Raw genomic sequence first — 53,862 nt, forward strand, 5'->3', positions numbered from 1 at the left:
TGGTCAACGGCGCCGGCCTGGCGATGGCGACGATGGACATCATCAAGCTGGAAGGCGCCGAGCCGGCCAACTTCCTCGACGTTGGCGGCGGCGCCTCGAAGGAGAAGGTGACCGCGGCGTTCAAGATCATCCTGTCCGACCCGGCGGTGAAGGGGATCCTCGTCAACATCTTCGGCGGGATCATGCGCTGCGACATCATCGCCGACGGGATCGTCGCCGCGGCGCGCGAAGTATCGCTGAACGTGCCGCTGGTTGTCCGCCTCGAAGGCACCAACGTCCAGCAGGGCAAGGACATTCTCGCCTCGTCGGGCCTCCCGATCATCGCCGCCAACGATCTCGGCGATGCGGCGAGGAAGATCGTTGCCGAAGTTCGCAGCCCCGTTGCCGCATGATCCTGACTGTGCTCCTGCGAAGGCAGGAGCCCAGACTCTGTTCGTAGGACTCGGTCCCTGCCTGCGCGGGGACACAAGGAGAGCCGAATGAAAGTGCTGGTCGCGGTCAAACGCGTCATCGATTTCAACGTCAAGCCGCGGGTCAAGATGGACGGCTCCGGCGTCGATCTCGCCAACGTCAAGATGAGCATGAACCCGTTCGACGAGATCGCCGTCGAGGAAGCGATCCGGCTCAAGGAGAAGGGCGTCGTCACCGAGATCGTCGCGGTATCGATCGGCCCCGCCAAGGCGCAGGAGACGCTGCGCACCTCGCTCGCCATGGGCGCCGACCGCGCGATCCTCGTGCAGACGGACGAGGAGGTCGAGCCGCTCGCCGTCGCCAAGATCCTCGCCAAGATCGCCGCGGAGGAAGAGCCGCAGCTGATCATCCTCGGCAAGCAGGCGATCGACGACGACAATAATGCGACCGGGCAAATGCTCGCGGCACTGCTCGGTTGGCCGCAGGGCACGTTCGCGTCGAAGGTCGAGGTTTCGGACAGCGCGACGGTTACCCGCGAGGTCGACGGCGGGCTCGAAACGGTCAAGCTCAAGCTGCCCGCCGTCGTCACGACCGACCTTCGCCTCAACGAGCCGCGCTACGCCTCGCTGCCGAACATCATGAAGGCCAAGTCGAAGCCCCTCGCGACTAAGTCGCCGGCCGATTACGGCGTCGATGTCGCCCGCCGGCTGGAGACTCTGAAGGTGGTCGAACCGGCCAAGCGCCAGGCGGGAATCAAGGTCGGCGGCGTCGATGAGCTGGTCGAGCGGCTCAAGGGTCTGGGGATTGCGAAATGAGCGTTCTGGTCCTGGTCGAGCATGACGGCGTCCACATCAAGGATGCGACGCGGGCGACCGTCACCGCGGCGGGCAAGCTCGGCGAAGTGCATGCGCTTGTGGCCGGCAACAATGCCGATGGAGTCGCGCAGGCGGCGGCGAAGATCGCCGGCGTCGCGAAGGTCTATGTCGCGAATTCGGCCGCGCTCGAGCACCAGCTCGCCGAAGCGGTCGCGCAGGTCGCGGCCAGGCTGATGGACAGCCACGACGCTTTCCTCGCGCCCGCGACCACGACCGGCAAGAATATCGCGCCGCGCGTCGCGGCGCTGCTCGACGTGATGCAGATTACGGACATCCTGTCGGTCGAGGGCCCCGACACGTTCACGCGGCCGATCTACGCCGGCAATGCGATCGCGACGGTCAGGTCGAAAGACGCCAGGAAGGTCATCACCGTCCGCACCACGACGTTCGAGAAAGCGGCGGCGGAGGGCGGCTCGGCGACAGTCGAGCAGGTCGACGCGGGCGGCGATCCAGGCATCAGCAGCTTCGTTGGACTTGAAGCGTCCAAAAGCGAGCGGCCCGAGCTGACCAGCGCCAAGGTGATCGTCTCGGGCGGCCGGGCGCTCGGCAGCAGCGAACAGTTCCACGCGCTGATCGACCCGCTCGCCGACAAGCTCGGCGCCGCCGTGGGCGCCAGCCGCGCCGCGGTCGACGCCGGCTATGCGCCCAACGATTACCAGGTCGGGCAGACCGGCAAGATCGTCGCCCCGCAAGTCTATATCGCGATCGGCATTTCGGGCGCGATCCAGCACCTCGCGGGAATGAAGGATTCGAAGACGATCATCGCCATCAACAAGGACGAGGAAGCGCCGATTTTCCAGGTCGCGGACATCGGCCTTGTCGGCGACCTATTCAAGATCGTGCCGGAACTGACCGGGAAGCTGTAGCTATCCCCAAGAAAAACTGCCCGCCGCGCTCGACCCTTGGGTCGTGGCGCGGCGGGCAGGGACTCGACCGCTGCTCTTACTGGCGGTCGTTCCGCGCGTGTCGCTCGGTGTTGCCCCGCGACCTGGCGGAACCCTTGGCAGTCGCGCTGCCCGACGCATTGCCGCTGGCATTGCCGCTGCCGCTGAGGCTGGCATTGCCGAGGCCGTTGGTCGCTTGCCCCGCGGCGGCATAAGCCGTGTTGCCGGCGGCGTTCGCCGAGCCGGTGGCCTGCGCGCCCGCGCCGTAAGCGGCCGAGGTTGCGGCATTGGCGGTGCCAGTCAGGGTCCCGGCAGCCTGGCCTGCGAGCCCATGGAGCTGGTCGGTGCCGATGCCCTGGGCGGCGAAGCCGACGTTCTTGCTCGCCGACGCGCTGCCCGAGGTCGAACCGTTGCCGCTGAGGCTGGTTCCGGCGAGCGCGGCCGAGCTGGCGTTGTTGACCGCGCCGGTCACGGTGCCGGCAAGGCCGACATTGCCATTGGCCGATCCGGTGCGGCGGTCGACCGAACCGGTCGCGGAGCCGTTGGCCGAGCCCGATCCGACGGCACTGACGCTGTTGGCGACCGAGGCCGGGCCGCTGAGGGCGCCGTTGACCATGCCGCTGACATTTCCGACGCTGTTGAGGGTGCCGCCGACGTTGCCAACGCCGTTGAGCGTGCCGCCGAGCGTCCCGTTGAGGGCGCCGCTGACGGTGCCGCCGACGTTGCCGAGCAATTGCGCATGTGCGGGAGCCGCTGCGATCGCGAGTGCCGAGGCGGCGGCCAGCATGAACTTGGACATGTCATTCTCCTTTTGAACTTCAGCGGAGCTTCGCTGTGCTCCTGCGAAGAGAACGACACGCCCTCCGCGGTTCATCCCGCCGAGGAGCGGAATTTATTTCGCGCCGACGCTCCGCGGCTCGATCCGGCAGGCGCCGCAGACGATGCCGCGGCCGACCCGGCCCTTGCCCGGACGAGCCTCCGAAACGAGCGCAATCGGGGATCCGGCGGCGAGCAGCCGGGCGGCGGCGAGCGGCGCCGCGAAGCTCGTCCCGCGGACCCGCGTATAGCCGTTGCCGGGAAGCGCCGCGGCCATGTCGGCGCCGGGCGCGGCGAAGTCGACATGGGCCGCCTTGCCCGCTTCGGGAAGCGCGCGACCGCCGCCGTCGACCGCGGTAACGGCGATCACGCCCGGATAGGATGCGGGAAATTGCGGCGGCGCCGCGGGACCATCGTTGCCGACGGCGGCGACGACTTCGATCCCGCGCGACTGGACGATCTGGATCGCCCGCTGGACCAGCATGTTCGGCGGTCCGACGAGGCTGATGTTGATCACCTGCACGCGGTGACCCGAAAGCCAGCCGAGCGCGCGGACGATGCTGGTCGCCGAGCCGGCGGCGCGGTTGCCGCCATAGACATCCGCGACGAACAACTGCGCGCCCGGTGCGGCGCCGCGAAAGGGACCTTGGGTTCCGACCAGCAACGAGGCGACCGCGGTGCCGTGACCGGTCGGTTGCGCGGCGCCGGCAAAGCCGTTCTGCTCGATGCTCTTGCCGGCCAGCGCCGGGTGCGACGCGACGCCGCCATCGATCATGCCGATGGCGCGGCCGCCACCCAATCCCTGCGCCACCGCGAGCGCGCCGGCGATCGGTGCCAGCGAGCCGCCGGCGGGCTCAAACAGATGGTCGAAATCGGCCTGCAGCTCCGGCGCGAGCTTGTGCAGCCTCTTGAGCCCGTCCTTTGCGCTTACGCCGCTGGGCGTGGCCAGCGATACGACGCGCATTCCCAACCCCGGATCGCGATTGTCGGCGGCGATGCGGAAACCGGCAACGAGCGCGCGCTGCAGTCCGACAGGATCGGGGTCGATCACCGCAACCATGCCGCGCCGCACCGGCAAGCCATTGCCGTCATTCTCGACCGTTGCGCGGTTGGTTCGTATCAGCTCCTGCAGCCTCAGGCGGCGGAGCTCGAGGAGGGTCGGTGCGCCCGCTTCGGCGACCGTCCCGCTGAGCCCGCTCACCGTATCGAGAGTCGGGCTGATTGCCTGCTGGGCCGCGGGCTGGGCGAGGATGTTCTGGAGCACCGGGCCAGCGACCGGGAGATTGCCCGTTGGCAGATTGCCAATTGGCAGGCCGACCGGCGGCAACGCCGGCACACCGAGCAATTGCGCGCCCGCGCTCGCCGAGAGCGCAATCCCGGCGACGGCGGCCAATGCGAAATGACGAACCAAGCTGGACATCGACGGACCTCTTTATCATGCCTTCTGGGGATGAAACGTGCGAGGTGCGTCGTTTCATCCGCATGGAGATCAATGGATCAATCTTCGCCGTTCGAGGATCAGCTGGCTTCGTTGCTTCCTCAGCTGCGCCGCTTCGCCCACGCGCTGAGCCGCGACGCGGCCGACGCGGACGATTTGACGCAGGCGACGATCGAACGCGCGCTGCGCTCGAAGGCGCAGTGGCAGGCCGGCACGCGGCTCGACAGCTGGGCCTACCGGATCATGCGCAACCTGTGGATCGACACCGCCCGGGCGAGGACCCGCAAGAATGCGCGCGAGGCGCCGGAGGAAGAGGGCCTCAGCGTCGGCGAGGACCCGCGCGAGGCGATCGACGCGGCCGTCGACTTGAAACGCGTCATGGCGGCGATGGAACAGCTGCCCGACGAGCAGCGCGAAGTGGTCGCGCTGATCCTGGTCGAGGGCTTCGGCTATCGCGAGGTTTCGGACATGCTCGGCCTGCCGATGGGCACGGTGTCGAGCCGGCTGGTGCGCGGGCGGACCGCGCTCCTGGCCATGGTGGGTGAGAGATGATGGACGACGAGAAATTCTTCGCGTGGCTCGACGGCGAGCTGGCACCGGACGAAGCGACGGAAATGCAGGCGAAGGTCGCCGCGGACCCGAAGCTCGCCCAGCTTGCCGAGCAACATCGCGCGTTCGGAGCGCGGCTCAAAGGCGCGTTTGATCCGATCGCCGAGGCGCCGGTCCCTGCGCACCTCGAGGGTGCGCTTCGGTCCTCGGCTGACGTGATCGACTTCGCCGCGGCGAAGCGCTCGCGGTCGATCCCGTCGCTTCCGCAATGGGCGGCGATCGCGGCGACGCTCGCCGTCGGAATCTCGATCGGAACAATCGTGCCGAAGGGCGCCACCGCGCCGGTCGAGGTGCAGGGCGGCGCGATGTACGCCGCGGCAGGCCTGAACCAGGCGCTCGACGCGCAGCTCGCGAGCGCGCCAGCCGGCGACGTGCGCATCGGCCTCACGTTCCGCGATCAGGCTGGCGAAATCTGCCGCAGCTTCACGCAGCAGGCTTCGAGCGGCCTCGCATGCCGCAGCGGCGGGCGCTGGAAGCTCAAAGGGCTGTTCGCGGCGCCCGAAGGGCAGGCGACCGACTACCGCATGGCGGCCGGGATGGACCCCAACCTCGCGGCGCTCGTCGACTCGGCGATGACGGGTGAGCCGCTCGATGCGGCGCACGAAAAGGCGGCGAAGGCGAACGGTTGGAAGTAGCGGCCTTGCCGCGCTCGGATCCTCGTGCTCGTTGATCCCTCGGATCAACTGTGCGCGATCGCCGGCTTCGCTGATCCCCCGGATCAGCTCCAGGCGGCGATGGTGCCCAGGGGCGGGATCGAACCACCGACACCGTGATTTTCAGTCACGTGCTCTACCAACTGAGCTACCTGGGCGCGCTTTGCAGAGGCGGTGCCTTCGCGGCGAACGGCCCAACTAGTCGCCGCTCTCCCCGCTGTCCACCTTTTCGGGATCGGCAGGCGGCCCCGCGATACGATAGCCATCGCCGAGCCATTTTAACAGGTCGCGGTCCCTGCAGCCGCGGCTGCAAAAGGGCGCGTGCTCGGTCACTTCCGGCTTCCCGCACAGCGGGCATTTCTTCGACTTGTTAGAGGTTTTCGGCATATCCGTCGGACATGGGGAGAGTGGCGTCGGCGCGCAACTCGACCGTGCCGCCGACCTGGCGCGAAAGCGTGTCGATCCACTCTCGCCGAAGCTCGAGCAGTGCGATGATCGCCGGCTGTGCGACGATGCGCTTGCCGCCCGCGCGCTCGAAGGCCGCGCGGCGCAGCAGGGCGCGGGTTTCGAAGCCGGTACGGTCGTGCGCCAATTGGATCAGGGAAGCCCGGCTCCAGGGGCGAACGATCTGGACGAAGCCGAAGCCGTTGATGGCGGTGCGCTCGAACGGCTGCGGCAGGTGGGCGTCAATGGCGGCGGCGGCCGCCTGGCGCGCAGCCTTGCTGCCTGCGGTCGGCAGGTCGATGCCGATCGAGCCGCCGATGTCGAGCCGGCGGATGGCTTTGGCCGCGGCGGCCGCCCCGATGACCGCCAGCTCGTCCGGCGGCAGATAGCCGTCGACGTCGATCAGGGTCATCGCCGGGGTTGGTGAAATCCTGAGCTCACCGCCGGCGAATGCGACGGTTCCGCTGCGGGCCTCATCGAGAAGATCGTTCCAGCCGGCCTGGCCCAGTTCGTCGGCGGGCGCGGGAAAGGAAAGCGCGCGCGCACCCAGCCGTTCGCCGAGCCCAGGCGCTGCCCGCGGCGGCTCGTCCGTGATCCTCGCCAGCGGCCGCTTCCACGGCTCCGCGCCGGGGATTGCTTCGCGCGTGACCTCCAGCGTCGTCACGGCGCCTTCGGTGATACCGGAAGCCCCTTTGGGCAGCAGATATTCGTCTCCGCCCTCCGCCACCGCGACCGCATTGCGGTCATTGCTTCCGATGCTGGTCAGCCGGGCGGCGATCACGCTGCCTGCCGGCATCACACCCTCGAGCTCGATCCGTGCCTCGATGATCTCACCGTCGGCCAGCAGCGCCGCGCGCGTCTCGCCGACGCCGCGCTCGACGAGCCATTCAGCCATTTGGCCGCTCAGGCAACCGGATATCCAGCGCTCTTCAGCAGCACCCGCGTCTCGGCGAGCGGCAAGCCGACGACGTTCGAGTAGCTGCCCGCGATGTGGCGGACATAGACCTCGCCATAACCCTGGAGCGCATAGCCGCCGGCCTTGCCGCGCCACTCGCCATGGCCGGTGTAATGGTCGATCTCCTCATCGCTGAGGCGCTTCATCGCGATCATCGTTTCGACCAGCCGCTCGCGCACGCCCCTGGCGGGCACAGCCAGTGCAACGCCGGTCAGCACGCGGTGGCGGCGACCCGACAGCAGCTTCATGCAGGCGCGCAAGGTGGCTTCGTCCTCGACCTTCGGAAGGATCCGTCGGCCAACCGCGACCACCGTGTCTGCGGCGAGCACAAGCGCGTCAGGATGTTCCCGACCGACGGCCTCGGCCTTCTCCCTCGCGAGCCGCTGCGCGTGTTGCCGCGGCAGCTCGCCCTTGGGGACGCTCTCGTCGATTTCCGCGGGGACGATGGCGTCGGGCATGACGCCAATCCGGGCGAGCAGGTCGAGACGGCGCGGGCTCGCCGAGGCGAGGATCAGGCGCACGAGCCCGGCTTAGCCCGTGTAGCCGGGCGGTCCCGCGCGTCCAGGCATGAAGCGATAGGTGATGCGGCCCTTGGTCAGGTCGTACGGCGTCAGTTCGACCAGCACTTCGTCGCCGGTGAGAACGCGGATGCGGTTCTTGCGCATCTTGCCGGCGGTGTGGCCGAGGATCTCATGGCCGTTCTCGAGCTTTACGCGGAACATGGCGTTGGGCAGCAGTTCCACCACCTGCCCACGCATCTCGAGCAATTCTTCCTTGGCCAAAAGCTTCCTCTCTGAATGACGAAAAGTCGCGGAGCCTTACAGGGGCGTCGCCGGAATGTGAAGGCGTGCGGCTAAACCGTCAGCACCGTCGATCCGCTGGTCTTGCGCCCTTCGAGCGCGCGATGGGCTTCGGCAGCGTTCTTGAGCGCGAACCGTTGCTTGACCTCGACCTGGACCCTGCCGCTGGCAAGCATGCCGAACAACTCGCCCGCCGCCTGCTCGAGTTCGGGCCGAGTGGCGACATAGTTGAACAATGTCGGCCGGGTGAGGAATAGCGAGCCTTTCTGGGCGAGCAGCCCGGGGGCGACAGGATCGGGGGGACCGGAGGCGTTGCCGAAGCTCACCATCATCCCGCGCGGCGCGAGGCAATCAAGCGATTTCAGGAACGTGTCCTTGCCGACCGAATCATAAACCACCGGCAATTTCTTGCCCCTCGTAATGCGCTCGACCTCGGCAACGAAATCCTCGCGCGTGTAGACGATCGGGTGGTCGCAGCCGTGGGCCCGGGCGAGCGCGGCTTTGTCGTCATTGCCGACGGTGCCGATCACCGTCGCTCCGAGGGCCTTGGCCCACTGGCAGGCGATCAGTCCGACCCCACCGGCCGCGGCGTGGATCAGGATCGTGTCGCCGGCTTTGACCGGATAGACCCGGCGAAGCAGCATGTGGACGGTCATCCCTTGCAGCATCGCGGCCGCCGCCTGTTCGGTCGAGATCGCACTGGGGAGAGTTACGAGGCGATCGGCGTCGATCAGCCGGACCTCGGCATAGCCGCCGATCGGCCCGGCATAGGCGACGCGGTCGCCGACCTTGACCGCGGTGACATCCGGCGCGACGGCTTCGACCACGCCCGCGCCTTCAACACCCGGCGTGAACGGCAGCGGCTGCGGATAAAGGCCGGTGCGGTGGTAAACGTCGATGAAGTTGATCCCGGCCGCTTGCTGCCGCAGCCGCACCTGGCCTGGACCGGGCTCGCCGACTTCGACCTCTTCCCACTTGAGGACGTCGGGGCCGCCGACCTGATGGACCCGGATCGCGTAAGGCATTCGTGCTTCTCCTGCGCAGACCCTCTGGCGCCCAACGAAAAGCCCCGCCTCACAATTGGTGAAGCGGGGCTCGAGTTTAAAGCTGCCGGGTCGATCAGGCCGCGGCGTGCGCCGCCAGGGCCGCAAGCAGAAGCAGCGCGACGATGTTGGTGATCTTGATCATCGGGTTGACGGCCGGGCCGGCGGTATCCTTGTACGGATCGCCGACCGTGTCGCCGGTGACCGCGGCCTTGTGGGCTTCCGAACCCTTGCCGCCGTAATTGCCGTCCTCGATATATTTCTTGGCATTGTCCCAGGCGCCGCCGCCCGAGGTCATTGAGATGGCGACGAACAGCCCTGAGACGATCACGCCGAGCAGCAAAGCGCCGACCGCGGCGAGGCCATTTTCCTTGCCGGCCACGGCGCCGATCGCGAAATAGACGACGATCGGGGCAAGCACCGGAAGAAGCGATGGAAGGATCATCTCGCGGATCGCGGCGCGGGTCACGAGGTCGACGGTGCGCGCGTAGTTCGGGCGGACGGAGCCATCCATGATCCCCGGATTGTCGCGGAACTGGGCGCGGACTTCCTCGACCACCGAGCCGGCCGCGCGGCCGACCGCGGTCATGCCCATCGCCCCGAACAGGTAGGGCAGCAGCGCGCCGAGCAGCAGGCCGACGATCACATAGGGATTGGACAGGCTGAACAGCTTGTCGAGGTCGCTGGTGACCCCGATCGAGCCGCCGAATTCTCGAAGATCGGCGGTGTAGGCGCCGAACAGCACCAGCGCGGCAAGCCCCGCGGAGCCGATCGCATAGCCCTTGGTGACCGCCTTGGTCGTGTTGCCGACGGCGTCGAGCGCGTCGGTGCGGGTGCGCACGTCCTCCTCGAGCCCCGCCATCTCGGCGATCCCGCCGGCATTGTCGGTGACCGGGCCGTAGGCGTCGAGCGCAACGACCATGCCGGCGAGCGCGAGCATCGCCGATGCCGCGAAGGCGACGCCGAGGAAGCTGCCGAGCTGGTAGCTGGCGATCAGGCCGACGACGATCACGAGGGTCGGCAGCGCGGTCGATTCCAGGCTGATCGCCAAGCCCTGGATCACGTTGGTGCCGTGGCCGGTCTGCGACGCGCGGGCGATCGACTGGACCGGGCGGTAATTGGTTCCGGTGTAATATTCGGTGATCCACACGATCAGCGCCGTCACCGCCAGCCCGATGAAGCAGGACCAGATGAGGTTGGTGATCGGGAAGCTGGTCGCTGTCGTGGTCACGATCTGATTGAGGTCGCCATTCAGCGTGTACCAGAAGACGCCGTAGATCGCCGGAACGGCGAGTAGCGTCGCGGTCCAGAAGCCCTTGTAGAGCGCGCCCATGATCGAGCCCTTGCGGCCGAGCCGGACCATGTAGGTGCCGATGATCGAGGTGATGATGCACACGCCGCCGATCAGCAGCGGGAGCGTCATCAGCGGCAGCAGCAACGGCGAGCTGCCTACGGCGAGCGCCACCGAGACCATGGTGATGCCGACGGTCACGACGTAGGTCTCGAACAAATCGGCAGCCATGCCGGCGCAATCGCCGACATTGTCGCCGACGTTGTCGGCGATCACCGCCGGGTTGCGCGGATCGTCTTCGGGGATTCCCGCTTCGACCTTGCCGACGAGGTCGGCGCCGACGTCGGCGGCCTTGGTGAAGATGCCGCCGCCGAGACGCGCGAAGATCGACACCAGCGAGGCGCCGAGCGCGAGCGATGTGAGAGCGGTGACGACCGCGCGGTCGTTCGGGGCATAGCCGCCCGGCCCGGTGAGGTACCAGAACAGCACCGTAATCGCGAGCAGGGCGAGGCCCGCGACCAGCATGCCAGTGACGGCGCCCGCGCGGAACGCGGTGGTGAGCCCGCTCTGCAGGCTAACGCGGGCGGCTTCGGCGGTGCGGACGTTCGCACGGACCGAGATGTTCATACCGATGAAGCCGGTGGCGCCCGAAAGGACCGCGCCGATGACGAACGCGACCGCGCTCAGGCCCCCGAGGAAATAGAAGATGATCGCCGCGACGACGACGCCGACGATCAGGATCGTCGTGTATTGGCGGCGGAGGTAGGCGCCGGCGCCTTCCTGGATTGCTGCGGCGACCTCGATCATGCGCTGATTGCCGGCGGACATGCCGAGGACCTGGCGACTTGTGATGATGCCGTACAGCACGGCAACCAGGCCGCAGATCATGGCGATATAAAGCAGGTTCATGAGTTGATGCGTCCCCATTGTTGGACTGGCGACAAGCGGCCGGATGGCCGGCACGCGCCGCCGAAAAGCGGGGCAGCTTTACGAAGCGTTTTCGCGGCTGGCAACCGCTTGGGAATAAGCGGCTTAGTGGAGCAGAAGGGCGAGCGTCATGCCGGAGACGAGCCCGCTAAGGCCGATCAGCCATTGGCGGAGCGGAAAGCCCGCGATCGTGGTCCCCAAGGTGCTCAAAACCCAATCTCTCCGGCAATGCGACCGGCTCGCCGGCGAAACTGAGGGAAATCCTCGGTCCGGCGGCAGTCATCGTGCCAATGCGGGTGATCCTCGTCGCTGTTGGTAAACAAAGCGTTGACGGGTCGAGATCGGGCGGAAAGGCGGCGAGCAGCGCATAGTCATCGCCGCCGGTCGCCGCGAACAGCCGCGCCCTCAAGTCCTGGCCGCGCTCGGCAACGAAGGCACTCGACAGCGGCAGCGGGTCGAGGACGATGGCGATGCCGCAGCCGCTCGCTTCGGCCATGCGGCGCGCGTCGATCAGGAGGCCGTCGGAGACGTCCATCATTGCATGCGCCTCTGGCGCCAGCGCCAGCCCCGCGCCCAGCTGCGGGATCGGGCGGCGATAGATGTCGACGAGCGCCCCTGTCGCGTTGGCGTCGACAAGGAGCAGGGCAAGTCCCGCCGCCGCGTCTCCGACCGTGCCGACCAACCACAGCACATCGCCGGGCTGACCGCCGGCACGTTCGGGCACGTGCGGGCCGGCGCGGCCGATCAGGGTCATTCCAAGTACTCGCGGCGCACCCAAAGGCAAAGCGATCGTGTCGCCTCCGACCAACGGCAGGCCGTAGCTTTCGCACGCCGCCTCGATCCCGCCGAGGAAGGCGAGCTCCCATTCGCCGGGACCGGAAATGGTCAGCGAAAGCAGCGCGCCAGCGGGTGTCGCACCCTTGGCAGCAAGGTCCGACAGGTTCACCGTGACCAGCTTCCAGCCGACGCTTGCCGGCGGGTCCTGCGGCAGGAAGTGAACGCCTTCGGCGATCGTGTCGTGAGTGATGACGAACCCGTCGAGCACGGCGACGTCGTCGAGCAGGCCGCGCGCTTCGGGGGCCGTCGCGATGCGGCGCAGGCGCTCGATCACTTCGGATTCGCGCATTGTCTATGCTCGCGCCGGGCGAGCCTCTTTGGCAATGGCGTCGAGCAGGCCGTTGACGAACCCGCTCTCGCGTTTGTCGTAGAAGGCGTGGGCGACGTCGACATATTCGGAGATGACCGAGCCGACCGGCACGTCGGCGCGGGCGATCAGTTCATAGGCGCCGGCGCGCAGGATCGCGCGCATCGGGCGGTCGAGGCGCTCGAGGCTCCAGCCCTCCGCCAGTCTTGCGCTGATCAGCGCGTCGATCTCCGAGCGCCTGGCGTCGGCCCCGGTAACGAGATCGTCGAAGAAGTCGCGCTCCGCCTCATGATAGCGCGCATCTTCGATGGTGGCGCCGAGACGATGATCATGGAATTCCTTCAAAAGCCGTGGAAGGAGCGTACCTTCCATTTCCTGTTGGTATAGCGCCTGGACGGCGGCGAGACGCGCCGCCGAACGCGAACGGGAACGAGTCTGGGTCATGCCGGCGGGGCAGTAGCGTCGGCTTCCGCGCCAAGGAAGGGCCGGAGCAAAGCGGTGACCGCTTCGCCGGCCTCCCACGGTGCGAAATGGCCAGCATCGGGCAGGCGCTCGATGGCGAGGTCCTCGACCAACTCTTCGAGGCCCTCGAGCTGCAGCGGGAGCAGCGCGGCGTCCTTCATCCCCCAGATGACGAGGGTCGGCACCGTGACCTTGGGAAAGGCGCGCAGCAGCCAGTCTGGCAACGGCACGGCGATGCCAGGCGGTGGCACCACGACTTTGGACGCGCGGTACCAGTTGAGCATGGCGTTGAACGCGCGCGGCTGCGACCAATCGGCGATATATTGCTGCCGCTCGGCCGCCGGCACCGTTGTTACGTCGACGTGACGCGCGAAGGTCGTATCGAAAAACCAGTCGAAGCCCTTGGCCGCGATCATCGTCTCGAAGCCGGGGGCCCGGAATGCGCTGATATATTGAGAGGCGGCGCGCTGGTCGGCGTCTTCGATCAGGCTTTTCTGGAAGATCACCGGATGCGGCGCATTGACGATCGCCAGCCGCGTCAGGCGCGGATCGCCGCGCAGCGCCGCGCCCCAGGCGATCGCGCCGCCCCAGTCGTGGCCTACCAGCGCGAACCGCTCGATGCCGAGCGCATCCGCCAGCGCGAAGATGTCGTCGATCAATAGGTCCGTCCGATACTCGTCGACGTCCTGCGGGAGGTCCGACCCGGCAAAGCCGCGCTGGTCGGGCATGACCAGGAAGAAGTCCTGCTCGAGGCGCGGCGCGACCTCCCGCCAGGTCCGGTGCGATTCGGGAAATCCATGCAGCAGGATCACCGCAGGGTTCGCGGGGTCGCCGGCGAGCGCGACGTTGAGGGTCACGCCGGTGTTCAGCGCAATCCGCCGGGATTCGGTCACGGATAGCTGACTGTCAGTGGCACCTCGGGAAGGGGGATATATTCCTGGTCGTCGCCGGGGATCAGGGCGAAGCGCAGCGCCTTCCAATCTTCCTTCGCCTGGTTGATCCGGTCGCGCGAGGAGGAAACGAAATTCCAGAACACGTAGCGGCGCGTCGGGAAGGCCTGGCCGCCCATCAGCATCAACCGGCCGCCGGCCGCGCTCGACAGCCGCGCGTCGTGGCCCGGGCGCAAGAGGTACAGCGCGAAGAGGTCGAGCGGCTGTCCGTCGAGCTCGGTCTCGCCGCCGACGAGCATGACCGCGCGCTCGTCGGCCCCGGAGTCGATGGGGATCGCTCCGCCGGCGCCGAGCAAGATGTCGGCATAGATTGTCGGAGAATGCTGCGGCGTTGCAGCGGAGGCGCCCCACAATGTTCCCATCAGCACGCGCGCGCTCGCGCCGTCGTCCTCGACCAAGGGCAAAGCGTCACCCGGCACATGGTCGAACGCCGGCGCGATCTCCTCCTGTCCATCCGGCAGCGCCAGCCAGGTCTGCATGCCGTAGAGGCTAGCGCCGTCCGCGCGTTGCTCCTGCGGCGAGCGCTCCGAATGGACGATCCCGCTGCCCGCGGTCATCAGGTTGATCGCGCCCGGCTCGATCACGGCGTGGCTGCCGATGCTGTCCCGATGCTCGATCGCGCCTTCGAATAGATAGGTGACGGTGGCGAGGTTGATGTGCGGGTGAGGGCGGACATCCATCCCGCGCCCGGCGGGCAGCCGCGCCGGCCCGAACTCGTCGACGAAGATGAACGGCCCAACCATCGTCCGCTGCCGGCCGGGCAGGGTGCGGTTGACCTTGAAATCGCCAAGATCGTGCGTGACCGGCGTGATGGTCTGCAGGACCGAAGTTTCAACTGTCGCCATCATCATTCTCCCGGTGCCGCCGCGCGGATCGACAGAGCATGGACTCGTTCGCGCATCAGGTCGCCGAGCGCGGCATAGATCATCCGCTGGCGTTCGACACGGCTCTTTCCGGCAAAGGCCGGGCTCTCGACGCGCAATGAGAAGTGGCTCTCGCCGGCGGGATTGTAGCCGCCGTGGCCGCGATGCTGTTCGCTGTCGTCCACCAGCTCGATCCTCGTCGGCGAAAGCGCCGAGTTGAGGCGGGCCAGCATTTCAGTCGCGACCGGACCGGTTTTTCGAGCGTTCATGGCGCCTATATAGTCAGGTTCGATGGCAACGAAGCAATCAAGACTGCACGGGCGAGTGGAGGGAGCGCAGGCGAGGTGCGCCGTCCCGGGATGTGCCCAACCGGGCGAATTCAAGGCGCCGCTCCAGCCGGCCAATTTCGATGGACCCGGAGCCTGGCGCTTCCTGTGTCTCGACCATGTCCGCGAGCACAATGCCAAGTACAATTTCTTCGACGGCATGAGCTGCGAAGAGATCACCCGCGCGCAATCGCCGCTGGCGGGCTGGGAGCGGCCGAGCCGCCGTTTTGCTGCCAACGGCGCAGACCCGCCGCCGAGATGGAGCGATTTTTCCGACCCGCTGGACGCCATCGCCACCCGGTTCAACGGGATTCATGAAGCCGCCCGGCCATCGCGCTTCAGCAAGTCCGAACGCCGCGCCTTGTCCGTGCTTGGCCTAGGCGAGGACGCCGACCGCCACCAGCTGCGCAAGCGCTATTCGGGCCTGGTCCGCCGCTATCATCCCGACAAGAACGGCGGCGACCGCAGCCACGAAGGACGGCTCGGCGAAGTGATCGAGGCCTATCAGCTGCTGCGGAAATCCGCGGCGTTCGCCTAGTCGCGGTCGGGCGCGCCGAGCGGGAAATAGGGGCGGTACGGACGACCTTCGTCGACCGCGCGAGCAACGACAGGATGGGCGAGCAACCGCGCGCGGTAGGCCGACAGGCGCGGGCGCTCCGGCCCGATTTCCTCGATCCAGTCGGCGTAGAAGAGCGACGGCGCGGCGGCGCAGTCGGCGAGGGTGAATTGCTCGCCGGCAGCCCATGGGCCGTCGCCGAGATTGGCCTCGAGCCAGTCGTACGCCATGTGCAGATTGTCGCGCCCCTGCTGCGCTCCATAAGGATCGCGCGACCCTTCCGGGCGGAGGATATCGTTCCCCGCCCTGGTCATATTCTCCATCACGTAGATGTCGAAGAAGCGGTCGAGGAAGCGGACGCGAAGGCCGAGGTCGCCATCCGGGATCCACCGGTTGGGCCCCGGATGGTGCGCCTGAAGATGTTCGATGATGCACGTCGTCTCGACTACCGTCCGGCCGTCGTCGACCAGCAACGGGAACTTGCCGAAAGGCCAGCGGCCCTTGAGTTCGACCATGTTCTCCGGATGGTCCTGTTCGAGTATCCGGTACTCGAACTCCGTCCCGTCCGCCCACAGCGCGATCAGCACCTTCTGGCAGTAGGACGAGAAGGGGTGGGCGAAGAGTTGGAGGCTCACCAGGCGCCTTCCTTGATGCGCTCGCGAAGCTCCAGCTCGGCCCGGCTCGGTTCCTTCGTCGCGAAGGTTCCGGTCTCGACCTCGCCGTTCGGCTCATAGATGGTGAAGGTGACTCCGGTTTCCGAGACATAGTGATCGACGAGCTTCATCCGGCGCGGACGCTGGCCAACTTCGAAGATCGACTTTCCCCTGCCCAGCAGCACCGGGAAGGTCATCAGCAGGAGCCGGTCGATCGCGTCGGCCGACAGGAGCGGAGCATAGAGCGTGCTGCTGCCCTGAATGAGCAGGTCGCGGCCTTCGCTCCGTTTGAGCTCGGCGACGGCGGCGGCCGTGTCGCCCGTGAGTCTGCTGCTGTTCTCCCACTCCAGCGGCTGGTCCGAATGGGTCAGCACATATTTGTTGATGCGCTGAAATTTCTCGCCGATCGGATTGTCCCGATTGTTCGGCCAGTACGCGGCGAAGATGTCGTAGGTCCGCCGGCCAAGCAGCAGGTCGTACTCGCCGGAAATCACGCCCTCGAACGGACCCATGTCGCCGGTGAAGAACGGATGCGTCCACCCGCCGAGAGTAAAGCCGCTCGTGGGGTCCTCGTCGGGACCCCCGGGGGCCTGCATGACCCCGTCGAGCGAAAGGAAGACGGCGCCGGTCAGCTTACGCATTGATCGTTTCGCCCTTGAGCGCCGCCTCGATGGTCGCGATGTCGATCTTGCGCATCTTCATCATCGCTTCGAACGCGCGCCGGGCCGCGGCCTTGTCAGGGTTGGTGTTGGCCTCGAGCAGCACCCGCGGCGTAATCTGCCAGGAGAAGCCCCAGCGGTCCTTGCACCAGCCGCAGGCGCTTTCTTCGCCACCATTCTTGGTGATCGCATCCCAATAGCGGTCCGTTTCGCCCTGGTCCTCGGTGACCACCATGAAGCTGACCGCTTCATTCGGCTTGAAGTTGGGGCCGCCGTTGAGGCCCACGAAATCGCGCCCGAAGACGGTGAACCCGACGGTGAGCTCGGTTCCCTGCTCGCCGCCGGGGAAATCCGAGGGAGCGGACATCGCGGTGCCGACGCGGCTGTCGGGAAAGACCGATGCGTAGAATTCGGCGGCCTTTCGGGCTTCGCCTTTGTCGAACCACAAGCAGGTGGTCAGCTTGTCTGACATGTCTTCACTCCCTCGTTGATGCTTACGCGCGGCCGACCAGTGCAAACTCCACACCTTGCGGGTCGACGCCGATCAGGATGTGGTCGCCGCCGGGAACTTCCATCGGGCCCATGGCGATCTTGCCGCCCTTGGCCTCGGAAGTCTCCTTGGCCTTGGTGATCGACGGCACCCGGAAATAATAGCGCCAGTGCGGCGGCTGGCCGTCCATGGTGCCGGCGACGGCGCCGATGGTGACGCCATTCTGCTCCAGGAAGCGATACTCGCCCTGTTCGCCCATCGGCATGAACTTCTCGCTCGTCCAGCCGAACTGCTCGCCATAGAAGCGCCGCGCCGCAAGCGGGTCGCTGGTCGAGAGCTCGTTCCAGCCGACGCGCTGCTGCTCCGTCGTCGAAAAGACATCGCTCTTGGCGTTGGGGTCGCCCTGCGGGGGCAGCGGCTTCATCACATAGAAGGCCGCGCCCTGCGGGTCGGCGACCATCGCGATCCGCCCGACATTGGGGATGTCGGTCGCCGCCACGTAGGTCTTCCCGCCGGCCTGCTCGATCGCCGCAACCGAACGGTCGACGTCGGGGACCAGGATATAGCCCAACCAGGTCGGCCGGGCGCCGTGCTGCTGCATTTCGTCAGTGAGCTGAAGCACGCCGCCGGCGAACTTGCCGTCGCTTCGGCCGATCATTCGGTAGCCGTTGTACTCGGCCACCGCCGGACCGATGTCCCAGCCGACGACGGCGTCGTAGAACGCCTTCGCGCCTTCAGGATCGGGAGTCATCAGCTCGTACCAGATGAAATCCCCGCGCGGTTCGCCGCGTGGCTCCGCCGCGGCGGTGTCCACCGCCTCGTCGCGTACGTCGGTCATGGTCAGTCCCTCCTTTGAGTGATTCCGCGTCCCTCCGGTCAGGCGGGTTCGGTCACTTTCTCGAGCGTGTTGATAAGCGGCTTGAACCCGCCCCAGAACATGCGCTTGCCGTCGAACGGCATCGGCTGCGCGCCCGGCTGCATTTCGGGATCGGCCATGATCTTTTCCCAGCCGCGATCGCGCGTTTCCTTGTCCGGCCAGAGGATGAAGGAGAAGACCACGTTCTCGTCGTCCGTCGCCTGCACTGCCCTGAAGAAGTCGGTGGTGTGGCCGTGCTCGAGATTGTCGCCGACCGCCTCGATCGTGCCGAGCGCGCCCTGCGCTTTCGACTTACTCGCGAAAGTCTCCGCGAGCTTGCGATATTCGTCTTCCTTGCCCTTCGGCAGCGGGAGGATGAATCCGTCGACGTAGGTCATGCTGCTACTCCTTCTTCCTGGGGTTGGTTCGCGGCGTATGAGGCGACCTGGTCGCTGAGCGCCTGCTTGAATGCTGGGCGGTCCTCGGCGCGCTTGAGGTAAGCGGCGAGGTTGGGGATCTCCGCGACGAGGTCGGTGTGCCTGAGGAACCGGAGGGTCGTGGTCATCACCAGATCGCCGATGGTGAAGCGACCCTCGAGCCACTCCTTGTCTCCAAGCCATTCGGACACGCGTTTGAGCTTCAATTTCGCGAAGTCCACCGCGCCTGGCCGGCGCAGCTTCGCCCATTCCTCATTCGTGAAAAACCGGTCGATCAGCAGCAAGTTGATGAACGCCGGTTCGACGCTGTTGAGCGCCGCATAGGTCCACTGGATGGCGCGGTACTTGCCCTGCGGATCGCGTGGCAGAAGCGCCTCGCTCTGTTCGCCGACATATTGGACGATGGCGCCGGTTTCGAAGATCTTGATCTTGCCGTCGCTGAAGCACGGGACCTGATCGAACGGCTGCTCGAGCAGATATTCGGGCGGCCGCTCCTGGTCGAGCAGACGGACCCGGTAATCGAGGCCGGCCTCCTCGAGCGCCCAGCGGGCGCGAAGGTCGCGCACCAGGCCCTGGGCGAACTCGGGAACCCACCGGAATGCGGTGATTTCGATCGATGCATTTGGATTGAGTGACATGGTGACGAGCCTCCCTTTAGACTGCAGTTGCGATCGCATCGGACACGGCGTCCTTGCCGCGTTCCGCGGCGGCCGCGTCCATCCACATGATCTCCCAGATGTGTCCATCCGGATCGGCGACGCTGCGTCCGTACATCACGCCATAGTCCTGTTTCGGGGACGGATCAGCAGTGCCCCCCGCCGCTACGGCCCGCTCAAGCGTCGAGTCAACGCTTTCGCGGCTGTCCGACGACAGGCACAAGATCACTTGCGTTGCCGCCTTTGCGTCGCCGATCGGACGCGGTGAGAAGTGGCTAAACTTCTCATGCGTCAGAAGCATGACGTGGATGCTGTCGCTGAGCGTCATGCAGGCCGCGGTGTCGTCGGTGAACCGCGGTTCGTTCACCGCGCCGATCGCCTCAAGGAAGGCCCGCGACTTCGTCAGGTCGCTGACCGGCAGGTTCACGAAAATCATCCGCGACATGGCTTTACAATCCTTTTCGTCTGTTGAGAGAATTGAGTTCAGTCCCGGAACGGCAGCAAGGCACGAAGCCGGGGCTCGCGAAGCCACAGGCCGCCCCACACGGCGAGGCCGAGATACAGGCCGAACAAGGTATTGCTAAGGAGCGGGCTGCCGGCGCTGAGATGCGACGCGATGGCGCCGCCGAGGTATCCGGTCAGAAGCAGCGCCCCGAGAACGGCAGTACGCGGAACGGCGTAGAGCGTGGTGCAGAGCGCCAGGATCGAACCGAGCATGCGATAGAAGCCGGGATCGGTCGGAAACTTGAGCTGCGGCGGCGTGTAGGCGGCCATCATCGCCGGCACGAGCAGCTTCGCGCCCGCGTCGGTGCCGAGAAAGAGGACCGCCAGGCCACTGAGTGCCCAGCCGACCTTTACGCCAACCGGAGTCGATGACCGGACGGGCACTTCGTCGATCGCTGCTGTCGTCATTTTTTCCCTCCTTACGAGTCGATTCGCTTGCTTTTTGACGCGACGAGTTATAAATTGCAACCATGCAGTCAGAAAAAATAACTAAACTTCGGAAAAAAGAAAGAAAACGGCCGTACGACGATGCTTGCGGGCTCGCTCACGCGCTTGAGCTGGTCGGCGAGCGGTGGGCGATGCTGGTGCTGCGCGAGCTCGCTTATGGGCCGCGACGATTCTCGGAACTGAAGGCCGACCTTCCCGGCATTAGCGCCAATGTGCTGAGCCAGCGCCTTGCCGAGCTTGAGGCGCGCAGCTTGGTTCGCCGAGTCCGCCTGCCGCCGCCCGCCTCGGTGCAGGTCTATGAGGCGACCGAGTGGGGCTTGGAGGCGGTGCCGGTGATCGCTTCGCTGGGTCGCTGGGCGGCACGCAGCCCGCTCCACGACCCGACCCTCCCGATGAGCCATGTGTCCTTCATGATGTCCTTGCAGACCCTGCTCTCGCCCGAACGCTCGCGCGGAATGGACGCGCGCGTCGGCTTCAAGATGGGCGATATCGGCTATGTCGCCACGCTGTGCGGCGGTCGCCTCGCGATCGAGCGGCGGGAGCCGGAAGACTGCGACGCGACCTTCGCCGGCACCCCGATGCAGCTCGTCGCGGCGATTCATGGTGGGCTCGGCCTTGAAACGGTCAAAGTTACGGGAGATATGGAGCTGGCGAAGCGTTTCGTGACGCTGTTCCCGTTGCCGCCAAAAATTGGCTGAGCGTTGAGGCGGGCGCGCCCATCCCGTAAGGCAGTTTCCAATGACAGATATTTCCAACGTGCAGCCCGAAAGCCGGGCGGAGACGCTAATGGCTTCCCCCGACAAGATCGCGAAGGTGCGCGAGCTGTTCGGAGTCGATACCGACATGGAGGTCCCGGCGTTTAGCGAGGCTGACGAGCGAGTCCCCGATCTCGACCCGACCTATGTGTTCGATCCGGACACAACGATGGCGATCTGCGCGGGGTTCTCGAAGAATCGCCGTGTAATGGTCCAGGGCTATCACGGCACCGGCAAGTCGACCCACATCGAGCAGGTCGCCGCGCGACTCAACTGGCCGATGATCCGAATCAACCTCGACGCGCACATCAGCCGGATCGACCTGGTCGGACGCGACGCGATCGTGCTTCGCGAGGGCCAGCAGGTGACCGAATTCCGCGAGGGCCTGCTGCCGTGGGCGCTTCAGCATCCGGTCGCGCTCGTGTTCGACGAATATGATGCGGGCCGCCCGGACGTGATGTTCGTCATCCAGCGCGTGCTCGAGGCCGAGGGAAAGCTCACCTTGCTCGATCAGAACCGAGTGATCCGTCCCAACCCCTGGTTCAGGCTGTTCGCCACGACCAACACCGTCGGTCTCGGCGACACGACCGGCCTCTATCATGGCACTCAGGCGATCAACCAGGGTCAGATGGACCGCTGGAACATTGTCACCACGCTCAATTACCTGCCGGCGGCTGTGGAGGCGCAGATCGTGCTCGCCAAGACCGGCGAATATGACGAGCCCGGCGGCAAGGAGATCGTCGACAAGATGATCAAGGTCGCCGATCTCTCGCGCCAGGGATTCGTCAACGGCGACATTTCGACCGTGATGAGCCCGCGCACGGTGATCAGCTGGGCGCAGAACGCCCACATCTTCGGCGACGTCGGCTATGCGTTCCGGGTGAGCTTCCTCAACAAATGCGATGAGACCGAGCGGCCGCTGATCGCCGAATATTATCAACGGGTGTTCGGCGAGGATCTTCCCGAAAGCGTGGTCGGGAAAGCGAGCTAAGGCCCGCTCGTGGCCGAGAAGATCGACCTTTTCCGCCGAGCGCTCGCGGGGGCGTCGCGCGCCATCGCGCACGACCCGGAAGTCGAGGTCGTGTTCGCGTCGGACAACGCGCCCGCGTCGGGCAAGACGGCCCGCGTACCCTCGCCGGGGCCGGCGCTCGAGCCGCGGCTGGTGGCCGAGGCGCGCGGCGCTGCGGATTCTGTCGCACTCCGCCTCAGATATCATGATCCTGCACTCCACGCGCGCGTCGCACCCATCGACGTGGACGCCCGCGCCGTGTTCGACGCGCTCGAAATGGCCCGTGTGGAAGCGCTCGGCTCACGCGCAATGGGAGGCGTCAAAGGCAATCTTGCGCATCTGACCGAAGCGCGCGTGCGCGCCGATGCGATCGTCCGAGCCCGCACCGCCGAGGAAGTGCCGCTGTCGACCGCCGTCGCACTGATCGCGCGCGAGCGGCTGACGGGCCAGGCACCGCCGCGCGCGGCCGCCGAAGGCCTCAAGCTCGTCGCGCCGTGGATCGAGGACAAGGCCGCGGCCGAGCTCGATGCGCTCGCCCTGACGCTCGACGACCAGGCGGCGTTCGCCAAGCTGTCGCGGCGGTTGCTCGAGGACCTCGACCTCGCCGCGGCCGAGGATCCGAATGAACAGGAGTCCCACGACGCCGGCGATGAAGCCGAGGGCGAGGAAGGCGGAAACGAGGATTCGGCGGAGGAGGGCGAAGAAGGCACCCCCGGCGGCGGCGATGTCGAAATGCGCGGCGAACAGGCCGAGGACGAGAATACCGAGGGCGATTCTAGTCAGGAGATGGAAGCCGGCGAGGATGAGGTCAGCGCCGGCGACGACCTCAGCGAGAGCGTCTTTGCTTCCCCCGGCCGGCGCAACTGGGAGCTTTCGCCCCAAACCGACTACAAGGCGTACACCACGCGCTTCGACGAGATCGTCGAGGCGCCGGAGCTGTGCGACGAGGACGAGCTGGGCCGCCTGCGCGCCTATCTCGACCAGCAAATGGCGGGACTCCAGAACGTCGTCACCCGCCTCGCCAACCGACTGCAGCGGCGCTTGATGGCACAGCAGGCGAGGAGCTGGGATTTCGATCAGGAGGAGGGTTTGCTCGACGCCGCGCGGCTCGCACGGGTGGTCGTCAATCCCCGCCATGCATTGTCGTTCAAGATCGAGCGCGACACCGACTTCAAGGACACGGTCGTTTCGCTGTTGATCGACAATTCCGGTTCGATGCGCGGTCGGCCGATCGCGATTGCCGCGATCTGCGCCGATATCCTCGCGCGAACGCTTGAGCGTTGCGGGGTCGCGTCCGAAATTCTCGGCTTCACCACCCGCGGCTGGAAGGGCGGCCAGAGCCGTGAGGCCTGGCTATCGGCCGGACGCCCGTCCAACCCGGGCCGGCTCAATGATTTGCGGCACATTGTCTACAAAAGGGCCGACGAGCCCTATCGCCACGGCCGCCGCAACCTTGGGTTGATGATGCGCGAGGGGCTGCTCAAGGAGAATATCGACGGGGAGGCCCTGCTTTGGGCCCACAATCGGCTGATCGCCCGGCCCGAAGAGCGGCGCATCCTGATGGTGATCTCGGACGGCGCGCCCGTCGACGATTCGACCGCCTCGGCCAACGGCGGAAGCTATTTGGAACGACACCTAAGACAGGTGATCGAGTGGATCGAGAAGCGCTCGAGCGTCGAGCTGATCGCCATCGGCATCGGCCACGACGTGACCCGCTATTACAGCCGCGCGGTGACGATCATGGACGCCGACCAGCTCGCCGGCGCGATGGTCGAGCAGCTCGCGCAATTGTTCGACGCGCACTGAGCGGGCGCTAGGCCGCGTTCGCTGCGGACACCTCGAGCGTGCCAGCCGGCGCCGGTCCAAGCAGCGCGCTCGCGGGCTGCGCATAGGTCAGCCATGGCATCCATTGATCGGGCTGCAGCACCGCGACCTGCCGGCCATGGTACGGCGCCACGTCGGGACCCGGCTCAGTCGTCAGCATGGTGAAGGCTTCGCCACGGCCCGGATCGTCGCGGAGCAGCCCGGCGATGGCGATCAGTTCGCCGGCTGGCCTGCTGAACAGCCAGCGGTCCTTGCGCTTTTGCTTGGCATCGGCGGGAGCGGTGAACTCGTAGAAGCCGTCGGCGAGAATCAGGCACCGGCCGCTCGAGAATTCCCGCCCGTCGGAGCGGAAATTGTACACCGGCTTCCCGCCCTGACCGGGCCAGCTCCAGCGGCGAACGACGAGTTCGAAGGCCTCGTCCGGTCCTGGCGACGAGCGGACGATCGGCGCCGGATCGGTGATCCGAATGTCGCGCGGCTGAAGGTTCGGGATCCCTTCCGGGAAGCGCAAGCTGATTTGTTGCTCGCGAAAGAGGCGCGCGATTTCGTCCGGCGACTTCGACTGCGTGTACAGATTGCACATGGCTGCGCGGCCACGCCTACACGCTGCCGCAGCGGCTTTCAGCGCAAAAAATTGGCCCCAGCGCAACTACGCGCGCTGGGGCCCCCTCGATACGCGACGCGAGGGAAACTGCCTGTTGCCAGGCGCGACGGGGAAAAGGGGAAAACCCCGTCAGCTCAGGGGCTTATGCCTGAGTCGCCGGGTATCGATGCTGAACGCGCCGTGCAGCGTCCGTTCAGGAAAATCCTTGAAATTCAGTCGGTTAGACGACTCTTAGGCGGGTTGCTCAGACGCCTTCTTGGCAATCTCTTTCTTGAGCTTGCGGACCTTGGCGCTGAGCTTGTCGTCGCTCGTCTTGAGCAGCCAGTTGTCGAGCCCGCCGACATGCTCGACCGAGCGCAGGCCGTGGGTCGACACGCGCAGCTTGACGCTCTGCCCGAGCGCGTCGGAAATCAGCGTCACGTTCTGCAAATTGGGCAGGAACGTCCGCTTGGTCTTGTTGTTGGCGTGGGAAACATTGTTGCCCACCTGCCGGCCCTTGCCGGTCAGCTCGCAAACCCGCGACATGGTCTTTATCCTGATTTCTGGACGAGCCGCATGGGCCCGAAGAGCGCCGCCCGTTAGCGGCTCGGGCGTTGCTCGTCAACGTTGCGGCGGCCGAAACGACGGCAACCGAGCCTGAACATTTGCGTTGATGCAACAGTCGGCTAGATGACACAAAGCTCGAAAGGGTTCGGCCATGCGCGCTTTGCTCTTGATCCTGATCATTGCCGTGGTGGCGATCCTGATCGCGCTCGCGTCGGGTTTCCTCAACATCAACCAGACGCGGCAGGCCAAGGCGCCCGAGGTCAGCACGACCGCCAATGGCGTGACCGCCAGAGGCGGGCAGGCGCCCGCTTTCGATGTCGAGACCGGCTCGGTCAAGGTCGGGACAAAGGCAACGACGGTCAAAGTGCCGGCCCTGGTCGTGGAAAAGCCGGCTCGAAACCAGGCGGCGGCGGCCACCAACAACGGACAGTAGAGCGGATGTGACTTGAACCGCACGGTCGGCTAGCGGCGCGGATCATGAGCTTTCCGCTTCCCATGGCCATGCGCCGAGCGCTCGATCTGGCTGCCGAGGCGGCGGCCGCGGGCGAAGTGCCGGTCGGCGCCGTGGTGACCTTGGGCGACGCGCTCGTCGGCGAGAGCGCCAATGCGATGCGCGGGTCGACCGATCCGACCGCGCATGCCGAGATTGCCGCGATCCGCGCGGCGGCCGCGAAGCTTGGCACTTCGCGCCTCGACGAGTGCACGATGTGGGTGACGCTGGAGCCCTGCGCGATGTGTGCGGCGGCAATATCGCTGGCGCGGTTCAAGGCGCTTCACTTCGGCGCCGACGACCCAAAGGGCGGCGCCGTAATCCACGGGCCGCGAATCTTCGCCCAGCCGACCTGTCACCACCGCCCGGAGGTGCTCGGCGGGATCGGCGAAGAAGAATCGGCCCGGCTGCTGACCGACTTCTTCGCTCAGCGGCGCTAGGCGCGATACGGGACCAGCCGGATCTCGATCCGCCGGTTTGCCGCCTTGTCGGCCTCGCTGCTCTCGGGGCTGTACAGCGGCGCGCTCTCGCCCAGCCCGCGCGATGCGATCCGGGCGCGCGACACTCCGTGCGCGGCGAGGTAAGTCGCGACCGCCGCAGCGCGTTTCTCCGAAAGAGCCTGGTTGGTCTGCGGCGACCCGGACGTGTCGGTGTGGGCGAGGACGTCGACGAACGTGCGATTGCGCGTCTTCACCGTACGCGCGATCTCGAGGAGCGTCGCGTTGGTGGTCGCTTTGACGGCCGCGCTGCCCGCGTCGAAGGTGAATGCCGCGGGGATGCGCACGACGATGCTTCCGCCAACCTGAAGGACGTCGAGGCCGATGCCGGCGGTTTGGCGCCGCAGCTCGGCATCGAGATCGGCCATGTAGGTCGAGGCTTCGTATGGCGTCAGCGGCCGGATCTTGGCGGCGCGCATCTTCGCCGCGCGCGCCTTTTGTCCACCGATCACGTCGCCGAGCAGATACGGCGCGCCGACGCCCAGGGGCCGAAACGCTGCCGGCACCACCAATGGCGGCGGCGGGGGCGCCGTCTGGCAGCCCGCCAGCGCGGTCAACGCGCAGCCGGCGGCGAGCGTCCTCAAACTCCGAACGTTAATCATTGGCGCAAGCTCCCCAGTCCGATCGGCGATCAAACCGGCGCCCATAGCCGATGGTTCCGCACCTGGATTGAGACGGCTGCTTGTGAACCGCCGTCGTCGCGGGTTACAACCGCAACGCCGCACACCATGAGCGACCATTTAGCCCCCATACCCTGGCTCGACGTCCTCCTCCTCCTCGCGCTGATCGTCGTCAACGGCGCGCTGGCTATGGGGGAGCTGGCGATTGTCTCTTCGCGCGAGGCGCGGCTGAAAGCGATGGCCAAAACCGGCAGCGTTGGCGCCCGTTGCGCGCTCGATCTAGCGTCCGACCCTGGGCGGTTCCTATCGACGGTGCAAAGCGGCATCACTTTGATCGCGATCTTCGCGGGTGCCTTTTCCGGCGAGAAACTCGGCCAGCCGGCAGCCGAGCGCATTCAACTACTCGGGCTATCACCGGATACGGCGCACACCATTGGGTTCGGCGTGGTGATTTTCGTTACGACCTATTGCTCGCTGGTGATCGGCGAGATCGTCCCCAAGCAGATCGCGCTCCGCTCGCCCGAGCCCATCGCCGTCGTCATGTCTCGGCCGATGCGGCTCTTGTCGAAGATCGTCGCGCCATTTGTCTGGGTGCTCGAGCGTTCGAGCGCGCTGATCTTGAGCCTGCTCGGTATGAACCGCGAATCGAAGAACCATGTGACGGCCGAGGAGCTGCACCTGGTGGTGGCGGAGGCCCAGACCGCGGGCGTGCTCGAGGAGGACGAACGGGCGATGATCTCGGGCATCGTCCGGCTAGCGGACCGGCCGGTCCGCGAAGTCATGACTCCGCGCACCGAGATCGACTGGATCGACCGCGCCGCCACGGCCGACGAAATCCGCGCCGCGCTGCTAGCCACGCCGCACAGCCGCATCCCGGTGGCCGACGGCGCGGTCGAGAATATCGTCGGCGTGATCCAGACCCGCGATGTGATGGCGGCGCTGCTCGAAGGGCGCCCGATCAACCTCAACCAATTGTGCCGGAGCGCCCCGGTCATCCCTGACCTCATGGACGCGATGGATGCGTTGGCGGTCCTCCGGAATGCCGACGTGCCGCTCGCCCTGGTGCATGACGAATATGGTCATCTCGATGGGATTGTGACGCCGGGGAGTATCCTTGCCGCGCTTGCTGGGACCTTCGCCAGCGACGCCGAGCAGGGCGACGAGCCAGCACTGGTCGAGCGCGACGATGGCAGCTGGCTGGTGTCGGGCGCGGCAAGCGCCGACCTGCTCAGTGATCGGCTCGGCGTGAACCTGCCCGTCGACCGCGACTATTCAACGGTCGCCGGCTTTGCCCTGTGGGTGCTCAAGCATCTTCCCGAGACCGGTGAGAAGTTTCGGCACGACGGCTGGTCGTTCGAGATCGTCGACATGGACGGCCGTAAGATCGACAAGCTGATCGCCTCGCGCCAGCGGCGCAAACCTGCCGCGAGCGAAGCCGAGGCGGTCGGTTAAAGGTTTCCGAACTTCTGCTCGAACCCGTCGATGTCGTCCCTGGCCAGGTAATCCGCCTGCTCGACGACACGGTCGCGCGTGAGGCGACCGCGGAATGCGCCGAGCTGGGCATCGATGCGCTCAATCTCGGTCGGCGTCAGGTGAGCGATCTGCTCGAAACGGATGAAGCCGAGTCCATGCAGTGCTTCGGCGAACTTTGGCCCAACGCCCTTGAGGCGGCAGAGATCGTCGTGGGGCTCTTTGACGCCGTCCAGCTTGTTGTGCACGGGCATGCCGAAGATCTGGCCGGTGACGTCGCTCGCCGCCGCCGCTGCTTCGCCGGCAAGCCCGCGACCTTCAGGCGGCGCTTTCCGCGCCATGTGCGGGCGGATCGGCGCACTCTCCGTCAGCGCTACCCGCTGCTTCGGCCGCAGCAGAATGAACGCCAGGACGAGCGCCACGACAACGATAATCAGCCACCAATATTCGCGGATCAGATCCATTCTCTCACCAGGTCCATTGTGCGTTGTAACGACGGCGAAGGTCGACGAGATAGGCGAGCAACAGGCCGGAAAGAAAGCCTGCGATTGCCACGCCAAACGCTTCCAGGATGAGTGGCGGGCCGGCTGGTTCAGCGGTCCACTGTGCGCGCGACACGCCGGGCAACTGGCTCATGAGGCGCACCAGCTCACTCGTCTGGAAATCGTCGGCGGGTCCAGCGAGGATCAGGCGCCGCGTCAGCGGACCGCGATGCAGGTGAGCGGTGACCTTGGTCATCTCATAATAGTCGAGCGCTTCACGCGCATCGCGCTCCACCGTCCGGGCGACGCGCTCGGCAGCGCCGAGCGGGCCGTGCCAAAGTGCCGCAAGTCCAAGCGACGCGAACAATCCAAGCGCCAGCGCGGCGTTGCGCCGGTTGGCGCGCCGAAACCCGATCGTGCCGGTGAGGGCGCCGGCCAGTAGCCCCGCGGCGATGCAGGGCCAGAAATAGTTCAATAGGAGATTCATGCGCTTTCCCGCTCAAGCTCGCGCCAGCCGATGTCGCGGCGGTGGAACCCATCGGCGAAGTCGATCTGGTCGACGGCCCGGTAGGCGCGCGCCCGCGCGTTGGCAAAAGTGTCGGCGACGGCCGTCACGGCGAGCACCCGACCGCCACTCGCGACCAAAGCCTGGTCCGCGAGCGCCGTCCCGGCGTGGAAGACCGTGACTCCTTCGACCTGCTCCGCCGCCTCGATCTCGCGGATCAGGCCGCCGCCGGCTGGGATGCCCGGATAGCCTCGTGCAGCGACGATGACGGTCACCGCGTGCTTCGCGGCGAGCTTCGGCTGGCCGATTTCAGCCAGCCGTCCGAGCGCGACGGCCTGCAACAACTCGGCGAAGTCGCCGTCGATCAGCGGCATGATCGCTTCACACTCCGGATCGCCGAAGCGGACATTATATTCGATCAACTTGGGACCTTCGCTTGTCAGCATCAGCCCGGCGTAAAGCACCCCACTGAACGGCGCGCCCGCGTCCGCGAGCGCACGCGCGGTCGGCCGGACGATCTCATCCATCGCGCGGGCCTGGAGCGCGTCGGTGAGCACGGGCGCAGGCGCGTAGGCGCCCATGCCGCCCGTGTTCGGGCCGGTGTCCCCCTCGCCGACGCGCTTGTGGTCCTGCGCCGAAGCGAGCGGAACCGCGGTCTCGCCGTCGACGAGCGCGAACAGGCTCGCCTCCTCACCCTCGAGGAACTCCTCGATGACTAATGGCGCATCGCCAATGGCGTCGATCGCCGCCTCGGCTTCCGCTCGCGACGTTGCGACGGTGACGCCCTTGCCTGCCGCTAGCCCGTCGGCCTTGATGACGACCGGGATCAAGAAGCGATTCAGTGCCGTTCGCGCCTCCGTGGCTCGTTCGGTCCGGACGTAGTCCGCGGTCGGGATACCGTTCGCCCGGCACAAATCCTTGGTGAAGCCCTTCGATCCCTCGAGCTGCGCGGCCGCGGCGTTCGGACCGAACACGGCGATTCCGGCCGCTCGAAGCGCATCGGCGACGCCCGCAACGAGCGGCGCCTCGGGGCCGACGACGACCAAGCCGATGCCATTCTGCCTCGCCGCGGCAACGACCGCGTCAGGTTCGCATGGGTCGATCGCGATGCAGTCAGCCCACCTGGCGATGCCGGGATTCCCCGGGCCGGCCAACAACTTGTCACAGCTCGGCGATTGCCTAAGGCGCCAGGCAAGCGCATCCTCGCGACCGCCCGAGCCTAAGAGCAATATATTCATGGATCTTCCCGAAGAGACGAGAGCCGGCCTGTTAGCCGACGTCGCTCCCGGCGACAATTCACCGCCCCTGACCGTCACCGAGCTGTCGGGCGCGCTCAAGCGGACGATCGAGAATGCCTTCGGCCAGGTCCGTGTGCGCGGCGAGATCAGCGGGTTCAAGCGCCACGCTTCGGGCCATTGCTATTTCACGCTCAAGGATGAGAACGCCTGCATCGATGCGGTGATCTGGCGCGGCAGCGCGGCTGCGCTCGCGTTCAAGCCGGAGGACGGCGCGGAGGTCATCGCGACCGGCAAGCTGACGACCTATCCGGGGCGTTCAAAGTACCAGATCGTCGTCGAGCGGATGGAGCTGGCCGGGGAGGGGGCGCTGCTTGCGTTGCTCGAAAAGCGCCGCAAGACGCTCGCCGCAGAAGGCCTGTTCGACGCCGGCCGCAAGCGTAAGCTGCCCTTCCTGCCGCGGGTTATCGGGGTGGTCACGTCGCCGACGGGCGCCGTCATTCGCGATATCCTTCATCGTCTCGAGGACCGCTGCCCGACGCGGGTGATCCTCTGGCCCATCCCGGTGCAGGGCGAGGGCGCGGCGGCGAAGATCGCCGCGGCGATCCGCGCATTCGCGTCGATCGAGCCGAGGCCCGACCTGCTGATCGTCGCGCGCGGGGGCGGTTCGATCGAGGACCTGTGGGCGTTCAACGAGGAAGAGGTCGTGCGCGCCGCCGCCGAGAGCCCGATCCCGCTGATTTCGGCCGTCGGCCACGAGACCGATACCACGCTTATCGACCATGCCGCTGACCTCCGGGCACCGACTCCGACCGCGGCGGCGGAAATGGCGGTGCCCGTTCGCGCCGAGCTGGTTACGCAGCTCGGCGAGCTCCAACACCGGGCGCAGCAATGCCTGTCGCGGCGAGTCGAGCGCAGTCGCGAGCGCTTCGATCTCACCGTCTGCCGGTGGCCCGAGCCGCAAGCCATCTTCGCGCCGATGGTCCAGCGGCTCGACGACGCGGGCGAGCGGCTGCCGCGGTCGCTGGCCGCGCGCGCCGGGAGTGCCCGGGCCGACCTCAACCTCGTAGCAGGGCGCCTTCGCCGCGACCTCATCGACCAGCGTATCGCGCGTCTCGCCGAGCGCCTCGGCGCCGCTTGGAAAATGGCCGAGCTCGCGCATCCCGAGCGGCCGCTGTCGAAGGGCTATGTCCGGGTCACGAGCCGCGACGGCCGCACACTGACCCGCGCCACTGACGCGCGCGCCGCTCAGCGTTTGACCCTGCATTTCGGCGACGGTGCAATTGACGCCTCGGTCGACGGAGCCGAGCGTTCACGGCCAGTTGAGCCGAAGCGGCGGAAACCCTACATCTCGCCCCAGCCCGGCCTGTTCGACGCCGGAGAGGAGTGAATGTCGATGCTCATGTCCGGCAGCGGCAAGGCCGCACGAGTCCACTATCTCCATGGCACATTCCGTTTGCTGAGCGATGGCGACCATGTGATCTGTGCCGTCACCGGCGCGCGCATCCCGTTGCACGAGCTCAAATATTGGAGCGTCGAGCGGCAGGAGCCTTATGTCGATGCTGAGGCCAGCCTCAGGGCCGAGGGCGCGCGCTCCTAGCCGACGCGCTTCGCCTTAAAGCCTGGCTGCGAGCCGAGCCTGACGAAATAAGAGCCCATCGAGCCGCGCTTGACGACCACCTTGTCGCCTTTGCGGGGCGGCAGCGCGATCGGCGCGCTATCGGTCTGCTGCCAGCTCGATCCGTCGGCGAGCTTGATCATCCAGCCGTCGTAGCCATTCTCGAACGCGCCGGTGACCGTGCTCTCGATTTGGTTGACCTGGTCGTCGCCACCGCCGAACAGCGCGCCAAAGTTGGGCACCGAAAAGCCGAACAGCGACCGCTTCGCTTCGTTCGCGCGTGCTTTGTCGACGACGACCAGCTCCTTCTTGTTCATGGCATCGGCCAGGCCCTGCGCGGCCTTGTCGTAGCAGGACAGGCGCTGCCCGGAATCCGCAACGGATTGGCACGCAATCAAGCTTTGAACGGTGGCCGGTGTCCCGGTTGGCGTGGTTGAGCGCGCTTGAGCAGCCGTGGCCAGCGCCGCCATAATGCCGCCGATAAGAAGCAAACCAAGGCGCATTTTGTCCCCCTAAACGAGGCCGCTAGCCTAGGCCCCGTCGCGCCCTAACCGCAAGATTCGCGCTGTTGCAAAATTGATACATAGCGTTGACAACTCGACCGGCGGAGGAGGCAAGACGTTGCCAGCCTCTTGGTGGTTCCCTTATCAAAAGATCAGTTCGGCAATGAACCATTCGCCGATCCACCGCAGCCGTGCACGTTCGCGGCTAGTGAAGGGGAAGATTTTTATGAAGCTCCAGTTCCGTCAGCGCTTGCTCTCCAGCACGCTTCTGATCGGTGTCGCCGCTCTCGCGACTCCTGCGTTCGCGCAGGATACGTCGCCGGCAACCCCTCCACCCCCGACGCCGCCGACGGATGCGACGCCGACCAACGTCCAGGCGAATCCGAGCGGCCCCGTCGAGGGCCAGCCGACGCCGGCGCGCAACGCGCAGGGCGCGCCCGTCGAAAAATCGCAGGACATCATCGTCACAGGCACCCGCATCCCGCAGCCGAACCTGACATCGGCCGCCCCGGTCACGGTGGTCACGAACCAAGATTTCAAACTTCAGGGCACGACCCGCGTCGAAGACCTTCTGAACTCGCTTCCCTCGATCACGGCGTCGCAGGCCTCGGGCGTCTCCAACGGCTCAAACGGCACCGCCACCGTCAACCTGCGCAACCTCGGCGCCAAGCGTACGGCGGTGCTGGTCAACGGCCGTCGCCTCGTTCCGGGCGACGCCCAGCCGGGCGGCGCGGGACCTTCCGACATCAATGTCATTCCATCTTCACTCATAAAGCGGGTCGAAGTCCTTACCGGGGGCGCGTCGTCGGTCTATGGTGCTGACGCCGTCGCCGGTGTCGTCAACTTCATCATGGACGACAACTTCAGCGGCATCCGCTTTGACGGCCAATATTCGTTCAACCAGCACAACAACAACAATATAAACTTCAGCACCGGGCAGACGATGCGCGGGATCCTCGACGCGCGCATCGCGGCTGGGCTTACGGGCTTCTCCTATCCGAAGGGAAGCGTTGCCGACGGCGGGACCTTTGATGGCACCGTGTCGTTCGGTACGGGCTTCGACGATAACCGCGGCCATGCGGTCGCGTATTTCGGCTACCGCAAGGTCAATCCGGTTCTGCAATCGCGGCGCGACTATAGCGCCTGCGTCATTCAGACGAACGATCCTTCGGGCAATGGCTTCACGCCCAACTCGCCCCTCCGCTGCGGCGGCTCCGCGACGGCAAATCCGGGCAACGTCCTGTTTTACACGGCTGGGCCGAGCTCGACCGCCGGTTCGTTCGGGCCAGGCGTCCTTAATCAAGGCACGCTCGCCCGGTTTAACTTCGGCCCGACGAACTACTTCCAGCGGGCCGACGAGCGCTATGTCGGCGGCGCGTTTGCGCACTATGACATCACGCCGGCTCTCAAGCCGTACATGGAATTCATGTTCATGGACGACCGCTCGATCCAGCAGATCGCCGCGGGTGGCGACTTCCTGGGCTCCACGTTCACCGTCAATTGCGACAACCCGCTGCTTTCGGCGCAGCAGCGAACGCTGTTGTGCAACTCCGGCAACCTGATCACCGGCTTCCTCGGGACCTTCCCGGTCGCCTCGGCCGCCGGCTTCAACCCCAATCCAGGTGCGCCGGCGGAGACCTTCTTCGACGCGCTCGGCACTCCATATAATCTTGCATTTGCCGAGATCGGGCGGCGCAACACCGAAGGTGGCCCGCGCGTTACCGATTACAAGCACACGACGTTCCGCGGTGTGCTCGGAATGCGCGGCGACCTGTCGCCGGCCTGGTCGTACGACAGTTATTTCCAGTACGGCCGCACCAACGTCACTGCTGTGAATACGGGCAACTTCGCGACCTCGCGGTTGAACCGGGCTCTCAACGTCGTGACCGACACTAGGGCGGGCAGCGCCACCTTCGGGCAGCCCGTCTGCCGCTCCGTCCTCGACGGCACCGATCCGCTGTGCGTCCCCTACGACATCTTCACGGGCGCGCCGGTCAACGCTGCGCAGCAGGCCTATCTGTCGGTTCCGTCGATCCTGACCGGTGTCACCGGCGAGCAGGTGGCAGACGTGAACTTCACCGGCGCATTGGGCGAGTACGGCCTGAAGACGCCTTGGGCCGACGACGGGATCGGGGTGAATGTCGGCGCGGAATATCGCAAGGAGTCGCTGTCCCTTGTTCCAGACGCAGGCCTGCAAGCCGGCGATCAGGCCGGCAACGGCGCACCGACCTTGCCGATCGACGGAGACTATCGCGTGCTCGAGGCCTTCGGCGAAGTTCAGCTGCCTCTTGTGCATCACAGCTTCATCGAAGACCTGTCGGTGAATGCCGGATACCGCAAGTCGTGGTACAAGCTGTCGACCGGCGGCACGTACGACACCGATACGTACAAGATTTCGGCCGAGTTCGCGCCGATCAGGGACATCCGCTTCCGCGGTGCCTACAACCGTGCCGCGCGCGCTCCGAACATCCAGGAATTGTTCACGACAAACTTCGTCGGCCTGGACGGCGGCACCGATCCGTGCACCGGCGCGCCGATCGCGGCCACTCAGTTTGGTTGCATCGCACAGTTGCGAGCGGCGGGCATCGCCAATCCGGTCGGTTTCACCGTGACGGCGAATCCTGCAGGCCAGTACAATGGATTGCTCGGTGGCAACCCGGGTCTGCAGCCCGAGAAGGCCACGACGAAAACGCTTGGCGTCGTCCTACAGCCGCGGTTCATCCCCCGGTTGGCGCTCACCGTCGATTGGTACAAAATTTTCATCGACAATGCGATCCAGACGTTCGGCGCGGACGCGATTCTGGCTCAGTGCGTCGCAGCTTCTACCGCGACGACCATCGACCCATCGTGTGCGCTCGTTCATCGTAATCCTGCGGGCTCGCTGTGGCTGTCGGCCGGCGGTTTCGTCACGGACATAACTCGCAACGTCGGATCGTTCTCGACCACGGGCATTGATGTGAGCGGCAGCTATTCCTACCGCTTTGGCGGGCTGGGGACGCTGTCGGCCAGCTACCTCGGCACCTTCCTGCGTCACCTGACGGTCAATAACGGCCTGACCGGGGCATTCGATTGTGCCGGCTTCTATGGAAGCACTTGCAGCTTCATCGGTGGCTCGATCGGTAGCGCCAATCCGAAGTATCGTCACAAGGCCCGGCTGGGCCTGCAGATGCCGAACGGCATTGGCCTGTCGGTTCAGTGGCGCCACTTCAGCAGTGCCACGGAGGATTTCCTGAACCCGGTGTCGCCGCCGGGCGGCCCCGCCTACACTGTGTTGAGTGTGCTTCCCGCGCAGAACTATTTCGACCTGGCGAGCACGTTCACAATTGGCGACCACTACAATCTGCGCCTCGGCGTGAACAACGTCCTGGACCGGGGGCCGCCGCTGACGAACAATGGTTCGTCACAGTTCGGTCAGGCTCCATGCCCGACGGGTCCGTGCAACGGCAACACCTACCCGGGCACGTATGACGCGCTTGGCCGTTACATCTACGCCGGCGTTACGCTCAACTTCTGATCGAGACAGCGCCAATCTCCGGGGCAGCGGCCTTGTGCCGCTGCCCCTTTTTTTAGATGCATTCGGTTGTCGCTTGCGTCGCGGCATAGCCCGTGCATGAATTTGGCCTGATGACCGTGAGTAACCAAACGGAGCTTCAGCGCGCGGGAATGCTGATACGCAGCGGCCGTATGGCCGAGGCGCGACGCCTCTGTGAAGGCCTGCTCCAGTCGAATGCGGATCCTATACTTCAGGCTCTTCATGGAGCGATTTGCCTGCAAATGGGCGCTCCGGCTGAAGCCGAAATATCGCTTCGCCAGGCGCTTAACGCAAAACCGCAGGATCGCACGGTCCGCGCAAACTTGCTCGAAGCGCTGAGTACGCTCGGGCGCTTCGAAGAAGCAGTGCAATTTTGTGATCGCGACATCGCATTTGCCGATCGCACGATGCGCATCGCTCGGTTGCATGCCCACGTGATGCAGTCGTTGGCACGCTTCGAGGACGCGATCGACCTCTATCGTCAGATCGTCGCGCGTGAACCGGCCGACTGGGCCGCCTGGAACAACCTCGGCAATGCGCTCGCCGGTCTCGGACGGTGGGAAGAGAGCGTTGCGGCGCTTCGCCGCGCCGCCGCGCTTCAGCCGGCCAGCGCACCGATTCAGGTTAACTTGGCTCAAGGCCTGATCGATGCTGGGCAGGAGGAAGAGGCCGAGCGTCTTTTGGGCGAGGTCGCGGATCGCTTCCCCGACGACATCGAACCCCTAATTCGGCTCTATAATCTCTTTACCGCTCAGGCGCGCGAGGAAGCTGCTTACATGGCGCTCAAGGACGCGCTCGAGCGGCAGCCCAACGACCATCACATCCTTAAGACGTTTGTTCACGAGTCGATCGGCCGGGGGGCCTTTACCGAAGCGGAGCAAGCTTGCGATCATACTCTCTCGCTTGAGCCGGGACAAAGCGAGGCCTTCGCCTGTCTCGCGTCGATTTACGACCGCAGCAATGAGGAACAGAAGCTGCCTGGGCTGGTCGAGCGCGCTAGAGCCGCCGGCGCAGACGATCCGACCGTCAATTACATCCGCGCAATTGGTTATAAGCGGCAGGGAAAAATCGACGAGGCTTGGGACGCCTTCCAGCGATCGCAAGGAATCGCGGACGATGTGCGGCGGTTGCAGCTCGAAAGCCAGCTAGAGGACGCGCGCGGCAACTACGATGAGGCGTTTGCGGCTGCTGAAGCGGCAAATTCCGAATGGGCTACAGACCTTTCGGGGCCGGCCGAACGTGCACGAGTCTACCGCGACATGGTTCGGGAAAGCACGGAAATTCTATCCGCCGAATGGCTCGCGACGTGGCCGAAATTCGACGAGCCGCTCGAGCGCCCTGACCCGGTGTTCCTGGTGGGATTCCCAAGGTCCGGCACGACGCTGTTGGATACGATGCTGATGGGCCATTCGCAGACCCTGGTGCTCGAGGAAGAACCATATCTCGCGACGCTGGAGCTCGGCATTGGCGGTGTCACTGAATGGCCGAACGTTCCGGTTCCTGAGCTGCGCAGGCTTCGAGCCGAGTATTTCGAGAACATCGCGCGGGACCATCCACTCACGCCCGACAACGTCGTCGTCGACAAGCACCCGCTTCATCTCAACAAGGCCGAAGCCATTCACCGCCTGTTTCCCCGGTCCAAGTTCATCCTGGCTCTCCGGCACCCGTGCGACGTGGTGCTCAGCTGCTTCATGACCAATTTCAAGCTGAACAACGCGATGTCGAACTTCCTGACGCTCGAAACCACCGCGCAGCTCTACGATCTCACGTTCACGCACTGGGAGAAGGCGCGGCGCCTGTTGGACCTCGATGTCGCCGAGGTCGTTTATGAGGAGCTCATCGAGGGTCCTGAGCGAGTGTTGCGGCCCTTGGCGGACCGGCTCGACCTGCCGTGGGAGGCGACGATCGTCGATCATACCTCCACTGCCCGACGACGTGCGCAAGTCAAGACGGCGAGCTACGCGCAGGTGACGGAGCAGATTTACACACGGTCCGCAGGCAAATGGCGGAATTATCGCAAACATCTTGAGCCGGTGCTTCCGATTCTCGCGCCGTGGGTCGAGAAGTTCGGTTACGAACTATGAGCGAAGACGTCGGCTTGTTGGTGTCACAGGCAGACCGCGAGGTCGCTATTGGGAATCTGTCGGCGGCACGGGATTTGCTTTCGCGGGCAGCCCAAGCGGGCTCGGACCCCGGTCTGTGGTTGCGCCTCGCCGGTGTGGAGCGGGCCACCGGAAGGCCGTTGAAGGCGCTCGAGGCGGCGCAACGCGCGCTTGAGCTGAAGCCGCGTGACTTCGTGGCTCTCGTCCTCCGCGCGAGCCTGCTTGATCGGCTCCAGCCGAGCGAGTCGGGCGAAGCCTGGGGGAATGCACTCGCTAATCGCCCAAAAGGTGACCTCCCGCCCGAGCTGGCTGCTGCAGTCGCCAAGGGTGCGAAGATCCACGCCGCGTGGGTTGCGGAGCGCGGCCGCCGCCTGGCGGAGGCGATCTCGGCAACGCAGCAGCGGGCTTCCGCGGCCGAAGCCCAGCGGATCGAGCGTTTTCGGACAAACAGCCTGAGATTGACGAGGCCTTTTCACAGCGAACCGACCGACTTCCATTTTCCCGAGCTGCGCGAGCGCGAGTTTCATCCGCCCGCGATGTTTCCGTGGCTGCAGGAGCTGGAGGCTGCGACCGATGTGGTGCAGCAGGAGCTTACGGCGGTGATGGCTGCAGAGCGGGCTGAGCTCGTGCCCTACATTCAATATGATGCGTATCTGCCCCTCGATCAGTTGAGGCCGCTGAACCACAACCGGGATTGGACCGCCATTCACCTGTTGCGAAATGGCGAGTTGATCGAAGCGAATGCGCGTCACTGCCCGCGCATCATGGCCCTCCTTGAGCGCATTCCCCAGCCGCAGATCCGCGGTGCCGGTCCCAATGCGATGTTCTCTCTGCTGGCGCCGAATACGCATATTCCGCCGCACGTCGGAATCAGCAATGCGCGGCTGGTGTGTCACCTTCCATTGATCGTGCCGGCCGGGTGCTGGTTCCGCGTCGGCGCGCAGACTCGCAGCTGGGAGCGAGGAGAGGCTTTCGTGTTCGATGACACGATCGAGCACGAAGCCATGAATCCTAGCGGCGAACTGCGAGTAGTCTTCATCCTGGACATCTGGCACCCGGATCTTGCCAACGTGGAGCGCGAGGCGATCACCGCACTGATCGAGGCACTGGGGCCGACCTCCGTCCACGAACAATAAACGCGCAATTGGGACAAGCGGTCTCGTTCCACTTGCCTCTCCGATCCGTCCCGGACCGTCCGTCCCGAGATGTTATTGAAGGTGATGGACAACGACCACGAAGGACTTCAAAATGCCTCCTGCAAAAACGGAGCCGTCGCCATGCGTAGAGTTTTTAATGCGTTTCTCGTCGCCGCGCTGACGTGCGTTGCTTCTCCCCTGATGGCTGGCAATCCCGATCCGAGCCCGCCTGCGCCTACTGCAACCGTCAAGGTGCCCAATGATCCTAACCAGGTCGTCTGTGAGTATGAGCCAGCCATCGACTCGCGGTTGAAAGGCCACAAGGTTTGCGCCACCCGCGCCGAATGGGCGTCTCGGCGGCAGGAGGAGCGTGAGGTGATCGACAAGACGCAGATGCAGGGCGCTGGTGTTCCGGGGAAGTAAGATCCATTGGTGAAAGGCTCGGCTAGGGACCTATTCCGCAGCCTCCTGTAGCGCGTCACCCAGCGGCGTGAGCACCAGCTGTCCGTCACCTTCGTCGACCCGCACGACCGAGCCGTCCGCGATCTCGCCGGCGAGGATTTTATCGGCCAGCGGGTCCTGCAGATATTTCTGCACCGCGCGCTTGAGCGGCCGGGCGCCGTACACCGGATCGTAGCCGACGCGGCCGAGCCACGCCCGCGCCGCATCGCTGAGTTCGAGCTTGATTTTGCGCTCGTCGAGCAGCTTTTGCAGCCGCGCGACCTGGATGTCGACGATCGGGCCCATGTGCCCCGCGCCGAGGCGGTGGAACAGGATGATCTCGTCCAGCCGGTTGAGGAACTCGGGGCGGAAGTGGGCGCGGACGACCTCCATCACCTGCGGCTCGACCTTCTCGACCGGCTCGTCCTCGCCAAGCGACGCCAGATATTGTGAACCGAGGTTGGAGGTCAGGATGATGATCGTGTTGGTGAAGTCGACGGTACGGCCCTGGCCGTCGGTCAGCCGGCCGTCGTCGAGCACCTGGAGGAGCACGTTGAACACGTCGCCGTGGGCCTTCTCGACCTCGTCGAACAGCACGACCTGGTAGGGCCGGCGCCGGACCGCCTCGGTCAGTACGCCGCCTTCTTCGTAGCCGACATAGCCCGGAGGCGCGCCGATCAGCCGGGCGACGGCGTGCTTCTCCATGAACTCCGACATGTCGATGCGGACCATCGCGCTTGAATCGTCGAACAGGAATTCGGCGAGCGCCTTGGTCAGCTCGGTCTTGCCGACGCCGGTCGGGCCGAGGAACAGGAAAGAGCCCAATGGCCGGTTGGGGTCCTGCAACCCGGCGCGGGCGCGGCGGACGGCGGCGGACACCGCCTTCACCGCATCTTCCTGGCCGATCACGCGGGCGCCGATCGTCGCTTCCATCTGGAGCAATTTCTCGCGCTCGCCCTCCATCATCCGTTCGACCGGAATCCCGGTCCAGCGGCTGACCACGCCAGCGATGTCCTGGTCGGTAACTTCCTCGCGCAGCATCGCGCCCTTGGCCGCGGCCTGCGCGTCCGCGAGTTGCTTGTCGAGCTGCGGAATGCGCCCGTATTGCAGCTCGCCGGCCTTGGCGAGATCGCCGCTGCGCTGCGCCTGCTCGAGCTCGAGCCGGGCGTGATCCAGCTGCTCCTTGAGTTTCGCCTCGGCGGAGATCTTTTCCTTCTCGGCCTGCCAGCGCTGGGTCAGCTCGGCCGACTGCTGTTCGAGGTTCGCCAGCTCCTCCTCGAGCTTCGCCAGCCGATCCTTGGATGCCTTGTCCTGCTCCTTCTTCAGCGCCTCGCGCTCGATCTTGAGCTGGATGATGCGCCGGTCGAGATTTTCGATCTCTTCGGGCTTGGATTCGACCTCCATGCGGATGCGGCTCGCGGCCTCGTCCATCAAGTCGATCGCCTTGTCGGGCAGGAAACGGTCGGTGATGTAGCGGTTGCCGAGCGTCGCCGCGGCAACGATCGCCGCGTCGGTGATGCGTACGCCGTGGTGAAGCTCGTACTTCTCCTTGAGCCCGCGGAGGATCGAGATGGTGTCGGGAACGCTCGGCTCGCCGACGAACACCGGCTGGAATCGTCGTTCGAGCGCCGCGTCCTTTTCGATATATTTGCGATATTCGTCGAGCGTCGTCGCGCCGATGCAATGCAGCTCGCCGCGGGCCAGGGATGGCTTCAGCAAATTGCCGGCGTCCATCGCGCCTTCGGCTTTGCCGGCGCCCACGAGGGTGTGCATTTCGTCGATGAACAGGATGATTTCGCCAGCGGCTTGCTTGACCTCGTCGAGCACGCCTTTGAGCCGCTCCTCGAACTCGCCGCGATATTTGGCGCCGGCGATCATCGCTCCCAGGTCGAGCGCAAGCAGGCGCTTGTCCTTGATCCCATCGGGCACGTCACCGTTGGCGATACGCACCGCCAAGCCTTCGACAATCGCGGTCTTGCCGACACCGGGCTCGCCGATCAGCACCGGGTTGTTCTTGGTCCGCCGCGCAAGCACCTGGATCGTCCGGCGGATCTCCTCGTCGCGGCCGATGACCGGGTCGAGCTTGCCTTCGCGCGCCGCCTCGGTGAGGTCGCGCGCGTATTTCTTCAGCGCATCGTAACGGTCCTCCGAGGCTTGCGTGTCGGCGGTGCGCCCGCCGCGCAGTTTGTCGATCGCGGCGTTGAGGTTCTGCGGCGTGAGACCGGCCTTGGCGAGCGCGTCGCCGACCTCGGTCCCCTTGGCCAGCGCCATCGCCAGCAGGATTCGCTCGACCGTCACATAGCTGTCGTTGGCCTTCTTGGCGACCTGCTCGGCCTGGTCGAGGATGCGGATCGTGTCGCCGTCCATCGCGGGCGCCTGGCTCGCTCCGCTTCCCGTCACGGCCGGGATCTTGGCGACAAGGGCATCGGCCTCGCGCTTCGCAGCCTTGGCGTCCCCGCCCGCGGCCTGGATCAATCCCGCGGCCATGCCCTGCTCGTCGTCGAGCAGCGCTTTCAGCAGGTGCGCTGGCGCGATGCGCTGGTGATGCTCGCGAACCGCGATCGTCTGCGCCGCCTGGAGAAATCCGCGCGCGCGATCGGTCAGCTTCTCAAAGTCCATTCAGAACCCCTCTGTCCTTGGGGCCGATATGGCGTTGCACTAGGGCAACACAAGGTCCACGCGGCCAGTCCGCGGGTTGGCGAGGCTCAATGGCCGGATGGCGGCGATTTCGCTTGGTCGTCCGGCATGCTCGTGGTCCCCGCTGTAACGGGCACTGAAACCGTGCCCTGCGGAACGGCCGCCGATGCAGGCGCCGTCACCGGCAAGGGCTGCCCGACGCTCGCTATGTCCTCCGGGTGGACGATCGGCGCGCATTCCGCGGCGACTGCCGGGTCCATGTTCCAGCGCCGATACTTGGTGCTGTCAACGTGGAAGCGGAGGTAAGCGTAGAAACCGAGGCCGGCATTGTACGCGGCGCCGTGCTCCGAATGCGTCCCGCACAGCGTCCGCATCAGCGTGATTCGGTCGATCGGCTTCAGCGGCACCAGGTCGATGGCGGAATCGAGCATGTGCGCGCTCTCGGGGGCGCCGCCGGCGCAGAGATTGAGCATCGGGTTGCGATATACCGACACCGGTTCCACCGGACCGACCGCGGGGACCACATAATCGCGAACGTAACGCAGGGTCTGCACCATATGCGGCCATTGGTCCGATGGCGGGACCTCGAACGGCTGGCCGCCGCAATCCTTCCACGCGGTCGCGGTGCGAAGCAGCTGCCAGGTGGGAACGATCCCGGCGACCTGAGCGCCAGCCAGATAGTCGTTGAACGCCTTCACTTGGCCGGCCCGCCACGGCGCCGAGAGATACCAGGACCGGTAGCCCGGTTCGTCCTGCCCGGCGGTGATATACGGAGCAGCCGGGCTCGAGGGCGGGATCGTGGGCACAATCGCGGGCAGCGGGGCGGCCGCCGGCTGCGCTGCTGCCGCCGTTGCCAACAGGACGAGAGGCGCAAGGATCAGCTTCATCAATAGAATCATACTCCTATGAGTCTGCTTGAAAAGCGTTGAACGCCGGCCCACGTCGCAGCAATGACTCAGCCCATCGACGTCGACCTGCCCCACAATCTTGGCAAGGACGAAGCGCGACGCCGCATCGCCAACAACATCCACAAGCTCGAGCAGCATATTCCCGGCGGTGCTCGCGTGACCTCGGGTTGGGCCGGCGATCAGCTCAACCTCAACATCGCGGCGATGGGGGAGGCGGTGAACGCCACGATCGACGTGATGGAGGCGAAGGTGCACCTCAAGGTGCTGCTGCCCGGAATGCTCGGGATGTTTTCCGGCATTGTCCAGGCCGCGCTCCAGAAGAAGGGCAGCGTGCTGCTGGAGGATCACCGCAGCTAATTCTTCATTGCGAGGAGCGTGGCGACTCGGCAATCCAAGGTCACGGCTGGATTGCTTCCCCCCGGATCAAGCCCGGGATCGCAATGACGGGAGATGAAATGCGGCATTTCGCGGTGGTCGGTTCGGGGCCGGCGGGCTTCTACACTGCCGAGGCCCTAGAAAAGGCCTATGGCGGCGCTGATAGTGCTGGGGCACGTATCGACATCCTCGACCGCTATCCTGTCCCTTACGGCTTGATCCGCTTTGGCGTCGCTCCCGACCACCAGTCGCTGAAAGCCGTCAGCAAGCGCTACGACAAGGTCGCCGAGAACGCTGGCGTCGACTTCATCGGCAATGTGACCGTCGGCCGCGACGTCTCGGTCGCCGAGCTGCTCGAGCTTTACGATGCCGTGATCCTCGCCACCGGCGCACCGCACGACCGCAAGCTCGGCATCCGCGGCGAGGATCTGCCCGGCGTCATCGGCTCGGCCGAGTTCGTCGGGTGGTACAATGGCCATCCCGAGTTCGCCGACCTCGACCCGCCGCTTGCCGGCAGCCATGCGGCTGTCGTCGGCGCGGGCAATGTCGCGCTCGATTGCGCGCGCATCCTGTCGAAGACGCGCCATGAGTTCGAAGGGTCGGACATCGTCGGTCACGCCTTGGATGCGCTGGACAGGTCCGCGATCCGTACGGTCACGATCCTCGGTCGCCGCGGTCCGCATCAGGTCGCCATGACTCCCAAGGAACTTGGCGAGCTCGGCCACCTCGAGGCGGCGGTGCCGGAAGTCGAACCCGCGGATTTCCCGCCGGTCGAGGCCGACGAAGCGCTCGACCCGGGCTTGCGCAAATCGGTGACCTTGCTGCGCGGCTTCGCCGATCTCGAGCGGAACAAACCCAAGCGGATTGTCTTCGATTTCTTCGCCAAGCCAGTGGCGATCGAAGGCGACGGCCGGGCAGAGCGGATTATCGTCGAGCGTACACTGCTGGACGACAGCGGGGCCGCGCGCGGCACCGGCGAGACCTATGCGGTGCCGGCACCGCTGATCATCACCGCGATCGGATATTCCACGTCGCCGATCGCGGACGTCCCGTTCGAAGGCGGCAAGTTCGTCAACCAAAACGGCCGCATCGGCGATCGGCTGTTCGCGGTCGGGTGGGCGCGGCGGGGACCGACCGGGACCATCGGCACCAACCGCCCCGACGGCTATGAAGTCGCCGACCAGGTGGCTGCCGCCCTGCCGCCCGGAAGCTCGGATAACCGGCCAGGTGCGGAAGGTCTCAAGCCGCTACTCGAGCAGCGTGGCGTGATGCCGACCGACTATGACGACTGGCGCAAGATCGAGGAGACCGAGACTGGCCGCGCCCGTCCCGGCTCCCCGCGCGAGAAGTTCGTCCGGCACCAAGACTGGCTGCAGGCGATCGGCCGCTAATTGCGGTTGCGCTAATCCACACCCCCTTCTATCTAGCCGCGGCCTTGGCTCCCGCCGCGACCCCAACGTCGCATGGAAAGCGGGTTCCGGTCGGGGAGTAGCTCAGCCTGGTAGAGCACTGTCTTCGGGAGGCAGGGGCCGGAGGTTCGAATCCTCTCTCCCCGACCATCGCGCGCTCGGCACAATCCCGCGGATTGTGCCAGGCACGCGGTCAAGACCCTCACGATTATCTTAACCTTAATCCGTTAATCCTAGCCGCATGGGCTGTGTCGCTCGACGCCTGCGTAACAGGGGCGCGATCCCGCTGGGCTGCGCGCTTGCCGCGCTATGGGCAGCCCCTGCCAATGCTGAAACCGGCACTCATCTGTTCAGCGCGGATGCGTTTGAGCTGAGCGCCGACCTGCGCCTGGTCGCGGTCGACGGAGAAAAGAGCTGGGTCGACGGCGGGTTCGGCAAGCTGCGCTCGGGCAGCGACGGGGACCTTCGCGTCCGGCCGCAGCTCGGCAACGCGAGCATCGTGTGGAAGCCGCAATTCACCTGGTCGCTGGGCGCGATCGTGGTCGGCTCCCTCCAGGGCGGCGAACGCACCGAGGCGGGGCTGAGCCAGGCCTATCTGACATTCCGCCCGATGCGGTCGAGCAGCGTCGCGGTCTCGGCGCGCGCCGGCCTGATGTGGCCGCCGGTCAGCCTCGAGCACGACGGCGCCGACTGGCATGTGAAGGATTCGATCACGCCGTCGGCCATCAACAGCTGGATCGGCGAGGAAGTCCGCCCGCTCGCCGCCGAAGCGACCGTCTCGGCCAGTCTCGGGCAGCACAAACTGCGCGCAACCGTCGCGCTGATGGCCGCGAACGATACCTCGGGCACGTTGCTGACCTTTCGCGGCTGGGCGCTTCATGACCGGACGACGCTCGCATTCAACCGCCAGCCGCTGCCGCCCCTCGATGCCGAGATTGCCGAGTACCAAGCTCCGTTTACGCATCCGTTGCTCGATGTCGGCCCCGGTTTCGCGCATCGGCCCGGCTATTATGCGAGGCTCAGCTGGCAGCCGCCGATCCCGGTTCGCATCGAGCTGTTTCGCTACGACAATCGGGCGAATCCGGAAGATGTCGACGCGAACCTCGAATGGGGCTGGCATACCCGGTTCAATCACGTTGGCATGGTCGCCGACCTTGGCTCCGGTGCCGAGCTCAAAGCGCAGGCGATCGAGGGCCGCACCGAGATGGGTTATCCCGATGGACCGAGGCGCTGGGTCGACAACCGTTTCCGTTCTGCATTCGTGCTGCTGACACGGCCGTTTGGAAGCATCGGCATGACCGCGCGGCTCGATGCGTTCGATACGCGCAACCGCGGCAGCGACGTCGGCGACGAATACAACGACACCGGCTGGGCGGCGATGCTCGCGGCGAAGCGCGACTGGGCCCATTTCACCGGCCTCATCGAGCTCCTCCATGTGTCGAGCAGAAGGGCCAATCGCTCCGATGTTGGTCTCGCTCCGCGTCAGGGCCAGAACCAGCTTCAGGCCGACGTGCGAATGCATTGGTAACCATCCCGCTAGGGGCGCCGTTTACTGTTGAGGGCTTAATCCTGCCCGATGGTGCGTAATATCCTGTGTGCGCTGGCGCTCGCCGGCGCAGTGTCGCCGCTTGTCGCGGCCCCGTTGAATGTGCGCGTTGTCGATGCCTCCGGACGCCCGGTCCGCGACGCGGTGGTCACGCTCTATCCTGCAGGTGCCGCGGCCCGTGCGCCGCGCGCCGCAGGCCGGTTCGTCGTCGCCCAGCAGAACCTCCAGTTCCGGCCGTTCCTGACGGTCGTACCGGTGGGCGCGGACGTGTCCTTCCCCAACCTCGATCCGACCAAGCACCACGTCTATTCATTCTCGGCGGCGAAACGGTTCGAGCTCAAGCTGTTCGCCAAGGACCAGTCGCGCACGGTGCACTTCGACAAGCCTGGAGTGGTCGCTCTGGGATGCAACATCCATGACCAGATGAGCGCCTTCATCTTCGTCACTGATACCGCCTGGACGGCGCGCACCAACGCGCAGGGCATGGCGTCGTTCGGCGACGCGCCCAATGCGGCAGCCCGGATCGCGGTGTGGCACCCTTATTTGCGCGCGCCCGGTGGGCAGCTCCAGCAGGCGATTGCCGCGACTCAGCGCAACCTCAGCTTCCAGGTCCGTCTGCGGCCGCCGCCCGCGATGGCGATGACGGACTATTAGCGGCATGCGCCCCTTCCGCTCCTTGAGCGCGCGGCTGACGGTGCAATTCGCGCTGCTGTTCGCGGCGGCGATGCTGGCCGTGTCGGCGGCGCTGTCCAGCTTCATCGCCGGCTCCGCATCGCGCGAGGTCGAAAGTCAGCTGCAATCGAGCGGTGCCGTGTACGACCGTTTGTGGCAGCAGCGCGCGCATGAGCTGCAAAACGCCGCGCAACTTCTCGCACGGGATTTCGGCTTCCGCGCCGCGGTTGCGAGCGGCGACCAGGCGACGATCCAATCGGCGCTCGGTAATGCCGCGTCGCGGCTCCGGGTACGGACCGCATTCATCGTCTCCGCCGACGGGAAAGTGTCGGGCATCGACCCATCGGTGAGCAAGTCCGAAGCCGCCGCACTGTGGGTGCCGCTGGACGACGGGCGGCTATCCGGTGTGTCCGTGCTCGCCGGCCGGCCGCGCCAGCTGGTCGCCGCGCCAATCATGGCGCCGGTGCTGATCGGTTGGGTGGTGTTCGCAGCGGATCTCGACCCGCGCGAAATGCGCGGGCTCGAACGTCTCTCTGCCATCCCGCTGCATGCCGCCGTGCTCGCCTCGAAAAAGGGACGCTGGACCGAGGCGTCGGGCAGCATGTCCAACCTCGATCCTAGCGCGGCCGCGCTTGCTCAGGCGCATCTCGGGCAGCCTGCCGCGTTTGAGATGACGGTCGGCGGCGCAAGGTCGATCACGCTGGCCAAGCCGCTTCCCGGTTTTTCGGACGGCGAACGGGCTATCCTGCTGCTCGCTTATCCCAAGGCCGAAGCCATGGCCGACGCGCGCAAGCTGCAGCTGGCGCTCGGCGCCATGACTTTGCTCGGGCTGCTGCTGGTCGCCTTCGCCACATGGAAAGCGGCGGCGCGGATTACCCAGCCGCTCGCCCGGCTCGACGAAGCCGCGGGGCGGCTGGCCTCGGGCGAGCACGTCCAGGTCAGGGTACGCGGCGACGATGAGCTGGCGCGGCTCGCCAACAGCTTTAACGAGATGGCCGCCAAGATCGCGGAGCGCGAGCAGCGCATCACCCAGCTCGCGTTCAACGACGTGCTCACCGGCCTGCCCAACCGCACGATGTTCCAGCAGCAGCTCGAGCATCACTTCCGCGCCGCGGCCGGCGGCGGATCGCTATTCGCGCTGCATTGCCTAGACCTCGACCAGTTCAAGGTGATCAACGACACGCTCGGCCATCCCGCGGGCGACGCATTGCTGGTCGAGGCCGGCCGCCGTGTGCAACAGGCGGCGCGCGGCCATTTCGTCGCTCGGCTCGGCGGCGATGAGTTCATCGTGCTCCAGACCGTGGGTGAGGATCGCGACGCAATCGACCGGCTCGCGCGTGAGATCCTCGAGACCATCACCCAGCCGATCAGCATCGAGGGCAACGAGTTCGCGCCATCGACCAGCATCGGCATCGCGATCGCTCCCGAGGACGGCGAGGATGGCGAAACATTGCTGCGCAGCGCCGATCTCGCCCTGTACCGCGCCAAGGAGGCGGGCCGCGGCACCTATGCCTTCTTTGAACGGAGCCTCAACGAGCGCGCCCAGCAGCGGCGCCAGCTGGAGACGGATCTGCGCCTGGCGCTGGAGCGAAGCGAGTTCGAGCTCCTCTACCAGCCTCTGTTCGACCTCGAGCAAAACCGCATCTGCTCGTTCGAGGCGCTGCTGCGCTGGCACCATCCCAAGCTCGGCCTTATTTCGCCGGCCGACTTCGTCCCCGTCGCCGAGGACACCGGCCTGATCGTCCCGATCGGCGCCTGGGTCCTCCGCGAAGCCTGCGCGCGCGCGGCCAGCTGGCCGCAGCATGTCCGTGTCGCCGTCAACGTGTCGGCGGTCCAGTTCCACCGCGGCACGCTCAACGAGAATATCCTGCGCGCGCTGGCCGACAGCGGGCTCGCGCCCAATCGGCTCGAGGTCGAGATCACCGAATCGATCTTCCTCGACGGCGGCGATGCGACGCTTCGCTTGCTCCACGCGCTTCGCGCGCTCGGCGTGCGCATTGCGCTCGACGATTTCGGCACGGGCTATTCCTCGCTCAGCTATTTGCAGAGCTTCCCGTTCGACAAATTGAAGATCGACCGCAGCTTCATCCAGAACCTGCTGACGCGCGACGGCGCGATCGCGATCGTCCACGCGATCACCGAGCTCGCTAATGCGCTCGGAATCGAGACGACCGCAGAGGGCGTGGAAGAAACCGCCCAGCTGATGGAGCTTCGCGCCCACGGATGCTCGTCGGTCCAGGGCTTCCTGTTCGCCGAGCCGATGTCTTCAGGCGACGTCGAGCTGCTATTCAGCGAAGGCAGCGACGCGCTTCAGAACGTCGCCTGATTGCCGCCTCGCTCGAGAATCTTCTCGTCGATCTCGCCGATCGAAGTGCAGGCGGTCAGCGCCATTGCCACCCGCATTTCCGCAGCGATCAGCTTGAGCACATGGGCGACTCCGGCTTCGCCCCGCGCAGCCAGCGCATAGGCCCAGCCGCGCCCCATCAGAACGAAATCGGCGCCGAGCGCGAGCATCCGCACCACGTCGAGCCCCGAGCGCACGCCGCCGTCGGCCAGCACGGCGATCCGCCCCGCGACCGCATCGGCAATCGCCGGTAAAGCGCGCGCGCTCGACAACGCACCATCGAGCTGGCGCCCGCCGTGGTTGGAGACGACAATGCCGTCGGCGCCGCTGGCGACCGCCGATCGGGCGTCATCGGGGTCGAGGATGCCCTTGATCACCAACGGCCCGTCCCATCGCGACCGCACCCATTCGACGTCCTTCCAGGTGATGCTGGCGTCGAAGTTCCGGGCGACCCAGCCCATGAGGTCGCTCAGCGCCGCGTTCGAACCGACGACCGGCTCGAGATTGCCCATCGTCAGCGGGCGGCCGCGGAGCGCGACGTCCCACGCCCATTCCGGGCGGCGTAGGACCTGGGCCAGCCGGTGCGTCCCGCCGAGCGAGCCCGACAGCCCGGCCCGATAATCGCGGTAGCGTGTCCCTGGCGCGGCAAGGTCGACGGTCAGCAGCAGCGCGCCGCACTCCGCGTCCTTTGCCCGCGCGATCATGTCGGCAACGAAGCCGCGGTCCTTGACGATGTAGAGCTGGAACCAGAAGCCCGGCTCGGCGGCGGCCACTTCGCCGATCGAACAGGCGCTCAGAGTAGACAGCGCGAAGGGGACTCCGGCAGCCGCCGCTGCGCGCGCCGCCTGCACCTCTCCGCGTCGCGAATAGAGGCCGGACAGCCCAACCGGGCCGAGGCCGACCGGCAATGCCCAGCGCTTCCCGAACAGCTCGGCCGACGTGTCGAGCGACGACACGTCGCGCAGCACGCGCTGCTTGAGGGCGATCGACTGAAGGTCCGCAACATTCCGCCGGAGCGTCACCTCGTCGTAGGAACCGCCGTCGAGATATTCGAACAGGAAGTGCGGCAGCCGCGCCTTGGCGAGCGCGCGATAATCGCCGATCGATGCCGCCTTGCCCGCCAATGCTTAGGTCGCGAAGCTCGGGTCCAGGCGATAGGCCTTGCGCTTCAACGCCGGCCAAGCGAGCAAATTGGCGGCGAGCGGCAGCCCGATCGCACCCTGCTCGGCAGTGACGTCCGGAGAGCCTTGCGGCGGCTGGCTGATATTCTCGCCCGCCGAGAGCGCCATGATCTGCGCTTGGCACGCGCGCTCCAGATAATAGAGCCGGATGAAGCACTCGCCGACATTCTTGCCGACGGCGAGCGTGCCGTGGTTGCGAAGGATCATCGCATTCTTGGTCCCGAGGTCCGCGACGAGCCGCTCGCGCTCGCTAAGGTCGACCGCGACGCCCTCATAATCATGAAAAGCAACGTCGTTGCGGATCAGCATCGCCGTCTGGGTCAGCGGAAGCAGCCCCTCGCTGTGCGCCGCGACGGCCTGGCCGGCAGGCGTATGCAAATGCATCACCGCATGCGCGTCGTCGCGCGCCATGTGGATCGCCGAATGGATGGTGAAGCCAGCCGGGTTGGTGATGAACGGCGTCGGGTCGACGGGATTGCCGTTGACGTCGACCTTGACCAGCGACGAGGCGGTCACTTCCTCGAACATCAAATTATACGGGTTGAGCAGGAAGTGATGGTCGGGCCCCGGAATTCGCGCCGACAAATGGGTGAAGATGAGGTCGTCCCAGCCGTAATGCGCGACCATCCGATAGGCCGCGGCGAGCTCGACCCGGATCTCCCACTCCTCCGGGCTGACCTTGCCCTGGAGCGACGGGATTTCGATGCTATCCAGCGGCTTCATGTCGTTCATGCCGCGGTTGATGCTGGCGACTCTGTTCATGCGGGCACCTCTTGCCTGTCGGGGTGGGCGGCTGCGAACGCGTCGAGCTTGTTGGCATTCTCTTCGGCGCGCAGCAACGTCGGATAATCGTCCAGCCGCACATCGAAGCGCCGTGCATTGTACAGCTGCGGCACGAGGCAGATATCGGCCACGGTCGGGCCGTCGCCGAACATGAAAGCGCCAGACAGCGCTCTCGCCTGGACCTCGACCGCCGGCAGGCCTTCGCTGATCCAGTGCCGGTACCAGCTGTCGACCTCTTCCTGCGAGTGGCCGAGCTCGTTCTTGAGATACTTGAGCACCCGCATATTGTTGAGCGGATGGATGTCGCAGGCGATCGACAGCGACATGCTGACGACGTGCGCGCGCTCCGCGGCGACCGCCGGGATCAGCGGCCGGCTGGGGTAGCGCAGGTCGAGGTAGTTGATGATCGCCAGGCTTTGCGTCAGCCGATGCCCGTCGATCTCGAGCATCGGCACCAGGCCGAAGGGGTTGATGGCGCGATAGCCGGCGCTGTTCTGCGCCCCTTCGCGGAGGTCGATCTGCCGGCTTTCATAATCGACACCCTTCAGATGGAGGGCAATGCGGACGCGGAAAGCGGCGGACGAGCGCCAATATTCATAGAGGATCGGGCGAGACATGTCGGGCCGCTTACACTTGCGACAGGAACGGCGCTATCACTTCCGGGGGAACGCGGATCGGCCGTCCCAACGCCTTGTCGATAATCGCCCATTGCGTCTTCGCACGAACGCAGATTTTCCCTTCCGGCCCGGCGAATTCCATAAGGCGGTCGAACCGCGCGCCTTGTGGAGCGTCGCCCACCCAGGTTCGGGCGGTGATCTGGTCGCCCTCGACTGCCGCGCGCAGATAATCGATTTCGTGCCGCACCACGACCCAGTAATAAGCATGCTTGTGCGCCGCATCGGCGACCGAATCCCAATGCGCGACCGCGACCTGCTGGATCCACTGCACCCACACCGCATTGTTGACGTGCCCCAGCTCGTCGATGTGCTCGGGCGCCGCCGTCACCGCCATCTCGAAGATCGGCCGGTTCACCGAACCTGCGTCACGATGAACCCGTAGGTTTCCGCCACCTCGTGCAATTTGTCCCACCGGCCCGACTTGCCGCCATGCCCGGCGCCCATGTTGATCTTGAGGAACAGCGGATTGTTGTCGTTCTTGGTCGCGCGTAGCTTCGCCGCCCATTTGGCCGGCTCCCAATAGGTCACCCGCGGGTCGGTGAGGCCTCCGGTGATCAGCAGCGGCGGGTAGGCCTGCGCCTTGACGTTATCGTAGGGCGAGTAGCTGCGGATGAGTTCGAACGCGGCCTTGTCGGTGATCGGATTGCCCCACTCGGGCCATTCGCCGGGCGTCAGCGGCAGCGTATCGTCGAGCATGGTGTTGAGCACGTCCACGAACGGCACGTCGGCCACCACCGCGCCCCACAGCTCGGGGTTGGAATTGACCACCGCGCCCATCAGCTCGCCGCCAGCCGAGCCGCCGTTGATCGCGATCCGTCCGGCGCGCGTGAACTTCGCCGCGATCAGGCCCTTCGCCACATCGACGAAGTCGTGGAACGTATTGGTCCGCTTGGTCAACTTGCCGTCGAGGAACCATTTGTAGCCGAGGTCGTCACCGCCGCGGATATGCGCGATCGCGCACGCCCACCCGCGGTCGAGCAGGCTGATCCGGTTGGTGTTGAAGGTCGGCGGGATCGCCATACCGTAGGCGCCATAGGCGTAGAGGAACAATTTGCCCTCGCCGTTCTTCTCGAAGCCCTTCCGGTACACGACCGAGACCGGCACTTTGGCCCCGTCGCGTGCTTCGAGGGTCAGGCGCTCGGTCGCATATTGCGACCCGTCATAGCCGGACGGGATTTCCTGCACCTTCAGGACCTCGAGGGCGCCGCTGTCGGGGTGATAATCATAGACCGTCGTCGGCGTGACCATCGACGAATAGCCGACGCGATAGGCGTCGGGCGCGAACTCGGGATTGCCGATGAAGAAGGCGCTATAGCTCGCTTCGGCGAACGGGATGCGCGTCTCCTTGCCCTCGTAAGTGCGTAAGGTCAGCTGGTCGAGACCCTCGACGCGGCTGCTGATCGCCAGGTGATCGCGATAGGCGGTCATCCCGGTCAAATAGACGCTGTCCGAGCCGGCAATCACGGTTTCCCAGGCTTCTGGGTTCGCCGGGTCAGCGACCGCCAGCCGGAAGTTCACATGATCGTCGTTGGTGTGGATCCACAATTTCCCGTGCGCCGCATCGACCTGATATTCGCGGTTCGGCTTCCGCCGCGAAATCAGCGTCAGCGGCGCGGACGGATCGCCGGCCGGCACGAAGCGTACCTCGGTCGTCGCATTGTCGCCGGTCGAGACGAAGATGGTGGTGCGGTCGTGCGACCTGCCGATGCCAACCGAAAAGCCGAGTTCCTCGGTCTCCTCATACAGCGTGATATGCTCGTCGACCGGGCGGCCGAGCCGGTGAAAGCGGGCGCGGTAGCTGCGCCAATTGTC

Annotated in this window: 58 protein-coding genes, 2 tRNA genes and 1 pseudogene (2 of these 61 only partly in view); 25 read left to right on the plus strand and 36 right to left on the minus strand. The window is 65.9% G+C overall.

Annotation, left to right across the window (positions count from 1 at the left end; all coding sequences use genetic code 11):
- The 3 genes from sucC to ACJ8FR_RS08615 all read left to right on the plus strand — a co-directional run.
- Positions 1-392 carry the end of an ADP-forming succinate--CoA ligase subunit beta gene (gene sucC, locus ACJ8FR_RS08605; protein ID WP_407828218.1) on the plus strand. It extends 814 nt beyond the left edge of the window, so 392 of the gene's 1,206 nt are visible here — the last part of the coding sequence; its start codon lies off the left edge, out of view; the stop codon is at positions 390-392.
- 87 nt (positions 393-479) lie between these two features.
- The gene (locus ACJ8FR_RS08610) at positions 480-1,226 is read left to right on the plus strand and encodes an electron transfer flavoprotein subunit beta/FixA family protein (RefSeq protein ID WP_407828219.1); all 747 of its coding nucleotides are present in this window, start codon (positions 480-482) and stop codon (positions 1,224-1,226) included.
- Positions 1,223-2,152 (plus strand): electron transfer flavoprotein subunit alpha/FixB family protein, encoded by a 930-nt coding sequence (locus tag ACJ8FR_RS08615; protein WP_407828220.1) that lies wholly within the window; start codon positions 1,223-1,225, stop codon positions 2,150-2,152. Before ACJ8FR_RS08610 ends, ACJ8FR_RS08615 begins: the two co-directional genes overlap by 4 nt.
- A 76-nt stretch (positions 2,153-2,228) precedes the next feature.
- Here ACJ8FR_RS08615 and ACJ8FR_RS08620 read toward each other — a convergent pair whose 3' ends face one another.
- The gene (locus tag ACJ8FR_RS08620; RefSeq protein ID WP_407828221.1) at positions 2,229-2,969 is read right to left on the minus strand and encodes a hypothetical protein; all 741 of its coding nucleotides are present in this window, start codon (positions 2,967-2,969) and stop codon (positions 2,229-2,231) included.
- Between the two features lie 93 nt (positions 2,970-3,062).
- Positions 3,063-4,406, minus strand: a complete 1,344-nt coding sequence (locus tag ACJ8FR_RS08625) for a S8 family serine peptidase (RefSeq protein WP_407828222.1) — start codon at positions 4,404-4,406, stop codon at positions 3,063-3,065.
- Between the two features lie 72 nt (positions 4,407-4,478).
- Between ACJ8FR_RS08625 and ACJ8FR_RS08630 the strand changes: the two genes are divergently transcribed.
- Positions 4,479-4,976 carry an RNA polymerase sigma factor gene (locus tag ACJ8FR_RS08630; RefSeq protein WP_407828223.1) on the plus strand — a complete coding sequence of 166 codons (498 nt, stop codon included), beginning with the start codon at positions 4,479-4,481 and terminating at the stop codon, positions 4,974-4,976.
- Positions 4,976-5,668, plus strand: a complete 693-nt coding sequence (locus tag ACJ8FR_RS08635; RefSeq protein ID WP_407828224.1) for an anti-sigma factor family protein — start codon at positions 4,976-4,978, stop codon at positions 5,666-5,668. The genes ACJ8FR_RS08630 and ACJ8FR_RS08635 overlap by 1 nt, the downstream gene beginning before the upstream one ends.
- A gap of 100 nt (positions 5,669-5,768) precedes the next feature.
- On the opposite strand, the gene ACJ8FR_RS08640 is transcribed toward ACJ8FR_RS08635, so the two are convergent.
- From ACJ8FR_RS08640 to ACJ8FR_RS08695, 12 genes are all read right to left on the minus strand, one after another.
- A tRNA-Phe gene (locus ACJ8FR_RS08640) sits at positions 5,769-5,844 on the minus strand.
- A gap of 40 nt (positions 5,845-5,884) precedes the next feature.
- Positions 5,885-6,073: a DNA gyrase inhibitor YacG gene (locus tag ACJ8FR_RS08645; RefSeq protein WP_407828225.1), complete on the minus strand. Its 189-nt coding sequence runs from the start codon at positions 6,071-6,073 to the stop codon at positions 5,885-5,887.
- Complete coding sequence (locus tag ACJ8FR_RS08650; RefSeq protein WP_407828226.1) at positions 6,057-7,025, minus strand: ribonuclease; 969 nt, start codon at positions 7,023-7,025, stop codon at positions 6,057-6,059. The genes ACJ8FR_RS08645 and ACJ8FR_RS08650 overlap by 17 nt, the downstream gene beginning before the upstream one ends.
- An 8-nt stretch (positions 7,026-7,033) precedes the next feature.
- Positions 7,034-7,606 carry a Maf family protein gene (locus ACJ8FR_RS08655; protein ID WP_407828227.1) on the minus strand — a complete coding sequence of 191 codons (573 nt, stop codon included), beginning with the start codon at positions 7,604-7,606 and terminating at the stop codon, positions 7,034-7,036.
- Positions 7,607-7,615: 9 nt separating this feature from the next.
- On the minus strand, positions 7,616-7,867 hold the full coding sequence (gene infA / locus ACJ8FR_RS08660; protein ID WP_407828228.1) for a translation initiation factor IF-1: 252 nt from the start codon (positions 7,865-7,867) through the stop codon (positions 7,616-7,618).
- Between the two features lie 71 nt (positions 7,868-7,938).
- Entirely contained in the window at positions 7,939-8,910 is a 972-nt protein-coding gene (locus ACJ8FR_RS08665) for a quinone oxidoreductase family protein (RefSeq protein ID WP_407828229.1), read from the minus strand.
- 94 nt (positions 8,911-9,004) lie between these two features.
- Entirely contained in the window at positions 9,005-11,128 is a 2,124-nt protein-coding gene (locus ACJ8FR_RS08670) for a sodium-translocating pyrophosphatase (RefSeq protein WP_407828230.1), read from the minus strand.
- Between the two features lie 166 nt (positions 11,129-11,294).
- Positions 11,295-12,272, minus strand: coding sequence for a thiamine-phosphate kinase (gene thiL, locus ACJ8FR_RS08675; RefSeq protein WP_407828231.1), 978 nt, complete (start codon positions 12,270-12,272; stop codon positions 11,295-11,297).
- 3 nt (positions 12,273-12,275) lie between these two features.
- Positions 12,276-12,734 carry a transcription antitermination factor NusB gene (gene nusB / locus ACJ8FR_RS08680; protein WP_407828232.1) on the minus strand — a complete coding sequence of 153 codons (459 nt, stop codon included), beginning with the start codon at positions 12,732-12,734 and terminating at the stop codon, positions 12,276-12,278.
- Positions 12,731-13,645 carry an alpha/beta fold hydrolase gene (locus ACJ8FR_RS08685; protein WP_407828233.1) on the minus strand — a complete coding sequence of 305 codons (915 nt, stop codon included), beginning with the start codon at positions 13,643-13,645 and terminating at the stop codon, positions 12,731-12,733. Before ACJ8FR_RS08685 ends, nusB begins: the two co-directional genes overlap by 4 nt.
- Positions 13,642-14,547 carry a pirin family protein gene (locus ACJ8FR_RS08690; protein ID WP_407828234.1) on the minus strand — a complete coding sequence of 302 codons (906 nt, stop codon included), beginning with the start codon at positions 14,545-14,547 and terminating at the stop codon, positions 13,642-13,644. The genes ACJ8FR_RS08685 and ACJ8FR_RS08690 overlap by 4 nt, the downstream gene beginning before the upstream one ends.
- A 2-nt stretch (positions 14,548-14,549) precedes the next feature.
- A complete protein-coding gene (locus tag ACJ8FR_RS08695) occupies positions 14,550-14,834 on the minus strand; it encodes a BolA family protein (RefSeq protein WP_407828235.1) in 285 nt (94 codons plus the stop codon).
- Between the two features lie 22 nt (positions 14,835-14,856).
- Here ACJ8FR_RS08695 and ACJ8FR_RS08700 point away from each other — a divergent pair, with 22 nt between their 5' ends.
- Positions 14,857-15,429, plus strand: coding sequence for a DnaJ domain-containing protein (locus tag ACJ8FR_RS08700; protein ID WP_407828236.1), 573 nt, complete (start codon positions 14,857-14,859; stop codon positions 15,427-15,429).
- Here the strand turns inward: ACJ8FR_RS08700 and ACJ8FR_RS08705 are convergent.
- Genes ACJ8FR_RS08705 through ACJ8FR_RS08740 form a run of 8 tightly spaced genes read right to left on the minus strand, consistent with a single transcriptional unit; the run spans position 15,426 to position 20,110 of the window.
- Complete coding sequence (locus tag ACJ8FR_RS08705; RefSeq protein ID WP_407828237.1) at positions 15,426-16,082, minus strand: glutathione S-transferase family protein; 657 nt, start codon at positions 16,080-16,082, stop codon at positions 15,426-15,428. The two genes, ACJ8FR_RS08700 and ACJ8FR_RS08705, sit on opposite strands and share 4 nt — an antisense overlap.
- Positions 16,079-16,741 (minus strand): dihydrofolate reductase family protein, encoded by a 663-nt coding sequence (locus tag ACJ8FR_RS08710; protein WP_407828238.1) that lies wholly within the window; start codon positions 16,739-16,741, stop codon positions 16,079-16,081. Before ACJ8FR_RS08710 ends, ACJ8FR_RS08705 begins: the two co-directional genes overlap by 4 nt.
- The gene (locus tag ACJ8FR_RS08715; RefSeq protein WP_407828239.1) at positions 16,734-17,231 is read right to left on the minus strand and encodes a VOC family protein; all 498 of its coding nucleotides are present in this window, start codon (positions 17,229-17,231) and stop codon (positions 16,734-16,736) included. The genes ACJ8FR_RS08710 and ACJ8FR_RS08715 overlap by 8 nt, the downstream gene beginning before the upstream one ends.
- Positions 17,232-17,253: 22 nt before the next feature.
- A complete protein-coding gene (locus tag ACJ8FR_RS08720; protein WP_407828240.1) occupies positions 17,254-18,087 on the minus strand; it encodes a VOC family protein in 834 nt (277 codons plus the stop codon).
- A 38-nt stretch (positions 18,088-18,125) separates the two neighbouring features.
- A complete protein-coding gene (locus tag ACJ8FR_RS08725; protein ID WP_407828241.1) occupies positions 18,126-18,503 on the minus strand; it encodes a DUF1428 domain-containing protein in 378 nt (125 codons plus the stop codon).
- Complete coding sequence (locus ACJ8FR_RS08730) at positions 18,500-19,180, minus strand: glutathione S-transferase family protein (protein ID WP_407828242.1); 681 nt, start codon at positions 19,178-19,180, stop codon at positions 18,500-18,502. Before ACJ8FR_RS08730 ends, ACJ8FR_RS08725 begins: the two co-directional genes overlap by 4 nt.
- 16 nt (positions 19,181-19,196) lie before the next feature.
- A complete protein-coding gene (locus ACJ8FR_RS08735) occupies positions 19,197-19,643 on the minus strand; it encodes a VOC family protein (RefSeq protein ID WP_407828243.1) in 447 nt (148 codons plus the stop codon).
- A gap of 38 nt (positions 19,644-19,681) precedes the next feature.
- Entirely contained in the window at positions 19,682-20,110 is a 429-nt protein-coding gene (locus tag ACJ8FR_RS08740; protein WP_407828244.1) for a DoxX family protein, read from the minus strand.
- 62 nt (positions 20,111-20,172) lie between these two features.
- On the opposite strand from ACJ8FR_RS08740, the gene ACJ8FR_RS08745 reads away from it, so the two are divergent.
- From ACJ8FR_RS08745 to cobT, 3 genes are read left to right on the plus strand one after another with little or no spacing between them, the layout of a single operon-like run.
- The gene (locus ACJ8FR_RS08745; RefSeq protein WP_407828245.1) at positions 20,173-20,847 is read left to right on the plus strand and encodes a winged helix-turn-helix transcriptional regulator; all 675 of its coding nucleotides are present in this window, start codon (positions 20,173-20,175) and stop codon (positions 20,845-20,847) included.
- A gap of 40 nt (positions 20,848-20,887) precedes the next feature.
- Entirely contained in the window at positions 20,888-21,895 is a 1,008-nt protein-coding gene (cobS, locus tag ACJ8FR_RS08750; protein WP_407828246.1) for a cobaltochelatase subunit CobS, read from the plus strand.
- Between the two features lie 9 nt (positions 21,896-21,904).
- Positions 21,905-23,719, plus strand: coding sequence for a cobaltochelatase subunit CobT (cobT, locus tag ACJ8FR_RS08755; protein ID WP_407828247.1), 1,815 nt, complete (start codon positions 21,905-21,907; stop codon positions 23,717-23,719).
- Positions 23,720-23,726: 7 nt separating this feature from the next.
- On the opposite strand, the gene ACJ8FR_RS08760 is transcribed toward cobT, so the two are convergent.
- Both ACJ8FR_RS08760 and rpmB read right to left on the minus strand, forming a co-directional pair.
- Positions 23,727-24,320, minus strand: a complete 594-nt coding sequence (locus ACJ8FR_RS08760; RefSeq protein ID WP_407828248.1) for an SOS response-associated peptidase — start codon at positions 24,318-24,320, stop codon at positions 23,727-23,729.
- A gap of 252 nt (positions 24,321-24,572) precedes the next feature.
- Entirely contained in the window at positions 24,573-24,866 is a 294-nt protein-coding gene (rpmB, locus tag ACJ8FR_RS08765; protein ID WP_407828249.1) for a 50S ribosomal protein L28, read from the minus strand.
- Positions 24,867-25,038: 172 nt separating this feature from the next.
- On the opposite strand from rpmB, the gene ACJ8FR_RS08770 reads away from it, so the two are divergent.
- Positions 25,039-25,320 (plus strand): hypothetical protein, encoded by a 282-nt coding sequence (locus ACJ8FR_RS08770; RefSeq protein WP_407828250.1) that lies wholly within the window; start codon positions 25,039-25,041, stop codon positions 25,318-25,320.
- Between the two features lie 44 nt (positions 25,321-25,364).
- On the plus strand, positions 25,365-25,817 hold the full coding sequence (locus ACJ8FR_RS08775) for a nucleoside deaminase (protein ID WP_407828251.1): 453 nt from the start codon (positions 25,365-25,367) through the stop codon (positions 25,815-25,817).
- Here ACJ8FR_RS08775 and ACJ8FR_RS08780 read toward each other — a convergent pair.
- Positions 25,814-26,476 carry an OmpA family protein gene (locus ACJ8FR_RS08780; RefSeq protein ID WP_407828252.1) on the minus strand — a complete coding sequence of 221 codons (663 nt, stop codon included), beginning with the start codon at positions 26,474-26,476 and terminating at the stop codon, positions 25,814-25,816. The genes ACJ8FR_RS08775 and ACJ8FR_RS08780 overlap by 4 nt on opposite strands.
- Positions 26,477-26,602: 126 nt before the next feature.
- On the opposite strand from ACJ8FR_RS08780, the gene ACJ8FR_RS08785 reads away from it, so the two are divergent.
- Complete coding sequence (locus ACJ8FR_RS08785; RefSeq protein ID WP_407828253.1) at positions 26,603-27,946, plus strand: hemolysin family protein; 1,344 nt, start codon at positions 26,603-26,605, stop codon at positions 27,944-27,946.
- Here ACJ8FR_RS08785 and ACJ8FR_RS08790 read toward each other — a convergent pair.
- The 3 genes from ACJ8FR_RS08790 to purD are packed head-to-tail and all read right to left on the minus strand — an operon-like array spanning position 27,943 to position 30,189.
- Complete coding sequence (locus tag ACJ8FR_RS08790; RefSeq protein ID WP_407828254.1) at positions 27,943-28,428, minus strand: hypothetical protein; 486 nt, start codon at positions 28,426-28,428, stop codon at positions 27,943-27,945. The two genes, ACJ8FR_RS08785 and ACJ8FR_RS08790, sit on opposite strands and share 4 nt — an antisense overlap.
- Positions 28,429-28,432: 4 nt before the next feature.
- Positions 28,433-28,933 (minus strand): hypothetical protein, encoded by a 501-nt coding sequence (locus ACJ8FR_RS08795; protein ID WP_407828255.1) that lies wholly within the window; start codon positions 28,931-28,933, stop codon positions 28,433-28,435.
- Positions 28,930-30,189 (minus strand): phosphoribosylamine--glycine ligase, encoded by a 1,260-nt coding sequence (gene purD / locus ACJ8FR_RS08800; RefSeq protein ID WP_407828256.1) that lies wholly within the window; start codon positions 30,187-30,189, stop codon positions 28,930-28,932. Before purD ends, ACJ8FR_RS08795 begins: the two co-directional genes overlap by 4 nt.
- On the opposite strand from purD, the gene xseA reads away from it, so the two are divergent.
- Together xseA and ACJ8FR_RS08810 are read left to right on the plus strand one after the other, a co-directional pair.
- Complete coding sequence (gene xseA / locus ACJ8FR_RS08805) at positions 30,188-31,576, plus strand: exodeoxyribonuclease VII large subunit (RefSeq protein WP_407828257.1); 1,389 nt, start codon at positions 30,188-30,190, stop codon at positions 31,574-31,576. The genes purD and xseA overlap by 2 nt on opposite strands.
- A 6-nt stretch (positions 31,577-31,582) precedes the next feature.
- A complete protein-coding gene (locus ACJ8FR_RS08810) occupies positions 31,583-31,786 on the plus strand; it encodes a DUF2093 domain-containing protein (protein WP_407828300.1) in 204 nt (67 codons plus the stop codon).
- Here ACJ8FR_RS08810 and ACJ8FR_RS08815 read toward each other — a convergent pair.
- Positions 31,783-32,307: a hypothetical protein gene (locus tag ACJ8FR_RS08815; RefSeq protein WP_407828258.1), complete on the minus strand. Its 525-nt coding sequence runs from the start codon at positions 32,305-32,307 to the stop codon at positions 31,783-31,785. The genes ACJ8FR_RS08810 and ACJ8FR_RS08815 overlap by 4 nt on opposite strands.
- A 226-nt stretch (positions 32,308-32,533) precedes the next feature.
- Between ACJ8FR_RS08815 and ACJ8FR_RS08820 the strand changes: the two genes are divergently transcribed.
- The 5 genes and pseudogenes from ACJ8FR_RS08820 (at position 32,534) to ACJ8FR_RS08840 (ending at position 39,500) form a co-directional block, all read left to right on the plus strand.
- Positions 32,534-35,821, plus strand: a complete 3,288-nt coding sequence (locus ACJ8FR_RS08820) for a TonB-dependent receptor plug domain-containing protein (protein ID WP_407828259.1) — start codon at positions 32,534-32,536, stop codon at positions 35,819-35,821.
- Between the two features lie 260 nt (positions 35,822-36,081).
- A pseudogene (locus ACJ8FR_RS08825) lies at positions 36,082-36,210 on the plus strand (tetratricopeptide repeat protein); the annotation flags it as partial.
- A gap of 66 nt (positions 36,211-36,276) precedes the next feature.
- Entirely contained in the window at positions 36,277-37,923 is a 1,647-nt protein-coding gene (locus tag ACJ8FR_RS08830) for a tetratricopeptide repeat-containing sulfotransferase family protein (RefSeq protein ID WP_407828301.1), read from the plus strand.
- A complete protein-coding gene (locus ACJ8FR_RS08835) occupies positions 37,920-39,077 on the plus strand; it encodes an aspartyl/asparaginyl beta-hydroxylase domain-containing protein (RefSeq protein ID WP_407828260.1) in 1,158 nt (385 codons plus the stop codon). The genes ACJ8FR_RS08830 and ACJ8FR_RS08835 overlap by 4 nt, the downstream gene beginning before the upstream one ends.
- Positions 39,078-39,146: 69 nt before the next feature.
- Entirely contained in the window at positions 39,147-39,500 is a 354-nt protein-coding gene (locus ACJ8FR_RS08840; RefSeq protein ID WP_407828261.1) for a hypothetical protein, read from the plus strand.
- 30 nt (positions 39,501-39,530) lie between these two features.
- Here the strand turns inward: ACJ8FR_RS08840 and clpB are convergent, their stop codons facing one another.
- Together clpB and ACJ8FR_RS08850 are read right to left on the minus strand one after the other, a co-directional pair.
- A complete protein-coding gene (clpB, locus tag ACJ8FR_RS08845) occupies positions 39,531-42,137 on the minus strand; it encodes an ATP-dependent chaperone ClpB (protein WP_407828262.1) in 2,607 nt (868 codons plus the stop codon).
- Between the two features lie 86 nt (positions 42,138-42,223).
- On the minus strand, positions 42,224-43,042 hold the full coding sequence (locus tag ACJ8FR_RS08850; RefSeq protein WP_407828263.1) for a hypothetical protein: 819 nt from the start codon (positions 43,040-43,042) through the stop codon (positions 42,224-42,226).
- Between the two features lie 63 nt (positions 43,043-43,105).
- Between ACJ8FR_RS08850 and ACJ8FR_RS08855 the strand changes: the two genes are divergently transcribed.
- The 6 genes from ACJ8FR_RS08855 to ACJ8FR_RS08880 all read left to right on the plus strand — a co-directional run bounded on the left by ACJ8FR_RS08855 (position 43,106) and on the right by ACJ8FR_RS08880 (position 49,391).
- Positions 43,106-43,420 carry a polyhydroxyalkanoic acid system family protein gene (locus ACJ8FR_RS08855; RefSeq protein WP_407828264.1) on the plus strand — a complete coding sequence of 105 codons (315 nt, stop codon included), beginning with the start codon at positions 43,106-43,108 and terminating at the stop codon, positions 43,418-43,420.
- Positions 43,421-43,518: 98 nt separating this feature from the next.
- On the plus strand, positions 43,519-44,829 hold the full coding sequence (locus tag ACJ8FR_RS08860; protein ID WP_407828302.1) for an FAD-dependent oxidoreductase: 1,311 nt from the start codon (positions 43,519-43,521) through the stop codon (positions 44,827-44,829).
- Between the two features lie 91 nt (positions 44,830-44,920).
- Positions 44,921-44,997, plus strand: a tRNA-Pro gene (locus ACJ8FR_RS08865).
- Between the two features lie 91 nt (positions 44,998-45,088).
- Positions 45,089-46,375, plus strand: a complete 1,287-nt coding sequence (locus tag ACJ8FR_RS08870; protein ID WP_407828265.1) for a hypothetical protein — start codon at positions 45,089-45,091, stop codon at positions 46,373-46,375.
- 51 nt (positions 46,376-46,426) lie between these two features.
- Positions 46,427-47,047, plus strand: a complete 621-nt coding sequence (locus ACJ8FR_RS08875; protein WP_407828266.1) for a methylamine utilization protein — start codon at positions 46,427-46,429, stop codon at positions 47,045-47,047.
- 4 nt (positions 47,048-47,051) lie between these two features.
- Positions 47,052-49,391 (plus strand): putative bifunctional diguanylate cyclase/phosphodiesterase, encoded by a 2,340-nt coding sequence (locus ACJ8FR_RS08880; protein WP_407828267.1) that lies wholly within the window; start codon positions 47,052-47,054, stop codon positions 49,389-49,391.
- Here ACJ8FR_RS08880 and ACJ8FR_RS08885 read toward each other — a convergent pair.
- The 5 genes in view from ACJ8FR_RS08885 to ACJ8FR_RS08905 are tightly spaced (at most 35 nt apart) and all read right to left on the minus strand, a layout consistent with a single transcriptional unit that may run on beyond the window.
- On the minus strand, positions 49,376-50,533 hold the full coding sequence (locus ACJ8FR_RS08885) for an L-lactate dehydrogenase (protein ID WP_407828268.1): 1,158 nt from the start codon (positions 50,531-50,533) through the stop codon (positions 49,376-49,378). The two genes, ACJ8FR_RS08880 and ACJ8FR_RS08885, sit on opposite strands and share 16 nt — an antisense overlap.
- Before the next feature lie 3 nt (positions 50,534-50,536).
- The gene (locus ACJ8FR_RS08890) at positions 50,537-51,313 is read right to left on the minus strand and encodes a class II aldolase/adducin family protein (protein ID WP_407828303.1); all 777 of its coding nucleotides are present in this window, start codon (positions 51,311-51,313) and stop codon (positions 50,537-50,539) included.
- Between the two features lie 35 nt (positions 51,314-51,348).
- Positions 51,349-51,990, minus strand: coding sequence for a maleylacetoacetate isomerase (gene maiA, locus ACJ8FR_RS08895; RefSeq protein WP_407828269.1), 642 nt, complete (start codon positions 51,988-51,990; stop codon positions 51,349-51,351).
- A 10-nt stretch (positions 51,991-52,000) separates the two neighbouring features.
- On the minus strand, positions 52,001-52,384 hold the full coding sequence (locus ACJ8FR_RS08900; RefSeq protein WP_407828304.1) for an acyl-CoA thioesterase: 384 nt from the start codon (positions 52,382-52,384) through the stop codon (positions 52,001-52,003).
- A 17-nt stretch (positions 52,385-52,401) separates the two neighbouring features.
- On the minus strand, positions 52,402-53,862 hold the 3' portion of the coding sequence (locus ACJ8FR_RS08905; protein WP_407828270.1) for a S9 family peptidase. Its footprint extends 600 nt past the window's final position; 1,461 of the gene's 2,061 nt are visible here — the last part of the coding sequence; its start codon lies beyond the right edge, outside the window; the stop codon is at positions 52,402-52,404.

The sequence above is a fragment of the Sphingomonas sp. genome, assembly GCF_045810705.1.
Classification (GTDB): Bacteria; Pseudomonadota; Alphaproteobacteria; order Sphingomonadales; family Sphingomonadaceae; genus Sphingomicrobium.

What these genes read in the sequence shown, in the direction of transcription:
- purD (WP_407828256.1), bottom strand. Translation starts at nt 30,189, where the DNA reads ATGAATATATTGCTCTTAGGCTCGGGCGGTCGCGAGGATGCGCTTGCC.
- ACJ8FR_RS08860 (WP_407828302.1), top strand. Translation starts at nt 43,519, where the DNA reads ATGCGGCATTTCGCGGTGGTCGGTTCGGGGCCGGCGGGCTTCTACACT.
- ACJ8FR_RS08870 (WP_407828265.1), top strand. Translation starts at nt 45,089, where the DNA reads ATGGGCTGTGTCGCTCGACGCCTGCGTAACAGGGGCGCGATCCCGCTG.
- clpB (WP_407828262.1), bottom strand. Translation starts at nt 42,137, where the DNA reads ATGGACTTTGAGAAGCTGACCGATCGCGCGCGCGGATTTCTCCAGGCG.
- rpmB (WP_407828249.1), bottom strand. Translation starts at nt 24,866, where the DNA reads ATGTCGCGGGTTTGCGAGCTGACCGGCAAGGGCCGGCAGGTGGGCAAC.
- ACJ8FR_RS08725 (WP_407828241.1), bottom strand. Translation starts at nt 18,503, where the DNA reads ATGACCTACGTCGACGGATTCATCCTCCCGCTGCCGAAGGGCAAGGAA.
- cobS (WP_407828246.1), top strand. Translation starts at nt 20,888, where the DNA reads ATGACAGATATTTCCAACGTGCAGCCCGAAAGCCGGGCGGAGACGCTA.
- ACJ8FR_RS08795 (WP_407828255.1), bottom strand. Translation starts at nt 28,933, where the DNA reads ATGAATCTCCTATTGAACTATTTCTGGCCCTGCATCGCCGCGGGGCTA.
- ACJ8FR_RS08615 (WP_407828220.1), top strand. Translation starts at nt 1,223, where the DNA reads ATGAGCGTTCTGGTCCTGGTCGAGCATGACGGCGTCCACATCAAGGAT.
- nusB (WP_407828232.1), bottom strand. Translation starts at nt 12,734, where the DNA reads ATGACCCAGACTCGTTCCCGTTCGCGTTCGGCGGCGCGTCTCGCCGCC.
- ACJ8FR_RS08700 (WP_407828236.1), top strand. Translation starts at nt 14,857, where the DNA reads ATGGCAACGAAGCAATCAAGACTGCACGGGCGAGTGGAGGGAGCGCAG.
- ACJ8FR_RS08715 (WP_407828239.1), bottom strand. Translation starts at nt 17,231, where the DNA reads ATGTCAGACAAGCTGACCACCTGCTTGTGGTTCGACAAAGGCGAAGCC.
- ACJ8FR_RS08810 (WP_407828300.1), top strand. Translation starts at nt 31,583, where the DNA reads ATGCTCATGTCCGGCAGCGGCAAGGCCGCACGAGTCCACTATCTCCAT.
- ACJ8FR_RS08745 (WP_407828245.1), top strand. Translation starts at nt 20,173, where the DNA reads ATGCAGTCAGAAAAAATAACTAAACTTCGGAAAAAAGAAAGAAAACGG.
- ACJ8FR_RS08850 (WP_407828263.1), bottom strand. Translation starts at nt 43,042, where the DNA reads ATGAAGCTGATCCTTGCGCCTCTCGTCCTGTTGGCAACGGCGGCAGCA.
- ACJ8FR_RS08790 (WP_407828254.1), bottom strand. Translation starts at nt 28,428, where the DNA reads ATGGATCTGATCCGCGAATATTGGTGGCTGATTATCGTTGTCGTGGCG.
- ACJ8FR_RS08625 (WP_407828222.1), bottom strand. Translation starts at nt 4,406, where the DNA reads ATGTCCAGCTTGGTTCGTCATTTCGCATTGGCCGCCGTCGCCGGGATT.
- ACJ8FR_RS08840 (WP_407828261.1), top strand. Translation starts at nt 39,147, where the DNA reads ATGTTATTGAAGGTGATGGACAACGACCACGAAGGACTTCAAAATGCC.
- ACJ8FR_RS08670 (WP_407828230.1), bottom strand. Translation starts at nt 11,128, where the DNA reads ATGAACCTGCTTTATATCGCCATGATCTGCGGCCTGGTTGCCGTGCTG.
- ACJ8FR_RS08610 (WP_407828219.1), top strand. Translation starts at nt 480, where the DNA reads ATGAAAGTGCTGGTCGCGGTCAAACGCGTCATCGATTTCAACGTCAAG.
- ACJ8FR_RS08880 (WP_407828267.1), top strand. Translation starts at nt 47,052, where the DNA reads ATGCGCCCCTTCCGCTCCTTGAGCGCGCGGCTGACGGTGCAATTCGCG.
- ACJ8FR_RS08775 (WP_407828251.1), top strand. Translation starts at nt 25,365, where the DNA reads ATGAGCTTTCCGCTTCCCATGGCCATGCGCCGAGCGCTCGATCTGGCT.
- ACJ8FR_RS08855 (WP_407828264.1), top strand. Translation starts at nt 43,106, where the DNA reads ATGACTCAGCCCATCGACGTCGACCTGCCCCACAATCTTGGCAAGGAC.
- ACJ8FR_RS08630 (WP_407828223.1), top strand. Translation starts at nt 4,479, where the DNA reads ATGGATCAATCTTCGCCGTTCGAGGATCAGCTGGCTTCGTTGCTTCCT.
- ACJ8FR_RS08645 (WP_407828225.1), bottom strand. Translation starts at nt 6,073, where the DNA reads ATGCCGAAAACCTCTAACAAGTCGAAGAAATGCCCGCTGTGCGGGAAG.
- ACJ8FR_RS08730 (WP_407828242.1), bottom strand. Translation starts at nt 19,180, where the DNA reads ATGTCACTCAATCCAAATGCATCGATCGAAATCACCGCATTCCGGTGG.
- ACJ8FR_RS08830 (WP_407828301.1), top strand. Translation starts at nt 36,277, where the DNA reads ATGCAGTCGTTGGCACGCTTCGAGGACGCGATCGACCTCTATCGTCAG.
- ACJ8FR_RS08785 (WP_407828253.1), top strand. Translation starts at nt 26,603, where the DNA reads ATGAGCGACCATTTAGCCCCCATACCCTGGCTCGACGTCCTCCTCCTC.
- ACJ8FR_RS08735 (WP_407828243.1), bottom strand. Translation starts at nt 19,643, where the DNA reads ATGTCGCGGATGATTTTCGTGAACCTGCCGGTCAGCGACCTGACGAAG.
- xseA (WP_407828257.1), top strand. Translation starts at nt 30,188, where the DNA reads ATGGATCTTCCCGAAGAGACGAGAGCCGGCCTGTTAGCCGACGTCGCT.
- ACJ8FR_RS08690 (WP_407828234.1), bottom strand. Translation starts at nt 14,547, where the DNA reads ATGGCGACAGTTGAAACTTCGGTCCTGCAGACCATCACGCCGGTCACG.
- ACJ8FR_RS08720 (WP_407828240.1), bottom strand. Translation starts at nt 18,087, where the DNA reads ATGACCGACGTACGCGACGAGGCGGTGGACACCGCCGCGGCGGAGCCA.
- ACJ8FR_RS08770 (WP_407828250.1), top strand. Translation starts at nt 25,039, where the DNA reads ATGCGCGCTTTGCTCTTGATCCTGATCATTGCCGTGGTGGCGATCCTG.
- thiL (WP_407828231.1), bottom strand. Translation starts at nt 12,272, where the DNA reads ATGCGCGAATCCGAAGTGATCGAGCGCCTGCGCCGCATCGCGACGGCC.
- ACJ8FR_RS08820 (WP_407828259.1), top strand. Translation starts at nt 32,534, where the DNA reads ATGAAGCTCCAGTTCCGTCAGCGCTTGCTCTCCAGCACGCTTCTGATC.
- ACJ8FR_RS08740 (WP_407828244.1), bottom strand. Translation starts at nt 20,110, where the DNA reads ATGACGACAGCAGCGATCGACGAAGTGCCCGTCCGGTCATCGACTCCG.
- ACJ8FR_RS08760 (WP_407828248.1), bottom strand. Translation starts at nt 24,320, where the DNA reads ATGTGCAATCTGTACACGCAGTCGAAGTCGCCGGACGAAATCGCGCGC.
- ACJ8FR_RS08890 (WP_407828303.1), bottom strand. Translation starts at nt 51,313, where the DNA reads ATGAAGCCGCTGGATAGCATCGAAATCCCGTCGCTCCAGGGCAAGGTC.
- ACJ8FR_RS08635 (WP_407828224.1), top strand. Translation starts at nt 4,976, where the DNA reads ATGGACGACGAGAAATTCTTCGCGTGGCTCGACGGCGAGCTGGCACCG.
- ACJ8FR_RS08710 (WP_407828238.1), bottom strand. Translation starts at nt 16,741, where the DNA reads ATGCGTAAGCTGACCGGCGCCGTCTTCCTTTCGCTCGACGGGGTCATG.
- ACJ8FR_RS08900 (WP_407828304.1), bottom strand. Translation starts at nt 52,384, where the DNA reads ATGGCGGTGACGGCGGCGCCCGAGCACATCGACGAGCTGGGGCACGTC.
- ACJ8FR_RS08620 (WP_407828221.1), bottom strand. Translation starts at nt 2,969, where the DNA reads ATGTCCAAGTTCATGCTGGCCGCCGCCTCGGCACTCGCGATCGCAGCG.
- ACJ8FR_RS08695 (WP_407828235.1), bottom strand. Translation starts at nt 14,834, where the DNA reads ATGAACGCTCGAAAAACCGGTCCGGTCGCGACTGAAATGCTGGCCCGC.
- ACJ8FR_RS08650 (WP_407828226.1), bottom strand. Translation starts at nt 7,025, where the DNA reads ATGGCTGAATGGCTCGTCGAGCGCGGCGTCGGCGAGACGCGCGCGGCG.
- ACJ8FR_RS08780 (WP_407828252.1), bottom strand. Translation starts at nt 26,476, where the DNA reads ATGATTAACGTTCGGAGTTTGAGGACGCTCGCCGCCGGCTGCGCGTTG.
- ACJ8FR_RS08835 (WP_407828260.1), top strand. Translation starts at nt 37,920, where the DNA reads ATGAGCGAAGACGTCGGCTTGTTGGTGTCACAGGCAGACCGCGAGGTC.
- maiA (WP_407828269.1), bottom strand. Translation starts at nt 51,990, where the DNA reads ATGTCTCGCCCGATCCTCTATGAATATTGGCGCTCGTCCGCCGCTTTC.
- ACJ8FR_RS08815 (WP_407828258.1), bottom strand. Translation starts at nt 32,307, where the DNA reads ATGCGCCTTGGTTTGCTTCTTATCGGCGGCATTATGGCGGCGCTGGCC.
- ACJ8FR_RS08665 (WP_407828229.1), bottom strand. Translation starts at nt 8,910, where the DNA reads ATGCCTTACGCGATCCGGGTCCATCAGGTCGGCGGCCCCGACGTCCTC.